Source organism: Deltaproteobacteria bacterium GWC2_65_14 (genome assembly GCA_001797615.1).
In the GTDB taxonomy this organism is placed as follows: domain Bacteria; phylum Desulfobacterota; class Deferrimicrobia; order Deferrimicrobiales; family Deferrimicrobiaceae; genus GWC2-65-14.
In genome coordinates, this window is sequence record MGPV01000066.1 from 1 (window position 1) to 45,805 (window position 45,805).

Annotated in this window: 37 protein-coding genes and 3 pseudogenes; 15 read left to right on the forward strand and 25 right to left on the reverse strand. The window is 67.2% G+C overall.

Annotation, left to right across the window (positions count from 1 at the left end; all coding sequences use genetic code 11):
* Together A2X88_06800 and A2X88_06805 are read right to left on the reverse strand one after the other, a co-directional pair.
* A pseudogene (locus A2X88_06800) lies at positions 1–301 on the reverse strand (hypothetical protein).
* Complete coding sequence (locus tag A2X88_06805; GenBank protein ID OGP32770.1) at positions 301–552, reverse strand: hypothetical protein; 252 nt, start codon at positions 550–552, stop codon at positions 301–303. The pseudogene A2X88_06800 and the gene A2X88_06805 overlap by 1 nt, the downstream one beginning before the upstream one ends.
* Positions 553–652: 100 nt before the next feature.
* On the opposite strand from A2X88_06805, the gene A2X88_06810 reads away from it, so the two are divergent.
* The 3 genes from A2X88_06810 to A2X88_06820 are packed head-to-tail and all read left to right on the forward strand — an operon-like array spanning position 653 to position 5,053.
* Positions 653–1,852, forward strand: a complete 1,200-nt coding sequence (locus tag A2X88_06810) for a hypothetical protein (protein OGP32771.1) — start codon at positions 653–655, stop codon at positions 1,850–1,852.
* 34 nt (positions 1,853–1,886) lie between these two features.
* The gene (locus tag A2X88_06815; protein ID OGP32772.1) at positions 1,887–3,917 is read left to right on the forward strand and encodes a hypothetical protein; all 2,031 of its coding nucleotides are present in this window, start codon (positions 1,887–1,889) and stop codon (positions 3,915–3,917) included.
* Positions 3,914–5,053, forward strand: coding sequence for a hypothetical protein (locus A2X88_06820; protein OGP32773.1), 1,140 nt, complete (start codon positions 3,914–3,916; stop codon positions 5,051–5,053). The genes A2X88_06815 and A2X88_06820 overlap by 4 nt, the downstream gene beginning before the upstream one ends.
* Here A2X88_06820 and A2X88_06825 read toward each other — a convergent pair.
* The gene (locus A2X88_06825; protein OGP32774.1) at positions 5,032–6,003 is read right to left on the reverse strand and encodes a 2-nitropropane dioxygenase; all 972 of its coding nucleotides are present in this window, start codon (positions 6,001–6,003) and stop codon (positions 5,032–5,034) included. The two genes, A2X88_06820 and A2X88_06825, sit on opposite strands and share 22 nt — an antisense overlap.
* Before the next feature lie 149 nt (positions 6,004–6,152).
* Here A2X88_06825 and A2X88_06830 point away from each other — a divergent pair, with 149 nt between their 5' ends.
* The 9 genes from A2X88_06830 (at position 6,153) to A2X88_06870 (ending at position 16,163) form a co-directional block, all read left to right on the forward strand.
* Complete coding sequence (locus A2X88_06830; GenBank protein ID OGP32775.1) at positions 6,153–6,590, forward strand: hypothetical protein; 438 nt, start codon at positions 6,153–6,155, stop codon at positions 6,588–6,590.
* Between the two features lie 52 nt (positions 6,591–6,642).
* Positions 6,643–7,404, forward strand: a complete 762-nt coding sequence (locus tag A2X88_06835; protein ID OGP32776.1) for a hypothetical protein — start codon at positions 6,643–6,645, stop codon at positions 7,402–7,404.
* A 65-nt stretch (positions 7,405–7,469) separates the two neighbouring features.
* The gene (locus A2X88_06840) at positions 7,470–8,087 is read left to right on the forward strand and encodes a hypothetical protein (GenBank protein OGP32777.1); all 618 of its coding nucleotides are present in this window, start codon (positions 7,470–7,472) and stop codon (positions 8,085–8,087) included.
* A gap of 117 nt (positions 8,088–8,204) precedes the next feature.
* A complete protein-coding gene (locus A2X88_06845; protein ID OGP32778.1) occupies positions 8,205–9,467 on the forward strand; it encodes a hypothetical protein in 1,263 nt (420 codons plus the stop codon).
* 647 nt (positions 9,468–10,114) lie between these two features.
* A complete protein-coding gene (locus A2X88_06850) occupies positions 10,115–12,499 on the forward strand; it encodes a hypothetical protein (GenBank protein ID OGP32779.1) in 2,385 nt (794 codons plus the stop codon).
* Positions 12,500–12,512: 13 nt separating this feature from the next.
* A complete protein-coding gene (locus A2X88_06855; protein OGP32780.1) occupies positions 12,513–13,193 on the forward strand; it encodes a hypothetical protein in 681 nt (226 codons plus the stop codon).
* A 1-nt stretch (position 13,194) separates the two neighbouring features.
* Entirely contained in the window at positions 13,195–14,544 is a 1,350-nt protein-coding gene (locus tag A2X88_06860; GenBank protein OGP32781.1) for a hypothetical protein, read from the forward strand.
* A 79-nt stretch (positions 14,545–14,623) separates the two neighbouring features.
* Positions 14,624–14,902, forward strand: a complete 279-nt coding sequence (locus A2X88_06865) for a hypothetical protein (GenBank protein ID OGP32782.1) — start codon at positions 14,624–14,626, stop codon at positions 14,900–14,902.
* A gap of 22 nt (positions 14,903–14,924) precedes the next feature.
* Entirely contained in the window at positions 14,925–16,163 is a 1,239-nt protein-coding gene (locus tag A2X88_06870; protein ID OGP32783.1) for a hypothetical protein, read from the forward strand.
* Between the two features lie 91 nt (positions 16,164–16,254).
* Here the strand turns inward: A2X88_06870 and A2X88_06875 are convergent, their stop codons facing one another.
* The 20 genes and pseudogenes from A2X88_06875 to A2X88_06970 form a co-directional block, all read right to left on the reverse strand.
* The gene (locus A2X88_06875; protein ID OGP32784.1) at positions 16,255–17,550 is read right to left on the reverse strand and encodes a polysulfide reductase; all 1,296 of its coding nucleotides are present in this window, start codon (positions 17,548–17,550) and stop codon (positions 16,255–16,257) included.
* Positions 17,551–17,569: 19 nt separating this feature from the next.
* Complete coding sequence (locus A2X88_06880) at positions 17,570–18,496, reverse strand: 4Fe-4S ferredoxin (protein ID OGP32785.1); 927 nt, start codon at positions 18,494–18,496, stop codon at positions 17,570–17,572.
* A gap of 41 nt (positions 18,497–18,537) precedes the next feature.
* A complete protein-coding gene (locus A2X88_06885) occupies positions 18,538–19,068 on the reverse strand; it encodes a hypothetical protein (GenBank protein ID OGP32786.1) in 531 nt (176 codons plus the stop codon).
* 324 nt (positions 19,069–19,392) lie between these two features.
* A complete protein-coding gene (locus A2X88_06890) occupies positions 19,393–19,908 on the reverse strand; it encodes a hypothetical protein (GenBank protein OGP32787.1) in 516 nt (171 codons plus the stop codon).
* 106 nt (positions 19,909–20,014) lie between these two features.
* Complete coding sequence (locus A2X88_06895) at positions 20,015–21,820, reverse strand: GTP-binding protein TypA (GenBank protein OGP32788.1); 1,806 nt, start codon at positions 21,818–21,820, stop codon at positions 20,015–20,017.
* Positions 21,821–21,836: 16 nt separating this feature from the next.
* Complete coding sequence (locus A2X88_06900; protein ID OGP32789.1) at positions 21,837–22,397, reverse strand: hypothetical protein; 561 nt, start codon at positions 22,395–22,397, stop codon at positions 21,837–21,839.
* 102 nt (positions 22,398–22,499) lie between these two features.
* On the reverse strand, positions 22,500–23,771 hold the full coding sequence (locus tag A2X88_06905; protein OGP32827.1) for a C4-dicarboxylate ABC transporter: 1,272 nt from the start codon (positions 23,769–23,771) through the stop codon (positions 22,500–22,502).
* Positions 23,772–24,358: 587 nt separating this feature from the next.
* Positions 24,359–25,399 carry a hypothetical protein gene (locus tag A2X88_06910; protein OGP32790.1) on the reverse strand — a complete coding sequence of 347 codons (1,041 nt, stop codon included), beginning with the start codon at positions 25,397–25,399 and terminating at the stop codon, positions 24,359–24,361.
* A complete protein-coding gene (locus A2X88_06915) occupies positions 25,380–26,285 on the reverse strand; it encodes a hypothetical protein (protein OGP32791.1) in 906 nt (301 codons plus the stop codon). The genes A2X88_06910 and A2X88_06915 overlap by 20 nt, the downstream gene beginning before the upstream one ends.
* A gap of 1 nt (position 26,286) precedes the next feature.
* Positions 26,287–28,425, reverse strand: a complete 2,139-nt coding sequence (locus A2X88_06920; protein OGP32792.1) for a hypothetical protein — start codon at positions 28,423–28,425, stop codon at positions 26,287–26,289.
* Positions 28,426–28,503: 78 nt separating this feature from the next.
* A complete protein-coding gene (locus tag A2X88_06925) occupies positions 28,504–28,980 on the reverse strand; it encodes a hypothetical protein (protein OGP32793.1) in 477 nt (158 codons plus the stop codon).
* Positions 28,977–29,960 carry a glucokinase gene (locus tag A2X88_06930; protein ID OGP32794.1) on the reverse strand — a complete coding sequence of 328 codons (984 nt, stop codon included), beginning with the start codon at positions 29,958–29,960 and terminating at the stop codon, positions 28,977–28,979. The genes A2X88_06925 and A2X88_06930 overlap by 4 nt, the downstream gene beginning before the upstream one ends.
* Positions 29,957–30,778, reverse strand: coding sequence for a 6-phosphogluconolactonase (locus tag A2X88_06935; GenBank protein OGP32828.1), 822 nt, complete (start codon positions 30,776–30,778; stop codon positions 29,957–29,959). The genes A2X88_06930 and A2X88_06935 overlap by 4 nt, the downstream gene beginning before the upstream one ends.
* Positions 30,775–32,316: a glucose-6-phosphate dehydrogenase gene (locus A2X88_06940; protein OGP32829.1), complete on the reverse strand. Its 1,542-nt coding sequence runs from the start codon at positions 32,314–32,316 to the stop codon at positions 30,775–30,777. The genes A2X88_06935 and A2X88_06940 overlap by 4 nt, the downstream gene beginning before the upstream one ends.
* 16 nt (positions 32,317–32,332) lie before the next feature.
* Positions 32,333–33,250 (reverse strand): 6-phosphogluconate dehydrogenase (decarboxylating), encoded by a 918-nt coding sequence (locus tag A2X88_06945; GenBank protein ID OGP32795.1) that lies wholly within the window; start codon positions 33,248–33,250, stop codon positions 32,333–32,335.
* A gap of 40 nt (positions 33,251–33,290) precedes the next feature.
* Positions 33,291–34,427: a transaldolase gene (locus tag A2X88_06950; GenBank protein OGP32796.1), complete on the reverse strand. Its 1,137-nt coding sequence runs from the start codon at positions 34,425–34,427 to the stop codon at positions 33,291–33,293.
* A 35-nt stretch (positions 34,428–34,462) separates the two neighbouring features.
* The gene (locus tag A2X88_06955) at positions 34,463–36,481 is read right to left on the reverse strand and encodes a transketolase (GenBank protein ID OGP32797.1); all 2,019 of its coding nucleotides are present in this window, start codon (positions 36,479–36,481) and stop codon (positions 34,463–34,465) included.
* A gap of 52 nt (positions 36,482–36,533) precedes the next feature.
* Positions 36,534–37,223: a flagellar motor protein MotB gene (locus tag A2X88_06960; GenBank protein OGP32798.1), complete on the reverse strand. Its 690-nt coding sequence runs from the start codon at positions 37,221–37,223 to the stop codon at positions 36,534–36,536.
* An 80-nt stretch (positions 37,224–37,303) separates the two neighbouring features.
* Positions 37,304–38,221, reverse strand: coding sequence for a hypothetical protein (locus tag A2X88_06965; GenBank protein ID OGP32830.1), 918 nt, complete (start codon positions 38,219–38,221; stop codon positions 37,304–37,306).
* 201 nt (positions 38,222–38,422) lie between these two features.
* Positions 38,423–39,073: pseudogene (locus A2X88_06970) on the reverse strand (hypothetical protein).
* 176 nt (positions 39,074–39,249) lie between these two features.
* On the opposite strand from A2X88_06970, the gene A2X88_06975 reads away from it, so the two are divergent.
* The gene (locus A2X88_06975) at positions 39,250–42,030 is read left to right on the forward strand and encodes an aconitate hydratase 1 (GenBank protein ID OGP32799.1); all 2,781 of its coding nucleotides are present in this window, start codon (positions 39,250–39,252) and stop codon (positions 42,028–42,030) included.
* A 106-nt stretch (positions 42,031–42,136) separates the two neighbouring features.
* Here A2X88_06975 and A2X88_06980 read toward each other — a convergent pair whose 3' ends face one another.
* Positions 42,137–42,763, reverse strand: coding sequence for a hypothetical protein (locus A2X88_06980; protein OGP32800.1), 627 nt, complete (start codon positions 42,761–42,763; stop codon positions 42,137–42,139).
* A gap of 229 nt (positions 42,764–42,992) precedes the next feature.
* On the opposite strand from A2X88_06980, the gene A2X88_06985 reads away from it, so the two are divergent.
* Complete coding sequence (locus A2X88_06985) at positions 42,993–43,697, forward strand: hypothetical protein (GenBank protein ID OGP32801.1); 705 nt, start codon at positions 42,993–42,995, stop codon at positions 43,695–43,697.
* 115 nt (positions 43,698–43,812) lie between these two features.
* Here A2X88_06985 and A2X88_06990 read toward each other — a convergent pair whose 3' ends face one another.
* A complete protein-coding gene (locus A2X88_06990; GenBank protein ID OGP32802.1) occupies positions 43,813–45,156 on the reverse strand; it encodes a glutamate dehydrogenase in 1,344 nt (447 codons plus the stop codon).
* Between the two features lie 142 nt (positions 45,157–45,298).
* Here A2X88_06990 and A2X88_06995 point away from each other — a divergent pair.
* Positions 45,299–45,805, forward strand: a pseudogene (locus tag A2X88_06995) (hypothetical protein).

Below are 45,805 nucleotides of genomic sequence, written 5' to 3' on the forward strand. Positions count from 1 at the left end.
TCCGATCTGCCTCTCCGCACTCCTCGAGGAAGGCGACGAAGGCGGCCGGGGCGGCGGCCGGAGAGAGGACCTCGGTCTCGACGATCCTCCCGGCGGGGTATCCCGCCGCTTCCGCGAAGATCGCGGCGGTCTGGAGGGCGCGCCTCTTCCCGCTCGCCGCCACCAGGTCGATCGGCCCCAGCTTTCCCGCGAGGAACCGGGCGGTCTCCGAAACGGCCCGGACCCCTTCCGGGCTCAGGGGACGCGCCGGGTCCTCCCGCGCCGAAACCGCCTCCCCGTGCCGCACGAGCCAGAGGTCCATCAGTGCAGGGGATACCCGGCGGCGAAATAGAGGCCGAACGCCGCGAGTACGAGCCCGTGGGTGACGGTCCCGCCCCTGAGGGGCCTCGCCGCCTCCGACGGGGGAAGCAGCAGCACCTCGATCCGCTCGCACGGGTCCGGGGTCGGCTCTCCGGCCGGGTAGGCCCCGGTGGCAAGGTAGGTGTGGCACCGGTTGCTCTGCCGCGCGGGGTTGGGGCAAAGGACTCCGAGCAGCATCCATCGGTCGCGCATGATTTTTCACTTTACCATCTTTCGGGCCGGCCTGTCCGCCGCCCCCTCCCCGGTGTAGAATGGCCGACAGACCCGACGACAAGGCTGCTGACCCCGTCCCTTGAACCCCCCGCGCGACATCGAACGAGCCGCCCCTCCGGGAGAGTTGTCCGCGCTGAGCCCGATCCTCGCGGCCTGCGGGCTCACGCTCCTGCTCTACCTGGGAGCCTACATGCGGCTTCCCCTGGTTCCCCTGTTCGCCAGCAGGCTCGGGGCGACCACGGTGCAGGTGGGACTGATCAACGCCGGATTCATGCTGGCGGCAACCCTGCTCTCCTTTCCGCTGGGGCTGGTGTCGGACCGGCTGGGGCGCAGGCGGCTGATCCTGACCGGGATTATCATCTCCGCGCTCACCTCCGTCTTCCTGTTCCTGGCGCAGACCCCCGCCCAGGTCGGGGCGATCTACCTCTTCTCCGGGATCGGGCTCGCCTGCTTCTCCCCCGCGATGATGTCCTTCGTGGGAGACATGTCCCCGCCGCAGTCTCTGGGGAGGGCGTACGGCTGGTACACCTCGGCCCTCTACCTCGGAATGGCCGCGGGGCCGGGGATCGGGGGGGCGGCGGCAACCTGGGGGTTCCGGGGCGCCTTCCTCCTCTCCGCGGCGGTCATCGCAGCGGCGGCGGTGGCCGGCGGGCTGCGCCTGCCCTCCCCCCCGCCCGCGATCAGCCCCCCGGCCTCGACCCTGCGGTCCGACCTGCGGGAGATCGTCTCCAACCGGGCGGTCGTCGCCTGCTGGGTCGCCACCTTCTTCTCCACCTATGCCTGGGGGTCGCTCTTCGCCTTCTTCCCCCTCTACGCGCGCGACGCGGGGATCAGCATCGTCCACACCGGGCTCATCTTCACCTCCCAGGCGGCCGCCAACGCCCTCTTCCGGATCCCGGTGGGAACCCTCTCGGACCGGACGGGGCGGCGGGACCGCTACATCCTCTTCGGGAACCTCCTCTTCTCCCTCGCCATCGCGGCGGTGGGACGGTTCCGGGACACGACATCCCTCTACCTGCTGTTCGTCGCGATCGGGGGGACGATGGCCGCCACCTTCACCGCGATCGGGGCGGTCCTCTCCGAGTCGGTTCCCACGCGCATTCGCGGGCTGGCGATGGGCGGCTACAACACCTGCATCTACGGGGGGTTCGCCTTCTCCGCCGCCACCCTCGGAATTGTGATCGCAACCTTCGGCTACGGCGCCGGGTTCGCCGTCGCCGGCGGATGCTGCGCGGCCGCCACTCTGGCGTTCGCCTTCCTGTTCCCCCGGAATCCTTGATTTGTTCCTCCTACGGTGCGATTCTTCACCGTGGATGGACGAAGCGGCGAAAGAGAGCGGCAGTCCGGAAATCGGAAGGCTCATCCTCGCTCTTGCCAAGGCCTTCCACTGGGCCGGGCTCTACGGAAGCGACCACCCCGTCCTCGCGAAGCGGGTCGGGGAGACCCACGCCGCGCTATTGGCCTGCCTCGCCTCCGAGCCCGGGGGGGAGCTTCTTCTGGGGATCGCCCGCGACAAGGTGCTTTACCGGGACACGTTCCTCGGCGCCGGACAGGATCTGGTCGTCCGCCTGACGGAGAGCCTCTACCTGCGCCAGGTGGCCACTCTGGGGTTCGGGCCGGAGGTTCGCCCGGAGGAGCTGATCTCCCTCTTCCGGTACCTCCATGTATCGCAGGGCACGGCGGCACCGCCCCCGCCGGAGGAGTTCCTCCGGCGCGAGGGGATCCGGGGGATCCGCCTCTCCCCGTACAACTACAAGGAGATGCTCTCCCGAACCCTCGTCGAGCAGCAGGAGCAGCAGCCGGACGCGAGGATGCGGGAGGATGAGCTCTGGCGCATCCTGCTCACCTCCGACCTCGCCGACGACCAGGAGAGCGAGTCGAAGCTCCTCCAAGAGATCGTGGAGTATCCCGAACTGTTCACCGCGATCCTGTCGCGCGCCCGGGCGGCGGACGGCCGGAAGGCACCCTCCGCCTCCGCTCCCCCGGGGGAAGCTCTCTCCAGCGAGGTCCTGCGGCGGATCCTCCAGAGGACGGGGATGCTGGTCAAAAACCTCCCCGAAGACCGGAAACGGGAGATCCTGGCCGCGCTCGCCAGCGGCAGCGCCCCGGGTGGAGGCGAGGCGGAGGAAGGCGACCACCCGGTCGACATCCTGATGACCCGCTCCCTCACCGCGGAGTTCTCCGACGACGAGTTCCTCGACATCTTCGCCACGATTCTCCGCATCGAGGGGAAGGCGGGAGATCGGATCCGGAAGACCTTCGAGATCCTCGCCGCCGACCGGAACGCCGGGGGCACCCTCGCCGCAAAGGCGGGGGAGCGCCTGCGGGAAAGCCGGAAGGCGAAAGCCTACTACGACCTGAAGACCTGGGAGACGATCGAGAAGCTGCTGCTCGCCCGTTCCGAATCGACCTACCTGGGCTCGGACCACTCCCGCTTCCTGGAGACCATCACGGCCGCCCGGAAGCCGTACGCGGACCGGCTCTGGAAAGGGACGGCCGTCGACCCCTCCCTTCTGGCTTTCCTGAACAGCGAGGAGATGCGCCGGCGGACCACGCTCATCCAGCTGGAGCTTCTGGCGGCAGAACGGGAAGATGGGGAATTTTTCGACATTCTGGAAGAGGTCCGGAAGGTGCTGCCCAACCTCGTCTCCCGGAAGGAGATCCTCCTGCTGCTCACGGTGCTCCGGCGCCTCGGGGAGATCCAACGGGAGTCTCCGGAGGCGCGGAGGGCGGCGATCCAGGACATCGTCCAGGGGACCGACTTCGGCCAGATCGCGGACCTGGCCCTCTCCGGAGACACCCCGAGGGAGGCGAAGGAGTGCATCCCGGATCTGCTTTCGAGCTTCGCGGAGGCCGCAACGCGGCAGGTTCTGGACCGGCTTCTGACCGAGCCCGACGCGGCGAACCGGCGCGCGCTGCTCCGGCTGGCGGCACGCCTCGGCCCCCCCGGCGTCCCGGAGATGATCGAGCGGCTCTCGCACCCGAAATGGTACTTCGTCCGGAACCTCTGCATCCTGCTGGGCGAGGCCGGCGACCGGCGGGCACTTTCCGGCCTGTTGCGGGCCGCCTCCCACTCCGACCTCCGGGTCCGGCGCGAAGCCCTGCAGGCGATCGGCAAGCTGGGGGCGCAGGAGGCGGTCCCGTCCCTGGGGAAAACCCTCCTGCAGGAAAGCTTCTTTTCCTCCGTCAAGGAGGACCAGCTGCGCATCGACGCCGCGAGCGCGCTCTACCGGATCGGCGGCACGGAAGCCGTCGCCTTCCTGCACCGCGGGAAAGGAAGCCGGCGGGAGGCGGTGCGCAGGCACTGCGAGGAACTCCTTCGCAGCGCGGACCGCGTCCCGTGAAAGAGAAGACCTTCCTGTTCGAGGCAGTGATGGACCTCGCCCAGGCGATCCAGTCGGTCGCGATCTACCCCGAGTCCCACCCGAGGGTGCAGGCGCTGCTCTCCCGTCTGTCGGACCGGATCGAACGGGCGACGGCCGCGCTGGGGACCCTCCACGTCGGCATCATCGGCGACCACTTCGTCGTCGACCAGTTCCCCTTCCTGGAGATGAACCCCTCGCTGGTGAAGCTGCTCCGGGATCTCCGGGACAAGGGAATGGAAAAGATCTCCTTCCGGGAAGGGTTGACCCCCGGCGAGCTGAAGCGGTTCGTCTACTTCATCGCCACCGGCCGGGAAGACGCGGCGGGCCGGAAGTGGGAATGCATCTCCTACGGAGTCATCCAGACGATCGGGAAGGCGGAGGCGCTCCCGGACGGCTCGGGGGACATGCTCCCCCGCTCCCACCTTCTGTTCGGAGCGGCGGACGTTCTGAAAACGATCCTGTCCGCCCTCGCCTGGGGAGGCGGGGGGAAACCTCTCTCCGAGGGGCGCGACATCGTGCAGAGCATCATGCGGGGGCTACGGGAGGACGCCTTCCTGATCCACCGCCTCCTGCGTCTGACGAGCCACGACGACTACACGCTGACCCACTGCCTCAACGTCTGCGCGATCGTCGTGGCGGAGGCCACGGGGATGGGGGTCCCGGAGGAACGGCTGCAGGAAATCGGGCTGGCCGCCCTGCTGCACGACATCGGGAAGGAGAAGGTCCCCGCCGGGATCCTCCAAAAGCCGGGGAAGATCGACGCCGAGGAGTTCGCCCGGATGGCGGAGCACCCGGCGCTGGGGGCAAACATCCTGAGGAAGATCGACCTCGGTTCCGACCTGCCGGTGATCGTCTGCTTCGAGCACCATTTCCGGTACGACCGCTCCGGGTACCCCCGGGTCTCCTACGGGGGGGCGCTCCACCCCGTTTCCATGATGACGCAGATCGCCGACGTCTACGACGCGCTGCGGACGAACCGCCCCTACCGGAAAGGGATGGAGATGGACACGGCGCTGTCGATCATGGAAAAGGGACGGGGAACGGAGTTCGATCCGGCGCTCTATGACAACTTCCTGAACATCCTGTTCGCGGCTCAGGCGGACGCCGGGACGTAGGCGCTCTCCGCCTCGGCGACCAGGCGGTCGATCAGCTCCCGCACGGAAGGGATATCCTTGATCTTCCAGACGTTCTCTCCGGCGAAGACCAGCCCTTCCTCGGTCTCCCCCTCGCACGACATTTCCAGCCGGTCGATGATGCAGAAGGTGTGGTCGCAGCTCTTCAGGCAGCCCCGCTTGCACTCCCCGTCGTAGACGCTCCCCCCCTCGAGAAAGCGGTTCAGGAAGCGGTTCCGGATCGCCCGGCCGGGCAGACCGACCGGCGAGTGGAGCAGGGTGATATCCTCCTTCGTCGCGTTCAGGTAGGCCTTCTTGTAGGAATCCGGCATGTCGCACTCCTTCGTCAGGACGAAGCGGCTCGCCATCTGGACGCCGTCCGCGCCGTACTTCCCGATCATCTCGGCGATCTCGAACCCGTCGGTGATCCCGCCGGCTGCGATCAGGGGGACCTTTTTGACCACCTTGCGGATCTCGGGGAAGAGCTCCCGGAGCGGCCGGTCGGTCCCCAGGTGCCCTCCGGCTTCCTTCGCCTCGACGACGATCGCGTCCGCGCCGCACCGCTCGGCCAGCTTCCCGAACTCGGGGGAGGAGACGATCGACACGATCGGGACGTTGTGGTCCTTCCCGACCTTGAAAACGTCGCGGGAGAAGCCGGCGCCGGTGACGATGATGTCCACGCCCGCCTCGATCGAGGCCTTCACGGTCTCCATGAACTGGCGGATCGCGAACATGATGTTCACCGCGACGATCCCCCGGGTCATCCGCTTCGCCTTGCGGATATCCTCCTGCAGCTCCTCGATCGGGATGCCCGATCCGCCGATCGTCCCCACGCCGCCGCAGTCGGCCACGGCGGAGGCGAGCGACGACGTCGAGACGCGGACGGACATCCCCCCCTGGAGCAGCGGAAGCCGCGCCGTGAGATTGCCGATCTTGAGCTCAGGAAGCTTCACCTGAATCCCCCCCCAGAGCTTTTCATTGTACCGGGATCCGCGGGGAAAAGGAATTCCCTACCGGAATCTTTCGCCGATCTCTTTCTTCCGGGAAAAGTCCGGAGCCTTAACGGCTGCGGCCGCCCCGCCGCGCTGGTATAATACCGCCAATGCGGTACGGGACGGGCAGCATCGGCCGGGTGATCCTGGCCCGCTTCGACCACGGGGAGCCGATCGTCGACGCGCTCGCCGGCTTGTGCGCGAAGGAGAAGATCGCCTCCGGCTGGTTCTTCCTCTTCGGTGCGGTCACCCGCGGAAGCCTGGTCGTCGGACCGAGGACGGCGGACCTCCCGCCCGAGCCGGTGATGGAAACGTTCCCGATGCCGCACGAGATCGTGGGGATGGGAAGCGTCGCGACGCGCGACGGGTCCCCGTCGATCCACCTGCACTCCTCCCTCGGGAGAGGGCGGGAGGTCCTGACCGGCTGCATCCGGAAGGAGGGGGAGGTGTTTCTCGTGGTGGAGGCGATGGTGCTGGAGATCGAAGGGGTTCGGGCCTCCCGCGCCCTCGACGCGCGTTTCGGGCTGGAGCTTCTCTCCGTTGACTAGGAATTTCTCGGTCCGGCCGCTGCGGAGCGGGAGCTCCGGAAACCTGACGCTCGTGGAGCACGGGGAGACGCGCCTGCTGGTCGACGCGGGGATCCCTTCCCGAAAGGGGCTCAACCGGGCCCTCGCCGAGGCCGGCCGCTCCTGGGACGAGATCGACGCGCTGCTGGTCTCCCACCTGCACGGGGACCATATCCACCCGGCCGCGGTCGACTGCTGCGCCCGGCACGAAGTCCCGATCCTGCTGCACGAGAAGAACCTGCGCCCCTTTACCCGGAAGGTCCTCTCCCGCGCTGCCGCGTCGGGCCCCCTTCGTCCCTTCGACGGGACGGAGTTTCACGTGGGGGGAATCCTCGTCCGCCCCTTCCCCGTCCCCCACGACGCCGAGGGGGTTACCTGCGGCTTCGTGCTCACCGCCCGGGCGGGAGGGCGGATGGTCCGGGTCACCCTGGCCACCGACCTGGGAACCGGCGGGAACGGGCTGTTCGAGGAATTCGTCGACAGCGACCTCATCCTGATCGAGTCCAACTACGACCCGGAGATGCTCTCCGCCAGCATCCGCAGGGACCGGGCCCGCGTGGACTCCGACCTGGGGCACCTGTCGAACGAGCAGGCGGGAACGTTTCTCGCGCGGGTGCTGCTCGAGAGCCGGCGCCCCCCCCGGGCGGTCGTCCTGTGCCACCTGAGCTCCGACCACAACACCCCGGCCCGGGCGGTGGAGACGGTCCGGGGGATTCTCACGCGCTACGGGTTCGGGGAGGTGCCCGTCCACGCCGCCCGCCGGGACGGTCCTTCTCCCCGCTTCTCCGCGTTGTAGCCCCTACGAAAATGAATATATACTCGGGGAAAGACGTCTCACCGCATTACCGGCTGGAGGTCCCGATGCGGAAGATCCTGTGCCTTGCGCTCGCCCTTTCCCTCGCGGGGGCCACCCTCTCCGGCTGTGCGCAGACCGGCGAGACGGTCCGGCGCAACCCCAACACCGCGATCGGCGCGGGGGCGGGGGTCGTGGGAGGGGCCGTGATCGGCGGGCTCCTCGGAGGGAAGCGCGGCGCGGTGATCGGCGGACTCCTCGGGGGGCTGGCGGGAGGCGCCATCGGCCACTACATGGACGAGCAGGCGAAGGACCGGGACCGGACGAACCAGGAGTACGGCTACTCCGCCCGGGAAGGAATCCGGCTCCAGATCGAGACGCTGCGGGTCAACCCGGCGGCCCTCGCTCCGGGGGAAACCATCGACATCAACCTCACCTACGCGGTGCTGACCCCCACGCCCGACGCCCAGATCCTGGTCACGGAAACCCGGAAGATCCTGAGGAACGACACGCTGGTCGGCGAGACCTCGATCGACATCTCCCGGGAGGGAGGGACCTGGCGCAGCACCGTCCCCGTCACCCTTCCGCCGAACGCTGCCGCGGGCAACTACCGGGTGGTCGCGATGGTGGAGTCCCGCGGGGTCGGGAAGGACGTCCAGGAGATGTTTTTCCACGTCCGGCCCTAAGGACCCCTTTCACAAATACGCCTGCATTCGAGCGCCGCTGAATCCGCTCCCCGCGAAGCTTCCTCCGGACCGGAGCCCCTCCCGCGCCCCCCTTCCGTTTTCGGATACAATGCTCCGATGCCCCTGACACCCCTGCGGGACGGAGCGGCCGCCCCCTCTACCTTCGAAGCGCTCCGCCACCGGAACTTCCGGCTCTGGTTCTTCGGCCAGCTGGTCTCCCTGGTGGGCACCTGGATGCAGGTGATCGCCCAGAACTGGCTCGTCTACCAGCTCACCGGCTCGGCCTGGGACCTGGGGCTGGTGAATTTCGTCGGCGCCATCCCGCTCGTCCCGCTCACCCTCCACGCCGGGGCGATCGCCGACCGGCTCTCCAAGCGGCGGATCATCTTCCTGATGCAGGCCGCGATGATGGCGCTGGCCTTCATCCTCGCGATCCTCTGCTGGACCGGGACGGTCCGGCTGTGGCATGTCCTGCTCCTGGCATTCCTGCTCGGCGCCGCGCAGGCGATCGACACCCCCGCGCGGCAGGCCTTCGTCGTCGAGCTGGTGGGAAAGGAGCACCTCGCGAACGCGATCGCCCTGAACTCCGGCACCTTCCACGCAGCCCGGGTGGTCGGCCCCGCGGCGGCCGGCCTGCTCGTCGCCAACGTGGGGATCCCGTGGGCCTTCTTCCTGAACGGGGTCAGCTTTCTGGCGGTGTTGGGGAGTTTGTTCCGGATGGACGGCTCCCGGATCCGCAGGATCGTCCCGGACGCCGGGGACGGGAACGACCTCTGGGGAGGGGCCCGGCACATCCTCCGGCACCGTGCGGAAGGGGGAATCGTGCTGCTGATCTCCCTGTCCGCCTTCCTGGCGATGCCCTACCACGTGCTGATCCCGATCTTCGCCAAGGAGATCCTGGGGGGGAACGCCGACGCCTACGGTGTGCTGATGACGGCGGCCGGCGTCGGCGCCGTGCTGGGCTCCCTGTTCGCGGCCTCGGGAGCGGCGACCCGCCGGCAGGGGACTCTTATGGCGACCGGAAGCCTCTCCTTCCCCCTGGTCCTCCTCTGCTTCTCCTTCTCCCGGGACTACACGCTGTCGGTCGTGCTGCTGGCCGCCGTGGGGTTCGCCTTCGTCCTGCAGAACGCGCCGGCGAACTCCCTGCTCCAGACGCTGGCCCCGGACAACCTCCGGGGGAGGGTCCTGGCGATCTACGTATCCCTCTTCCTCGGGATGATGCGGCTGGGAAGCCTCCTCGTCGGCCTTCTGGCCTCGGCGACCTCCGCCCCGGTGGCCATGGCGGTCTGCGGAGCGGCAAGCCTGATCGCCGGACTGGTGATCCACGGGAAATTCCCGGAACTGCGCCGGTTGGGACAGGAGTCGTCTGATCGAAATTGATTCTGATCGAAATTGATTCTTGACAACCTTGCCATTTACAAGGTAGAAAAAACGGTGTTTTGAAAGGAATCCCGGGAAAAAAAGGGATTCCCTTTGTCGCGTCACCCAGAGAAACCCCGTCGGTTCCGGAGGCGCAATGAAACACCGGGGACTTGTTGTCGCTCCCGCCTTTATTCTATTGTTGCTTGCCGGTTGTTCGGATTCAAAGAACTATTCCCAACCCATTGCATTTAATCACAAGAAACATCTGGAAGCGGCCGGACTGAGTTGCTTCGACTGCCACGCTCAAGTATTGACGCATCAAAAAGCATCGATCCCGAACATATCGATTTGCAAAGACTGCCACGAAGAGGCGATGACGGAAAACAAAGAAGAAGAAAAACTCTTAAAATACATCAAAGATCAACAGCCGATCCCCTGGATTCAGGTACACCGCGTTCCCGACCATGCCTATTTTTCCCACAGAAGGCATGTCACTCTCGGGAAGAATGCCTGCCAGGATTGCCATGGAAACGTAAACGAAATGACCCTGCCTTTTTCGAAGCCGCATACTCCGATGAATATGAAATTTTGCATCGATTGCCACGAGAAGAAACAGGTCGATACCGACTGCGCGACATGCCATCGATAGTTCGCAGGAGCAGGATATGAACATTTCGCGTCGTGAATTTCTTCAACTGCTGGGAGTTTCGGGGGCTGTCGCGGGGGGATTCTCCCCGGTCTGGGCGGTCCCGGACGCCTGGGCGGAGAAGCTTTTGTCCGGCCCCCGCCTCGAGACGTGGAAAGTGTCCACCTGCGGACAATGCCCGGCGGGATGCGGCATTCGCGTGCGCAGGATCGACGGCATCCCGGTCCGGATCCTCGGAAACCCGATCGCCCCGGTGAACGGCGGGTTCCTCTGCCCGATGGGAGAGGCCGGGCTGGAACTCCTCTTCCACCCCGACCGGATCGTCCAGCCGCAGATGCGGAAAGGGAAGAAGGGGGAGCGCGGCTTCGAGCCGGTCTCCTGGGACGACGCCATGAAGCGGATCTCCCAGGCGCTCCGGGACCAGAGGAATTCGAAACAGTCCGGACGGTTCGGTTTCCTGATGGGGGACCGGAACACGCTGCTGACGGAGCTCGCGGGGGAATTCACCGCCCGCCTGGGCTCTCCCCACTTCTTTCCCTGGAGAACCCCGGGCGTCAACGAGCTGGGATTCTGGCACGGGACCGGCGATTTTTTCCCGTACGCCTTCGACCTGAAGCGGACCGACTACCTGATCACCTTCGGTGCGAACCTCCTGGAGGAGCCCCCGTCGCCGGTCTACTTCAACCGGATCTACGGGACCTTGAAGGAGAGGCGGTCGCAAACGGGGCTGAAGATGGTCCACGTGGACGCCCGGATGTCCCAGCCCGGCAGAAACGCCACCGAATGGGTCCAGGTCCGGCCCGGAAGCATGGGGGTCCTCGCCCTCGGGATGGCCTACGTGATCCTGCGGGACAACAGCTACGACAAGGAGTTCGTCGCCCGCCACACCCGGGATTTCCGGAACGGGAAGGAGGACTTTTATACCCTGGTCACCCGGGACTACTCCCCGGAGCGGGTATCCGAGGTCACCGGGGTCCCGCCCCAGACGATCCTCCGCCTGGCCCGGGAGTTCGAGGCCGCGAAGGCCCCCCTGGCCCTCTCCGGAGGCGCCTCGTCGGCCTGCGAAGCGGGGCTCTACTCCGAATGGGCCGTGGCCAGCCTCAACGCCCTCTCCGGAGGCTTCTCCGTGAAGGGGCTGTGGCGCGAGCCGGCGGCGATCCCCTGGGGTTCTTCCCCCGCTTCGGCGTTCCACCCCCGCTCCGGGGCCTTCTCCCGCAAGGCAGGGAACGCATTCGGCTCCGACATTCCCGCATCCTGGGTCTCGGAACAGCTTCCCGACCTTGCCGCGACCGGGAAGATTCCCGACCCGGGAATCCTGTTCCTTGCACACGCGAACCCGGTGCACCAGGCCCCGAACCAAAAAGCATGGAGGGAATGGCTCTCGAAGATCCCCCTCGTCGTCCAGTTCGCCACGCTGACGGACGACACCTCCCCCTACGCCGACCTGGTGCTTCCGCTGACCACCTACCTGGAGCAGTGGGACATCACGCTGCCCTCCCCGGGTCCGCCCTTCTCCCAGCTGGGGCTGCAGCAGCCGATCGTCGCGCCGCTGTCCGGTGCGCGACCGCTGGGCGACCTGCTCGTTCACCTCGGCCGGGAGACCGGCATCGACCTGTCCCCGGGAAAAACCGGAAAGCCCTACACGGAGTATCTCCAGGAGCGGATGCGGCAGGTCTTCGCCTCCGGGAAGGGGACGCCCTACTTCGAGGCGGTTTCCCTCGAGTTCCTGGCGGATCTGCGGAAGCGGGGGTGGCAGGTGTACAGCTACCCGGCCTTCGGAGACTTCTGGCGCCTTCTCCAGGAAAAGGGGGGATGGTGGGATCCGGGGGAATATCCGACGGTGGACTGGAAGCGGAAGCGGGCATTCCTCTTTCCGACCGCTCCGCGGCTGGCCTCCCTGCTGAAGGAGCCGGTGGTTTCGAAACCGGAGGGGGACGCAAAGCAGGGCGCCGCCACGCCACATCTGCGGCTCGAGGAGAGCATCCGGCGGCCCGGCGGCCCCGACTCCTTCCTGCTGGTTCCCTTCGTGACGCTCATGAACATGAACGGCGAGGGGGCCAGCCAGCCCCTCCTGCAGGAACTGTTCGGGCTCTACCCGCGGCTCTACTGGAAAACCTGGGCCGAGATGCATCCCGTGAGGGCGGCCCGCCTCGGGATCCGGGACAGGGACCTGATCCGGGTGGTCTCCGGAAACGGGACGATGACCCTTCCGGTGCGGGTGGTCCCGACCGTTTCGGCCGAAATCCTGTCGGTCCCGTTCGGCCAGGGGCACGAGGAATCGGGGAGATATGCCAGGAACCTGGGGGCGAATCCGCTCGCGGTGCTCGACCGCCGGACGGATCCGCTGAGCGGGCGCAGCTCGTGGCAGTCGACGCTCGTCCGGGTGGAGAAGATCAAACGATGAAGGAGTCTTCCCGATGAAGTGGGGGATGGTGATCGATCTGCAGAAGTGCACCGGCTGCGGGGGCTGCGTGGCCGCATGCAAGCTGGAAAACAACGTGGCCATCGTGGAACCCAAGGAATCGGAGATGGGCCGGACCATGCTCTGGATGGACATGCTGACCATCTACGAAGGGGAGTATCCCCGGCTCCGGGTGCGGCAGATCCCGCGGCCCTGCATGCATTGCGATCACCCCCCCTGCACGAAGGTCTGCCCGGTGCGCGCCACCTACATCAACGAGGAAGGGATCGTGACGCAGATCTATCCCCAGTGCATCGGGTGCCGCTACTGCATGGCCGCCTGTCCCTACACGGTGAAATCCTTCAACTGGTACAAGCCGGAATGGCCCCCTGGAATCCGACAGACCGCCAACCCGGACGTTTCGGTCCGGCCCGTGGGCGTGGTGGAAAAATGCACCTTCTGCGTGCATCGCCTCCAGCTGGCCAAGGAGCAGGCGAAATCCGGGGCGCGGCCGCTGCGGGAAAAGGACTTCCAGCCGGCCTGCGCCGAGGCCTGCCCCACCGGGGCGATCGCCTTCGGCGACCTGGACAACGCCAGCCACGAGGTGCACCACCTCGCGCACAGTCCGCGCGCCACGAAGCTCCTCGAAGACCTGGGAACGGAGCCAAAGGTCATCTATCTGAAAGAGGTGGACTAGCATGCAACCCGTTTCCGCCCAAACGCCCCATCGGGACGCCGCCCTGCTGCGCCCGATCGAAAATCCCGGGCGAACCTATTACTATATCGTCGGCCTCCTCATGGCCGTCATCCTCTACACCGGATTCGTCTACTTCCGCCAGCTCCTGTACGGCCTGGGAGTCACGGGGATGGCGCAGCCGGTCACCTGGGGATTCTACATCGTCAATTTCGTCTTTTTCATCGGGATCAGCCACGCCGGCACACTGATCTCCGCCATTCTTCGCCTGTCCAAGGCCGAATGGCGGCGGCCGATCACCCGGATGGCGGAAGTCATCACCGCGATCGTCCTCGCAATCGGGGGGCTGCACCCGATCATCGACCTGGGCCGTCCGGACCGGATGATGCATCTCTTCTACAACGGGCGTCTCCAGTCGCCGCTGCTCTGGGACGTCGCCAGCATCACCGCGTACTTCACCGCCAGCACGATCTACCTGTACATCCCCATGATCCCCGACATCGCGATTCTCCGGGACCGGGGGGTAAAACCAAGGTGGCTGTACGAATTCCTCTCCTGGGGCTGGCAGGGAACCGAGCGGCAGCACAAGGTGCTGGACCGGGCGATGAACATCCTGATGGTCGTGGTGATCCCCATCGCCGTCTCGGTCCACACGATCATCTCCTACATCTTCGCGATGACCGTGCAGCCCGGCTGGCACAGCACCATCTTCGGCCCCTACTTCGTGGTGGGGGCGATCTTCTCCGGGATCGCCGCGATCCTGGTCCTGATGATCGTCTTCCGGAGGGTCTTCCGGCTGGAAGGATACCTGAAGCATATCCACTTCAACTACCTGAGCATCCTGCTGCTGATCATGGCGCTGATCTGGTTCTACTTCACCTTCTCGGAATACCTGACCGGATTCTACGGGCATGAGCCCAACGAGATGCGGGTCTTCTGGTACAAGTTCTCGGGGGATTTTGCTCCCTATTTCTGGACCATGATCGCCTGCAACTTCCTGATTCCGGTCGGCATTCTCTGCAACCGGAAAACCCGCACGATCCCGGGGATCCTGATCGCCTCCATCGCCGTGATCATCGGCATGTGGCTGGAACGGCTGATCATCGTCGTCCCGTCGCTGGCCAACCCCCGCCTGCCCTACCCGACCGGCATCTACATCCCCACGCACACCGAATGGATGCTGTTCCTCGGGGGGGTGGCGGTCTTCATCCTGGGGTACATGGTCTTCGCCCGCTTCTTCCCCGTGATCTCGATCTGGGAGATCGAGGAGGGCCGCCACGAAAGCGCCAGGATCGTGACCGAGCGGATCTCCTCCTACATGCCGGACATGGAGCCCTCGGGAGGACGGGAATGAGAACGGGACGGCGAAAAATGTGTCGCGCGCCGGAGAGAACGTTCTATACACTGGAAGAAAGGGTGACGGAGAACCGCCGATGAACAAGAAAACCATCGAGACGTTTCAGATCCTGTCGATCTCCCTGATCTGGGTGTTGTTCACCGGGATCGCCGTGTGGATCGTCACCCTGATCCGGGAATCGATCCGGCTGCACGACACTCCGGATGCCTCCGTCGGGATCAGCATCGTCGCGATTCCGGTATTTTTCCTTCTCGCCTCGGTCCTGACGTATGTGTTCTTCGGGTTGAGAAAAGGACGGAACAGGGACCCGGAACCGCAGGAAACCCCCGGCGGCAAGGCCGTCGGGCAAGGTTGAGGTCGCCGGGAAGGAGATGCTCATGCAGCCTTGGAAATCCCGCTCGACAGGAGGTTCAGCTCTCGGCATCCTCTGCCTGTTTGCAGCGGTCCTTCTGATCGGCGGGGGATGCAGCAAGAAGGAATCAGCCCCCACGGAGCGGACCCTCGCCAAGTCCGAGCCGGCTCCCTACAAGCCCCACCTCAACAGCGACCTCATCCAGGGACGGAAGGTGTTCGAGGGGAAGCATTGCAGCCAGTGCCATTCGATCTTCGAGCGGGAGCGGAAGATCGGCCCCAAGTTGCAGTCCTCCAAGTTCTACGGGAGCTTCCTCGATATCTTTTCGTCCCTCTGGAACCATGCCCCGGAAATGGCGGTCTATATGAGGAGAGAGGTGCTGGACCGCCCGCAGTTGAGCACCAATGAACTGAACCAGCTGATCTCGTTCCTCTACATGCTGCCCTACCTGGGCGAGCCGGGGAATCCCCGGAAGGGCGAGGCGCTGCTCGAGGAGAAAACCTGCTTCCGGTGCCATCATCTGGGGAGGAAAGGAAGAAAGGACGGGGTGCCGCTGGACACCCTCGCCGTCTACCAGTCCCAGGTCGTCCTGCTGCAGCGGATGTGGAACCACGGGCCGGAGATGATCCTCCGGATGGCGCAGACCGGCTCGCCCATCCCGACATTTTCCGGAAACGACATGACCGACATCTTCGCCGCGCTGACGGAATCGGCGACAGAAAAAAGCCGGAAGGTGTTCCTCGGGGTCGGAAACGTGGAAAACGGGTTCAAGGTCCTTACGGAAAAGGGATGCATCAAGTGCCACGCCATCCTGGGAAGCGGCGGAAAGGACGGGCCGGACCTGGGGAAGGCCGTTTCCAGGGCCAACGTCACGACCCTGATCACCAAGATCTGGAACCACGCCGGAAAGATGCAGGAACGGTTCCGGCAGAAGAAGCTGGAATGGCCCAACTTCCACGAGACGGAGATGAACGACCTGGTCGTGTTCCTCTACTCGCTTACGTACGAGGACAAGCCGGGAGATCCCCGGAAAGGGGAAGCCATCTTCCGCAAGAACCGGTGCGTAGACTGCCATTTCAAGACCGACGCGGACAGGCAGAAGATCGTGCGGGACATCAAGACGGCCGACGCCATCCTGTTCGCCACCCAGATGTGGAACCACATCCCGGCGATGGAGGCCGCGATGGTGACGCAGGCGGTGCCGTGGCCCAACATGAGCGGTCAGGACTTTCGGGACGTTCTGGAGTATCTCCGCAGCCAGTAGCCGGGCGGGGGCCCGCCGGCTGCCTATATCCCCGGGGTAGTTCGATCCGCGGGGGCACGACGGAAACGGCCGGGGATCCCGGCCGTTTCCGTCACTGCGCCAACAGGTCCGCCTCCGGATCCGCTTCCTCCCGACTCCGGACGAGGAACAGGTCGTCGCCGATGTGGGGGTTCACCCCGTCCTCGCTCACGTGGAAGTCGCCGTTCATGATCGGGATGGCGATCCGCAGCAACATCGTGTAGACCAGAAGCCCCGTCGCCCAGATCCCGATGGTGACCAGCATCTCGGTACTGGTCGGGGAGTACTCGTAGAAATCCCCGAGCACGTCCGGGACGAACCCCGGGATCACCAGCCCCATCCCCTTCTCGATGTACACGCCGATGAAAATGAGGACGCATCCGATGTTGAGGGTGATCTGGTTCTCCCGCGTCTGGGGGATCAGGAAGAGGAAGAAGGCGGTCAGGTTGAACAGGGTCGCGGTCCAGATCCAGGAGACCAGGTCCGAGTGCCCCTCGAGCCCCTGGTAGAGATACTTCATCGGGGCCAGGTGGGAGGTGTCGGAGTAGTACTCCTTGAAGATCTCCGCGCCGAGCAGGAACAGGTTGAGGAACATCGCGTAGGCGATGAGCTCCGCGATCTTGAAGATCGCCTCGTCCGTGATCCGGAACTTCGTCCACTTCCGGATGACCTGGAACATGAGGATCATCCCGGCCGGGCCGGAGCAGAACGCCGAAGCGAGGAACCGGGGGGCGAGGATCGACGCGTTCCAGAACGGCCTTGCGGCGAGGCCGTTGTAGAGGAAGGCGGTCACCGTGTGGATGGAGATCGCCGCCGGGATCGAGAACAGCAGGAGCGGCGTGACGTATTTCATGTTCGGTTCGCGCTTGTAGTAATAGCTGTACAGCATGTACCCCGCGATGGTGAAGTTCAGGACCAGGTAGGTGTTCAGGACGACGACGTCCCAGGCCAGAAGGGACTGGGGGAAGTTGAGGATCCCGACCTTCGGGATCAGGTGCCAGAACCGGTCCGGACGGCCGAGGTCGACCGTGACGAAGAGCAGGCACATCACCATCGCCGACACGGCCACCAGCTCCCCCAGGATCGCGATCTCCTTGATCGGCTTCCACTGGTATACGTAGGCCGGGATGACGAGCAGGACGGCGGCGGCCGCCACGCCGACCATGAACGTGAAGTTCGCGATGTAGAACCCCCACGACACCTGGTCCCGCATGGCGGTGGTGATCAGCCCGCCGTACAGCTGGTTCGCATACGCGAGGACCCCGACGACCACCAGGGCCAGGAGGAAATAGATCCAGACGTAGTAGAGCTTGCTCCCCCGCCGGAGGAGGATGAAACATCCCTTGACGAATGCCCAGACTTTCCTCATCGATTGCCTCCGCCGCAGGTCATACCGAGTAGAAATAGTAGAACTTCGGCTGGGTGTTCAGCTCCTCCTTGAGGATGAACACCCGCTTGTTCTCGATCACGTAGCGGATTTCGCTCGCCGGGTCGAGGAGATTCCCGAACTTGCGCGCCCCCACCGGGCAGACCTCGACGCAGGCCGGGTACTTCCCGTCCGGTTCCCGAGTGCGCTGCATGCAGAAGGTGCACTTTTCCACGACCCCGACCGGCCTCGGCCGGTTCCCCATGAAATGGGTGTCGGGGTTCATCTCTCCGGCCGGCAGGCCGGGCTTCTTCCAGTTGAATCGTCTCGCTCCATACGGGCAGGCCGCCATGCAGTAGCGGCACCCGATGCACCAGTTGTAGTCCACGACCACGATCCCGTCGTTCTCCTTCCAGGTCGCCTGGACCGGGCACACCTTCGTGCACGGCGCATTCTCGCACTGGTGGCACTGGACCGGCATGTAGAAGTACCCATCCTCCGGAACCTTCGCCGGGTTGTAGTACCGCTCCGAGTGCTCCAGGTCCACTCCTCTCTCCTTGCTGAGCCGGAGCACCGTGATCCAGTGAACCTGGGGATCGCGGGACTGGTTGTTCTCGGTCACGCACCCGTACACGCACCTTCGGCACCCGACGCAGCGGGACAGGTCGAGGCCGTACCCGTACAGCACCCCCTCCATGGGAGGTGTCGTCTTGACCTTCACCGGCTTGCCGTAGGTGGCGCTGTATTCCTTTTCGAGCCGGGACACGACGTCCTGGATCTCGGACTTGCTCAGTTCCCGGAAATTCTTCTGGAAGAACGATTCCCAGAGGGCGGCGGATGCGTCCTTCCCCGGCAGCGCCAGAGCACCCAGGCCCACGGCCATTCCCTTGAGCGCTTTCCGGCGAGAGAGCCGGAAGACGCGTTCGTTTCGTGTTTCCGTATCCGACATGGAGGGGTCTCCTCAGTAGGGTGGATGCGAAAAACCCGCGCCTACCGGATGTTCTCCGGGCGCTCGGGGGGCGGCTTCAGCGCAATCGGCTCGAACCGGGGGTTGTGCGGGTTATGGCAATGGGCGCACAGGAGGTACTCCTTCCTCCCGTTCCACTCCCCCGTGCGCTTTCCATGGATGCCCATCCTCCAGTCCCGGTACTTGTCCCCGTGGCACTGGCCGCACAGGCGGTAGCTGTGATTGAAGTCGATCTGCTCCCCGGACACCAGCCGCAGCCTGTCGCGATTCTTGAGATCGTGGCAGTCGAGGCACCATCGTTCATGTTCGGCATGGTTCTTCAGCTGGATATTCGTGTGCTCTTCCTTGAGCACCCGCCGCCGGGGATCCGGCTTCATGCCGGAATGACATTCGGAGCAGGGGAAGATCCCCTCCGTGAACGGGGGGGGCGGGACCATGTATTCCTCGGTATCCGATTTCGGGGGGGTCAGCCAGAACTCCCGGCGCCCGGCATGCCCCGCAACCGCCCCGAGGAACAGGACGACCGCCACCCCGAAGAGGGTCAGGACCTGCATTCTGCGACTGTTCATTCCGCGCCTCGCCTTGTCGTCCTAAATTTGTGCGTTATCGCCCTGCCGCGAAACGGACCGCCGGCCGTGCGCCGACCCCCTGTCGTCGCACGGACCGCTGCCCCCCCGGTCCTGCCTAAGTGCTGCGCTTCATAATTACGGCGACGTATTTGTTTTCGGCACGGCACCGAGAGCGTCGATGCGCCGGCCCGGCAAGGCGCGCGACTGAGGCGTACTGTTAAGTACGGCGCAAGGAGCGCAACGCAGCCGGGGCGGATGCAGCGGCGCTCGAATGCAGGCGTAATCATGAAACGCAGCACTAAGGGTCCCTCAGCCATCCTGCATCCGGAGGCCCCGGTTCTCCAGGAAGTCGAGGTACTCGTAAATAATCATGAAGTGGCTGTTCTCCTCCCCGGAGAGCAGCCGGAAGAACTTCTTCTCCTGCGGGTGGGCGGCGGCCTTCGACATCCGGTCGTACATCTCGCGCCCCGCGGCCTCGAAGGCGAGCGCCTTCCGCATGACGTCGGCCGCGTCGCCGGAGATCACCTTCTCCTTGCGGATCCGGTTGTACTCCTTCCGGAACATCTTCATCCTCTCGTCGGAAGGCGCGTTCGACACCTTGGGGAATTTCCCCTTCTCCTCGAGCGCCTTCGCGATCGCCAGGATATCCTCGCAGTGCTTCTCCTCCATCCGGGCCAGCAGTTCGAACAGCTGGCGCGCGAAGGGATCCGCGCTCCGCTTCGCCGCCGAGGAGAACAGCCGCTTCCCGTCCTTCTCGAACTTCAACGCCCTCGCCAGCGCGGCTTCGGTGCCGCCCTTCGCCCGGGCGGGCCTGGCCTTCTTCATGGCATCCCCCTGTCCCGTTTCCGGTTGCTCCTATCCATTTTGCCTTCCCGCACTCCGGTTTTCCACCATTTTCCGCCTGCGGAGAGCCGCCGGGCGACCTTCCCGCTCACTCCCGCCTCTTGGGACGGCGACCGGCCTGGAGGATCTTCTTCCGGATCCGGACCGCGGAAGGGGTCACCTCGACCAGCTCGTCCTCGTTGATGAACTCGATCGCCTTCTCCAGCAGCATCGCCCGGGGAGGGATCAGCCGGAGCGCCTCGTCGGCCCCCGCCGCCCGGATGTTCGTGAGCTTCTTCTCCTTGGTCGCGTTCACGTCCATGTCCACCGGGCGGGAGTTCTCGCCGATCACCATCCCCTCGTACACCCGCTCCCCCTCCCCGATGAAGAGGGTCCCCCGCGGCTGGAGGTGGAAGAGGGCGTATGCGGTGGCGCGGCCGGCCCGGTCGGCGACCAGGGTCCCCGCGACCCGGTCCCGGATGGCCCCCGTCCAGGGCTCGTAGGCGTCGAACAGGTGGTTCATCAGTCCCGTCCCCCGCGTCTCGGTCAGGAATTCGGAGCGGAAGCCGATCAGCCCCCGGGAGGGGATCCGGTATTCGAGCCGCACCCGCCCCCGCCCCGGGTTCGCCATCTTCGTCATCCTCCCCTTCCGGGCCCCCAAACTCTGCGTCACCGCCCCCAGGTAGCCCTCCGGGATGTCGAGGAAGAGGGTCTCGACCGGCTCCAGGAGAGTCCCGCCCACCGACCTCGTGACCGCCTCCGGGCGGGAAACGGAGAGCTCGAACCCCTCCCGGCGCATCATCTCGACCAGGATCGCCAGCTGGAGCTCCCCCCGTCCCATCACCGTGAAGGAGTCGGTCCCGGAGAAATCGACCCGCAGCGCCACGTTCCCCAGCAGCTCCCGCTCCAGCCGCTCCCGCAGCTGCCGCGACGTGAGCAGGCTGCCCTCCTGCCCGGCGAAGGGGGAGCTGTTGATCGAGAAGACCATGGACACCGTCGGCTCGTCCACGGCGATCCGCGGGAGCGCCGCCGGGCGCTCCGGGTCGGACACCGTGTCGCCGATCGTGGCCCGCTCCGCGCCGGCCATCGCCACGATGTCCCCGGCGGAGGCCTCCCGGACCTCTTTCCTCGCCAGCCCCTCGTAGACGTACAGCGGGGACGCCTTGACCGTCTCCACGGCCCCCTCCGGACCGCAGACCGCGACGGTCTGACCGGAACGGACCGTCCCCCGGAAGATCCGTCCCACCGCCAGCCGCCCGACATACTCGCTGTATTCGAGGTGGGTGACCAGCAGTTGCAGGGTCCCCGCCGGGTCGCCGGAAGGGGGAGGGATGCCGGAAAGGATCCGCTCGAACAGCGGCCTCAGGTCGAAGGAATCCCCCCCCTCCCGCTCCCGGGCCGTCCCCGCGCGGGCGTTCGTGAGCAGGATCGGAAACTCCAGCTGCTCCTCGATCGCGTCCAGGTCGATGAAGAGGTCGTAGACCTCGTTGATCACCTCGCCGATCCGGGCGTCGGGGCGGTCCACTTTGTTCACCACGAGGACGATGGGGAGGGAGCGCTCGAGCGCTTTTTTCAGGACGAAGCGGGTCTGCGGGAGGGGCCCCTCGGAGGCGTCGACGAGGAGGAGCGCCCCGTCGACCATCTTGAGCGTCCGCTCCACCTCACCCCCGAAGTCGGCGTGTCCGGGGGTGTCGACGATGTTGATCTTCACGCCCCGGTAGACCACCGAGGCGTTCTTCGCCATGATCGTGATCCCCTTCTCCCGCTCCAGGTCGATGGAGTCCATCACCCGGTCGGGGACCGCCTGGTGCTGCCGGAAGATCCCGCTCTGCCAGAGCATCGCGTCGACCAGCGTGGTCTTTCCGTGGTCGACGTGGGCGATGATCGCCACGTTCCGGATGGGGGGGGTGGACATCGGCCGCGGGGATCCCTTACGCGAAGGAGCGCTCGAACAGCTCCCGGATCGCCTTCCGGCCGTTCTCCTCGAGGAAGCGGGTGCCGGTCCCGGCGAAGCGGGCGCCGCGGATCCTCGGCTCCCCCGGCTCCTCCACCCGGACCCAGTGGTCCTCCTTCCAGGAGAACCAGCCGTCGGCGTCCTGGTCGAAGACGAAGATCGGCTTGTTGCAGAGCTTGGCGAACTCGGCGCCCCAGCCGGTGCCGCCGCGGACCGTCCCGTCCTCGAGGATCTTCCCGACGACATAGACCTCCTCCCCCGCGTTCACCATATACCAGATCGTCTGGAGCACCTTCCGGATCCGGGGAGCGTCCGAGAAGGTCCGGTTCATCAGGCGGGAAACGTAGGAGAGGCTGACATCCCCGTTGCGCAGCTCCTCCCGGGTCAGGACCCGGACCCCCCGGGTCCGGGAGGATCCGCTCTCCCCGAAAGTGAAGTTCGTCTCCTCGATTCCGAACCGCTCCGCCTGGACGCCGAACTCGTACTCGGCCCCGTTCGCGCCGCCGCTGAACAGAACGCTCTCTTCCCGTTTGGGCATCGCTCCCTCCTTGCCGTGGTGAGGAAACGCTACTATAGCATGGACGATTCCGCGCGCGGCGGCGGGGGCGCTCGAATGCACCTGGTTTTTCGAAACGATGTCCTAGGGGAGAAACGCCGTGGTGAGGGCGGGGATGTACGTGATGGCGAGCACGCCCAGGAGCAGGATCAGGAGGAAGGGGAGAACCGACCGGTAGATATCCCCCAGGGAGCGGTCGAACCGGTAGGCGGAGAGGAACAGGTTCATCCCCGCCGGGGGCATCAGGAACCCGAGCTCGAGATTTGCGAGAAAGATGATCCCGAGGTGAACCGGGTGGACATCGAATGCCGCTGCCATGGGAGCGATGATCGGAACGACGACGACGATCGCCGAGAAAATGTGCATGAAGCAGCCGACGGCGAGCAGAAACAGGTTCAGGATGAGGAGAAAGACGAAACGGGAGTGAATCGTCTGGCGGACCCACTGGAAGATCGTCTGCGGCACCCCCGCGTCGATCAGGTACGCCGTGAGTCCGGTCGCCACGGCGAAAAGGATGAGGAATCCCCCCACGAGCCGCGCGGACTCGGTCCCAGCCTCGGGGAACTGCCTGCGCAGGCCGACGTCTCGGTGGACGAAACCCCCGACAAAGAAGGCGTACAGGACCGTCATCGCGGCCGCTTCCACGGTCGTGGCGAACCCGCCGAAGATCCCGAGAAGAACGATCACCGGAAGAAGGATGTCCCATTTCGCATCCCAGGCCGCCGCGCCGAGCTCCGTCAGCGAAAAAGCGGTTCGCCTCGCGCCGGAGAGGATCCCCGTGCGCACCCCCCACCCCGCCATGAGCAGGACGAGCAGGACCCCGGGGAGAACCCCCCCGAGGAACATCTTGTCCACGGGGATCCCCGCGACCACCGCGTACAGGATCACCGGCAGGCACGGCGGGAACAGGAGCCCGAGCGACCCCGAGGCCGTGAGGAGCCCGAACGAGAACCTCTCGGGGTATCGCTCCGCGAGAAGGGCCGGCAGCAGGATTCCTCCCAGCGCCACGATCGTCACGCCCGATGCGCCCGTGAAGGTCGTGAAGAACGTGCAGACGAGCACCGTGACCACGGCGATCGCGCCGGGCATCCATCCCACCATCGCCCGAAAGAGCCGGACGAGCCGTCCCGACGTGTTCCCCGCCGTGAGGAGATACCCCGCGAAGGTGAACAGCGGGATCGTGGGCAGGGTCGGGGAGGTCACCATCCGGTAGATCTCCGCCGGGATGGAGGCGATGGGAACCTGGGAATACCGGAAGAGGAGGACCGCCAATCCTCCCAGGACCGCGAACAGGGGAGCGCCGAGAACCACGGCCGCGGCGAGGATCACGAGGGACGCCGCGAAGGGGGCGCTCAGGAACAACAGGTCCGACGAAACGACGAGGGCGCCTGCCACCGCGAGAACCGCCGCCGCCGCACGCCCCCCCCACGTATCGGAGGAAAGCCTCACCAGCCGCCATGCCACCAGGGCGAATCCCAGGGGGATCGCGGCCTCCCCAAGCCACACGGGAAGGTAGGGAAGGAGGTACCTGCCGTCGGCCCATTCGATCCGGACGAGGGTGATCCCCGCGTAGCAGAGAAGCAGGGAAACGGAGGCGGACACGGACGCGGTGAAGATCAAGGCGGGCTTCCGGAAGGACTGCGGGAGCAATCCCGTGAGCGCCCCGATGGACAGGTGACCGCCGTCCCGGGCCGTGATCGCTCCCCCCAGGAACCCGATCCAGAGCGTCCCGTGCTGGACGAGGGTCGTCGAACCGGGGATCCCGGTCCTCCATAGCCACCTGCCGACGATCTCCAGGATCGGCAACAGAGCCATCGCGCAGAGCATCGCGACGGACAGGGCGTTTTCCGCCCGGTGCAGAAACGAAAACCCGCCCGCCTTCGCCGGGGGGCGTCCCGCGGCGTTTCCTGCCGGGGGCACCGCGCCGTCCCTCTTCTCCGGGATCACCGGGCCATCGCCCTTCCCGCGGCCGGGGAACGCCGGAACTCGTCCCGGTACCTTCGCACCTCGTCGAAGACGTCGGCCGGGATGATCCTCCCCCGGATTCGCGGGTGGGTGTCCTCGACGATTTTCCTCCACTCCGCCTCGGTGGCAGGGGAAATGTGTTCAACCTTCAAACCGTTTTTCGCCATCACCTTCAACGCTTCCTCGTTCAGGTTGCGGATCTCGCGCCGAAGCCTCTGGCTGGCGTTCCGGGACACTTCCAGAATCCTTTGCCTCAGATCCTCGGGGATCCTCTCCCATGCCCTCTTGTCGATGATCGTGGCGCCGGTGAGCGGCGCCCACTTGAGGTCCGCCATATGCGGGGCGAGTGCGAACCACTGGAAGGCCAGGGCGGCAAGGGGCGTCGCGTTGAAGGCGTCGATCAGCCCCGTCTGCAGGCCGGGGAGGATGTCCACGACCGAAATCGGGACGGGACGGAACCCCGCCTCCTTGTAAAGTTGCGTGAGGGAGTCGTCCCCGGCGCCGACGTACAGCTTCATCGCCTTCATCTCCGCCGGATGCGTGAAGGCCTCCCTGGCGAAGAAGTGGACCCACCCCGCGTCACCCCAGTTCAGCACGATATACCCTTTCTCCTCCAGGCGCGCTTCGAGCATCGGGGCGATCCGGTCGCGGACGTAGTCGAACTCCTCGTCGGAGGCGTACATCATCGGCACGTGGAGGCCGTAGAAGGAACGGTCGAGAAAGGCCAGGCCCATGCCGGTGATCGCCGCCGCGTGGAGCTGCCCCACCCGCATTTTCCGGAGCATCGTATCCTCGTCCCCCACCACTCCTCCGGGGTAGATGCGCAGGGTGACCTTCCCGCCGGAGACCTTCTCCCATTCTTCCCCCATCTCCTGCAGGACACGGTGCCACGACGACCCTTCCGGGGCGAGGGTCGCCATCTTGACAACGACGGGCCCGGCGTGCGCAGGGACGCTGAAGGGGGACAGGAAAAGAAGGGCCGCACCGCAAGCCGCCGCCCTATTCCAGAAAGAACTCATCCACCCTCCCTGTCAGCCATCTCGCCTTGCGTTGCGCGAGAAGATTGGCAAGACGGAACTCCGGGGCCTCCCCCCGGGCGTCGAAGCGGAGCGCCCGGTCGAGCAGACCGAGGAACTCCGCCCGGTTCTGCGTTCGGACCGACACGGTCTCCGCGAAGGTGACCATCGGGGAGATCCTCCGCCCCGCGGCAAGCTCCATCGCCCGTTCGTAGTGACGCTTCGCCCGCTCCACCGACCCTCCCATCGCTTCGGGACGCCCCCCCTCGAAGGCGATGTAGTACTCGTGGATCGCCCCCGCGTCGTACCCCTCCTCGAGCTCCAGCGCCCTGCGCACCAGCGCCTCGCTCCGGGGAAGGTCCGCCAGCAGCATCGGGTCGTTCGGGGAAGATGCTACCGCGAGGCTCCACGATGCGCCGGTCCAGAACAGGAAGGGGACATCCTCCTTCCGCGCCATGGAGACGGCTGCCGCGGGGTCGGCCGCGAACCGCTCCCGGAATCCCGGCCGCGCCGCCGCAAGCCCCCGGAGCCCGTACTCCTTCGACCTCAGGAAGAGGCGGCGAGCCCGCTCCTTCCCCGCCTCGGCCGCCCCGCGGTCCTTCTCCTCCACCGCCTCCTGCCACACGAAGGCGGAGGCGTACTGGGCGAACCCCTTGCAAAGCGACAGCAGCAACCCCCGGTGATCGGGATTCCCTGAAAGGAGAACTTCCTCCGCCTTGAGCGCGAAGGGGACCGCGTCCCGGATCAGCTCCGGATCGTCGTCGGTGCCGAAGATCTCTCCCCCGGCGGACACCGAGTCGGCCACCCGGTGCGCGAGGTAGGCCCTGGGGGAGCAGCCGGCCAGAAGCGCCGCCGCGAGCAGCGGAAGGATCGCACCCGCAACGCGCATGTCAACTCTCCCCGGAGGTCCCGCGGGACCCGGATCCCAGCGCCTCGCCCACCTTCCGGCCGAGCTCCCCCCTCCGGAACGGCTTCTGGAGAAAGGCGGAAAACCCCCGGGAGGCGAACTCGCGGCCCGCCCCCTGCACGTCGTATCCGCTGGCGAGAATCGCACGCGCGCCGGGGGAGATCCGCCGGATCTCGGCGAAGGCCTCGGCCCCTGTCATCCGGGGCATCATCATGTCGAGCAGGATCAGGTCCACCTCCCCCGCCCGCTCCCGGAAGATCTCCACCGCCTCCTGCCCGTCCCTCGCCGTCACCACGGTGTAGCCGAACGATTCGAGCATGGCGCGCACCACGTCCCGGACATCCTCCTCGTCGTCGGCCAGCAGGATCGTCCCCTCTCCGCAGAGGGGGGGCGGCTCCCGCGGCTCCTCGGCGGCGGGCGTCCCCTCCGCGCCGAGGAACCCGATCGAAAAGACGGTCCCCTTCCCGGGCTCCGTGTACACCCGGATCGCGCCGCCGTGGTTTTCCACGATCCCACGGACCGCCGCCAGCCCCATGCCGCGCCCGATGAACTTCGTGGAGAAGAACGGCTCGAAGATCCGCTTCAGCGTGGCCTCCTCCATCCCGGCGCCGCTGTCGGCCACATCGAGGAACGTCCACGGGCCCGGGAATTCCCCGCCGGAGAAGAGCCTCCTCTCGATCCCGTCCCCCGAGGGTCCCGTCGCGTCCCGGGGGCCCTCCGGAACGGTATCCTCCTGCCGGGTCCGGATCGTGAGGGTCCCGCCGCACGGCATCGCCTCCGCTGCGTTCAGGCAGAGGCTCACGATCACCTGCTTCAGCTGGAAGAGGTCCACCCGGACGGGGGGGACCCCCTCGTCCAGCTCCAGGCGGATCTCCACGGAGGACGGAAGGGCCGCCCGCAGCGCGGGGAAGTCCTCCGTGACCAGGCGGGGAAGGGAGAGGAGCTCCGGGGTGCGGACCCCCTGCCGGGCATAGGCGAGCAGCTGCCGGGTCAGTTCCACGGCGCGGTTTCCCAGCCGCTCGATCGTGGAGAGGTACTGGAGCGCCTCCTCGTTCCCCGAGAGGAGCAGGGAGAGCATCTCCGCCGTTCCGTTGATCCCCACGAGCAGGTTGTTGAACTCGTGGGCGACCCCGCCCGCCAGCAGGGCGATCGTCTCCTGCTGCTGCCCCTCGAAGATCCGGCTTTCCATCTGCTTGCGCTCGGTGATGTCGCGGGTGATCCGGAGGATCCGGCGGACCTCCCCGCCGCCGACCGTCACCGGGGAGGAGACGGTTTCCACCTCCCGGAAACTTCCGTCCTTGCACCGGAGACGGTGCTGGACCGTAACCGACAAGCCCTCCCCCGCCGCGAGCCGCCGGTTCCCCTCGCGCAGCTTCGGGAGGTCGTCGGGATGATGGAAGGCATCGGCCGCCACGCCGGTCATCTCCTCCGGCCGGTACCCGAGCATCCTCCGGGAGGCCGGGCTGGCGTAGAGATAGCTTCCCTCAAGATCATGCAGGGAAATGAAGTCGAGCGCGTTGTCTGCGAGAAACCGGTAGCGCGCCTCGGAGGCCAGCAGCCTCTCCTCCATCGTTTTCCGCTCGAGGGCCGCGGCCAGGATCGGGGCCGCCTCCTCGGCCAGCCGGCGCTCCCCGTCTTCCCAGGAGCGGGGCGATCCGATCGCATGAAAGGCGAGCAGTCCGTTCAGCGCCGTGCCGATCCGCAGGGGGACGACCAGCAGGGAACGGACGGAGGCCGGCTCGAAGAGTGCCCGGACCGGATCGTCCGGGGAAAGGGCGGAAAGATCGGGAACGGCCAGCGGCCCCTCGTCGCGGAGCCGGGAGAGAATCTCCTCCCTGAGGCAGAGCTCCCGGTAGACATCCCGCAGCCCGGCGGTTTCCCCGCCTCCGGGGAACCGTCGGACCTCCACGGGGGCGCCGCCGGCCGGAATGGCGACGAGGCAGCAGCACTCCGTTCCGAAGAGCGCCGCGACTTCCCGGCAGATCTCGTCCAGGAGCTCCGGAAGGCCCAGCCCGAGCGCGCAGATTCGGGCGACCCCCGGAATGACGCTTTCCGGGAGCTCGACCGGTTTTTCCGCGGCGCCCCCCGTTCCGCGCCTGTGGAACCGAACCGTTTCCCCCACCCCATTGCCTCCGGAACGAAATTCCCCCGATTTTTCTATTATGTGGGACCCGCCGGGGTTGTCAACCAACCGGGGCCTTCACTCCTTCCAGTGGTCCGTTTCGAAGCGCCGGATCTTGTCGATCCGGCGGCTGTGGCGACCCCCGTCGAAGGGGGCCGCAAGCCACGCCTCGACGATCCGGAAGGCTTCCTCGGCGGCGGTCCCGACCGCCGGGAGGACCAGGACGTTCGCGTCGTTGTGCCGCCGGGACAGCTCGGCCTCCTGCACGCTGGAGACGAGGGCCGCGCGCACGCCGAGCACCTTGTTCGCCGCGATCGCCATCCCGATTCCCGACTTGCAGAGCAGCACGGCCCGGTCGGCCTCCCCCCGGCGCAGCTCCATGGCGGCGGCGAACCCGTAGTCCGGGTAATCGACCGGGTCGGCGGTGCCGGTTCCCAGGTCCCGCACCGGATATCCCGCCCGGGACAGGAACCCGGCCAGCGCCTCTTTCAGCTCCACCCCCCCGTGATCGGCGGCCAGCACGATCCGGAACCGATTCCGGGATATTCCCGTCATTCCCTTCCCCCTTTTTCCAGCGCATATCGGGCCGCGCCCATCAGGGCCGCCTTGTCGTCCAGGATCACCCGGACGGGGAGGCCGGAGAGAACCCCCCTGAACCGGCCCTTCGACACGAACGCCTCCTGGAACTCCCCCGCCGCAAGCGCCGGGAGGATCGCGGGGGCGATCCCGCCCCCGAGATAGACCCCCCCGGTCGCCAGCACCTGCAGGGCGAGGTTCCCGGCGGCCGCCCCGTAGAGGGAGGCGAAGATCCGCAGCGCCTCCCGGCAGGTCTTCGATCCTCCGGAGAGCCCCTCCTCCGAAACGATCCGCGAGGGATCCTCCCGCGCCATCCTCTCCTCGATCCCCGGAGATTCCGCCATCCCCTCCGACTCCCGGAGGAACCGGTAGACCGCATGCAGCCCCGGACCGGATACCGCCCTCTCCACGCTCACCCGGCCATGCTCCGCCGCGAGGAAGGCGTGCAGCCGCGCCTCCCGCGGGTTCCGGGGGGCGAAATCGGCATGCCCGCCCTCGGAGGCGACCGGGAGATGCCCCGTCCCGTCCCACACCAGGAACGACGCCCCCAGCCCGGTCCCCGCGGCGAGAACCGCGACCGTCCCTTCCGGGTCCCCCTCCCCCTCCTGCAGCACCGCGAGGCTCTTCGCGGGAAGAGCCGGAACGGAGAAGGCGGTCGCCTGGAGGTCGTTGACGAGAAACCCCCGTTTCGCCCCGCAGGCGCGTCGGATCGACTCCCGGTCCACCTCCCACGGCAGGTTCGTCACCCGGCTGCGTCCACCGGCCACCGGGCCCGCCACCCCGATGCAGACCGTATCCACGGCGGCACCTCCGGCGAGGAACTCGCCGAGGATCTCCTCCAACCCCCCGTACTCCCGGCTCGGGAAGGAGCGCAGCCCCAGCCGGGAGAGCCGGGCTCCTTCGGCCCGGAAGAGGGCAAGGTTGGTCTTCGTGCCGCCGACGTCGCCCGCCAGGATCATCCGGCCCCTCCCTCTCCACCCGGATACGCGGCCTCCGCCGGGGGGATCCGGGAGGCAGCGTCGGCATCGGCCAGGAAAGTGACCTTCCCCCTCTTCGGGGCAACCAGCGCCGCCGGGTGCCCGCCCCCGCCTTTTCCGAGCAGCAGCTCCCTCAGGACGCCCGCCTTCCCGGCCCCGCTGACCAGGAAGATCACCCGGAAGGCGGCGTTGAGGACCGGCAGCGTCAGGGTGACCCGGGAGGTCCGGGGAGACCCCCCTACCGCGTGGGTCACCCAGGCATTCTCCTCCTCCAGGGCCGGCGAACCGGGGAACAGCGACGCCGTATGCCCGTCCTCCCCCAGGCCGAGAAAGACCGCGTCGAAGCGGGGGACCCCCCCCGGTGGGTCCGGGAAAAAGCGCCTCAGATGATCCTCGTACCGTTTCGCCCCCTCGACCGGATCCGGCTGGGAGGTGTCCACCGGGTGGAAGTTCCTCTCCGGGACCGGCCCCTTGTCGACGAGGCACGCACGGAGCATCCGCTGGTTGCTGCGCGGGTCGTCCGGGGGAACCCAGCGCTCGTCGACCTGGAAAAAATGGACGAAGCCCCAGGGGAACCGCTCCCGGTAAGGCGGCCCGGCAAGCGCCTGCAGGAAGGACCGGGGGGTCTTCCCGCCGGAGAGCGCCACGGTGACGGGGCGGGGAGATCCGCCACCCCCTCCCGGCGGGGCCGCCCGCTCGCGGACGATCCCCCAGAGCCGCCCCGCGGCGGCCCGCGCAAGCTCCTCCGGGGAGACGCAGACGAACAGCCGTCCCGCCCCGGCCCCTGCCGCCCCCGTCACGGGGTCCTCCAACGCCTTCCCTCCCGTCCGGGGAGCGCCTCGGCCTCGCGCGGCCCGAAGCTGCCCGGGGGGTAGGCATGGAGATCCCGTCCGGGATTCTCCTCCCACCGGCGGAGGAACGGGTCGAGGAGCGACCAGGAGATCTCCACGGTGTCGTACCGGGGGAACAGGGTCGCGTCGCCGTGCATCGCGTCGAGGAGGAGGCGTCCGTAGGCCGGGGGGCTCTTCGCGCCGAAGGCCTCCTCGTAGGTGAACCGGAAATCGACCGGCTGGACGCAGACCGATGGGCCCGGGTACTTCGCCCCCACCCGGAGGAAGATCCCCTCCTCCGGCTGGATGTTCAGGATCAGGAGGTTCGGTTCGATCTGCCCGCAGGCGGTGTCCTCGAACAGGAGATAGGGGGCGGGGCGGAACCCGATCGCGATCTCCGACACCTTGCGGGCCAGCCGCTTCCCCGTCCGCAGGTAGAAGGGAACCCCTCCCCACCGCCAGTTGTCGATCGTCAGGCGGAACGCGGCGTAGGTCTCGGTGAGGGAGCCGGGGGCGACCCCCTTCTCCGCCCGGTAGGCGGGAACCGGCTTCCCTCCGCTCTCCCCCGCCCCATATTGCCCCCGGACGCAGGCCTCCCCCGCCCGGTCCGCCGGAACCGGCTCGATCGACCGGAGCAGCTTCACCTTCTCGTTGCGCACATCCTCCGCCGAGAGGGAGATCGGCGGCTCCATCGCCACGAGGGAAAGGAGCTGAAGCATGTGATTCTGGATCATGTCCCGGACCGCCCCCGCTCCCTCGTAGTAGTCCCCCCGCCCCTCCACGCCGATCGTCTCGGCCACGGTGATCTGGACATGGTCGATGTAGTTCCGGTTCCAGATCGGCTCGAAGATCCCGTTGGCGAACCGGAAGACCAGCAGGTTCTGCACCGTCTCCTTCCCGAGGTAGTGGTCGATCCGGTAGACCTGCTCCTCCGGGAAGACCGACAGGATCTCCCGCGACAGGGCCCGGGCGCTTTCGAGATCGTGCCCGAACGGCTTCTCGAGGATCACGCGCCGGAAGCCGGGGAGCTCCTCCGAGGGGGAGGCCAGCCCCGCCTCGCCGATCCGCCGGACGACGGTGGAGTAGAACCGGGGGGCGACGGCGGCGTAGAAGAGGAGGTTCCCGGGGATCGCCCGCTCCCGGCAGAGATCGCGGATCCGCTTCGCCAGGGCCTGCACGCTCCCGGGGTCGTCGACGTCCGCCGGATGATAGAAGAGGCGCCCGGAGAACTCCCCCCAGAGGCCGGGGTCGAACCCGGACGGCGCATGCTCCCGAAGCTCCTCCCCGAGCCGCCCCCGGAACGCCTCGTCGGAGAAGGAGGTGCGGGATACGCCGAGCAGGGAGAACTCCTCCGGCAGCAGCTTCTCCCGGAAGAGCCGGTAAAGTGCGGGCACGAGCTTCCTCCGGGTGAGATCCCCGGACGCGCCGAAGAGGACGAGCAGGCAGGGGGGGGGCACCGCCTGGGCGAGCGCCTCGGCCGGGAGTACGCCCGCCGCTTCCACCGGCATCGGTCCCGCCATCGCGTTACCCCTTCTTCCTTTCGGGGGTGGCGGTCTTCACCGCATGCCCACCGAACTCGTTCCGCAGGGCGGCCAGCATCCGCATCGCGAAGGAGTTCTCCTGCCGGGAGAAAAAGCGCATGTAGAGGGAGAGGGCGATGGAGGGGAGGGGAACCCCCGCCTCGATCGACCGCTCGACGGTCCAGCGCCCTTCGCCGGAATCCTCCACGTAGGGGGAGAGCGAGGAGAGCTTCGGGTCCTTTTCCAGCGCCCTTTCCGCCAGTTCCAGCAGCCAGGAGCGAACCACGCTCCCCCGGTTCCAGAGGGAGGCGACGGCGCGCAGGTCGAGCGGATAGGGGGCGGAGGAGAGCAGGTCGAACCCCTCGGCGTAGGACTGCATCATCCCGTACTCGATCCCGTTGTGGACCATCTTGACGAAGTGGCCCGCCCCGTGCGGCCCCATGTAGGCGTGGCCGTCCGGGGGGGCCAGGGTGGTGAGGATGGGGGAGATCGTCCGGTAGGCCTCCGCGTCCCCCCCCAGCATGAGGCAGTATCCTTCCGCGAGTCCCCAGATCCCGCCGCTGGTCCCGGCGTCCAGGAAACGGATCCCCTTCGCCCCGAGCCGTTCCGCGCGGGGCGGGGCATCCTTGTAGAGGGAGTTCCCCCCGTCGATGACGATATCCCCGGAGGAGAGGCTTCCGGCGAGCAGCGCCACATTCTCGTCCACCGGCGCGCCGGCGGGGACCATGAGCCAGACCACTCTCGGGGGGGACAGCTTCGCGGCGGCGTCGGGGATCGAGGCCGCGGGAATCGCCCCTTCCCGGGCGGCGGCGTCGACCGCGGCCGGGGAACGGTCCAGGGCGACCACCTCGTGCCCGCCGCGCATCAGGCGGCGGGTCATGTTCAGGCCCATCTTCCCCAGTCCCACCATCGCCAGTCGCATGAGGCGCCTCCCCCGTATCGTCCGCCGGGACCTTCCGGCTTCAGCGTTTCTTCGTTTCCGACAACCTCCGCTCGACCGCGGCGAGGAGCTTCCGGAAGGAATCGGAGAAACTTTCCACCCCGTCCGCGGTGAGTGTTTCGCAGACCTCCTCGATCCCGATGTCCAGGAGGCCGAGGTCGTCCAGCACCTCCCGCGCCTCCGCCTCCCTCCCGGTGAGGGCGTCGGCCACCGTCCCGTGGTCGCGGAAGGCCTCGATCGTCGCCGTCGGCATCGTGTTCACCGTGTCGGGACCGATCAGCTCCTCCACGTAGAGCACGTCCGAATAGGCCGGGTTCTTCGTCCCCGTGCTCGCCCACAGGGGCCTCTGGGACCGTCCGCCCTTCCCCGCGAGCTCCTTCCACCGCGGAGTCGAGAAGATCTCCCGGAACCGGGCGTAGGCCAGCCGCGCGTTCGCGATCGCCACCTTCCCCTTCAGGGAGATCGCCGTCTGCGCCTTGGGGGAGCCCGGCCACCGCGGGATCACCGCGTCGAGCAGCCTGTCCACCGCCGTGTCCACGCGGGAGACGAAAAAGGAGGCGACGGAGGCGACCGCGCGGGGATCCTTTCCCGAGGCGGCCAGCCTCTCCACCCCCCGGATGTAGGCCTGCGCGACCTCCTCGTACCGCTTCACCGAGAAGATCAGCGTCACGTTCACCGGGATCCCGCGGGAGATCGTCTCCTCGATGGCGGGAAGCCCCTCGACGGTGGCGGGGATCTTGATCAGCACGTTCGGGCGGCCGACCGCCCGGAAGAGTTCCTCCGCCCGCTCCACCGTGCGCCCCGTATCGTGGGCCATGTCGGGATCGACCTCGAGGGAGACATGCCCGTCTCCCCCCCCCGAGGCGTCGAAGACCGGCCGCAGCACGTCCGCCGCGCGGCGGATATCCTCGGTGACCAGCTCCTTGTAGGCCTCCATCACGCCGGCCCCCCTTCCCGCGAGGGTCCGGATCTGGCCGTCGTAGGCCTTCCCGCCGGAGATCGCCTTCTCGAAGATCGTCGGGTTGGAGGTGACGCCCCGGATCCCGTCGTCGGAGACCAGGCGCGCCAGTTCCCCCGACTCGATCAGCCCCCGCTCGATGAAATCGAGCCAGGGGCTCTGACCCAGCGTCCCGAGCTGCACCAGTGGATTCCTCGTCATGGACACCCCTTTCCGGTTCCTTGCCGCGTCGGGCGTCACCCTCTGCCCAGGAGCGACTTCACCCGGGCCGCCACGTTCCCGGGGGTGAATCCGAATTCCCGGAAGAGCCGGGAGCCCGGGGCGGAGGCGCCGAACCGGTCGATCCCGACCGCCGCGCCCCCCTCTCCCACGTACCGGTCCCATCCGAAGGTCGTCCCCGCCTCCACCGACACCCTCGCCCGGACGGAAGGAGGGAGCACCGCCCTGCGGTACTCCTCCGGCTGCTCCTCGAACCGCTCCAGGCAGAGGGCGCTGACCACCCGTGTGGAGATCCCCTCCGTTTCCAAGAGCTTCCTCGCCTCCACCGCGACATGGACCTCTGAGCCGGTGGCCAACAGGATCGCTTCGGGGCGGTTGTTCCCCCCTTCCAAGAGGATGTAGGCGCCGCGATATACGTTTCCTCCGTGGAACACGGAGTCGGGGGAAAGTACCGGCAGGTTCTGCCGGGTCAGCGCGATCGCGCTCGGGCCCGCGGTGCGCTCCAGCGCGATCCTCCAGGCCGCCGCCGTCTCGTTCGCGTCGGCGGGCCTTAAGACATAGAGGTTCGGCATCGCCCGCAGGGAGGCCAGATGCTCGACCGGCTGGTGCGTCGGCCCGTCTTCCCCGAGCCCGATCGAATCATGGGTGAAGACGTAGATCACCCGCAGCCCCATCAGGGCGGCCAGCCGGATGGAGGGGCGCATGTAGTCGGAGAAGATGAGGAAGGTGGCCCCGTACGGGACGACTCCCCCGTGGCGGGCCATCCCGTTCAGGATCGCTCCCATCCCGTGCTCCCGCACGCCGAAGTGGAAATTCCGCCCCCCGGGGGGTGCGTCCGGGAGAAACTCCCCCCCGCCTTCGATCTCGGAATTGTTCGAGGGCCCCAGGTCCGCCGACCCCCCCGCCAGTTCGGGGAGAAGCTTCGCGACCGCGTTGATCACCTTCCCGGAGGCCTTCCGGGTGGCGACCCCCTGGTCGCCCTCCGGGAACCGGGGAAGCGCCTCCGCCCACTTCTCGGGGAGATCCCCCCAGGCCACCCGCTCCCACTCCAGCGCCAGGTCGGGATGGGCCACTGCGTAGGCTGTCATCCGGAGCCGCCATTCCCGCTCCAGCCGTTCCCCGCGGGGGACCGCCTCCCGGAAGTGGTCAAGGACATCCCCGGGGACGAGGAAGTCCGGCTCCTTCGGCCAGCCCAGCGCCTCCTTGGTGAGCGCCACTTCCTTCTCGCCCAGCGGAGATCCGTGGGCCTCCGCCGTGTCCTGCTTGTTCGGGGAGCCGAACCCGATGCGGGTCCGCACGATCACCAGCGTGGGACGCTCCGTGTGGGCGAAGGCGGTCCCGATCGCCCGGTCGAGGCCGTCGAGGTCGGTGTTTCCGTCCGCGACGGAGAGGACGTTCCACCCGTAGGCGCGGAACCGTCCCGCTACATCCTCGGAGAAGGCGAGGTCGGTCGAGCCCTCGATCGTGATCCGGTTGTCGTCGTAGAAGGCCACCAGGTTCCCCAGCCGGTGGAACCCGGCGAGGGAGGCGGCCTCGGAGGCGACCCCCTCCATCAGGTCCCCGTCGGAGCAGACCGCCACGACACGGTGCGACACGATTTCGTGCCCCGGCCGGTTGAACCGGTGGGCCAGGAGGCGCGACGCCATCGCCATCCCCACCGCGTTGCCGATCCCCTGCCCCAGGGGACCGGTCGTCACCTCGACGCCGGGGGTATGCCCGGCCTCCGGGTGGCCGGGCGTTTTGCTCCCCCACTGGCGGAAGGCCCGGATCTCCTCCAGCGGGAGGTCGTACCCGGTCAGGTGCAGGAGCGAGTAGAGCAGCATCGAGGCGTGGCCGCAGGAGAGGACGAAGCGGTCCCTCCCGGGCCAGTCGGGATTCTTCGGATGGTAGCGGAGGTGCTTCGTCCACAGCAGGTAGGCGAGGGGGGCCAACCCCATCGGGGTCCCGGGATGGCCCGAATTCGCCTTCTGGACGGCATCTACCGAAAGAAAGCGGATGGTGTTGATGGCGCGCGACGCGATGGACGCTGGTTCCACGAGAAGTGCCCCCTGTCGGTGTTTTCGTTCCGGCGAACCGCCGCCCCGCCGGCTACCCCCCCTGCCGCTGCTGTGCCTGCAGCTTCTCGTTGGGACGGATCTCCAGCTGGACCCGCCGGTTCAGCTGCCGCCCCTCCGGCGTGGCGTTGTCGGCGATCGGGTCGGTCTCCCCGTAGCCGCGGACGGAAAGCCGCCCGGCGGGAACCCCGCTGTCCAGGAGGACGTCGCGGACCCGCATCGCCCGACGCTCGGAGAGCGACTGGTTGTGGTCGTGGGAGCCGGTGGAGTCGGTGTGCCCCTCGACCGTCACGTAGGTGTCCGGGTACTTGACGAGCACCTCCGCGGCGGTCACCAGCGGATTCCGGGCCTCGGAACGAACCTGGTCGCGGTCGACGTCGAAGAGGATCCCGGATGGGAGAGCCACGTAGAGCTTGTCCCCCTGGCGCTCCACCGCGGCCTCGGGAATCCGCCGCTTCAGCTCCGCCGCCTGCCGGTCCATGTAGTTGCCGATCGCTCCGCCGACCACCGCCCCGGCCACGCCGCCGATCAGCGCACCCCGGCCCGCCTTCTTTCCGCCGATCAGCGCGCCGGCCCCGGCCCCGACCGCCCCCCCCGCAAGGGCCCCGATCGCGGTCCGCTTGTACTCCGTGGTCCCGTCCGGGTTGGTGGCGCAGCCTGCGGGCAGCGCGAGGAGCACGGCCAGGGAAATCCCGAGCTTCCGGGTTCGCGTCTTTTTCTTCATGGTGTTTCCCCTTTCCTGAACTGGTGATCCTCCGATGCGTTCCGCGCAGAAAAACCGGGCGGACGCACCCTGTTATCTTATCACCGCACGGGACGAAGCCAGGAGAGAAGGACCGACCCCCCGAGCACCGCCACGACGACCAGGAGGGAGAGCTCGATCGGGATATGGACCCATTCCGAGATCACCATCTTCACCCCGACGAAGAGGAGCACGACCCCCAGCCCGACCTTGAGGTAGCGGAACTTCCCCATGACGGAGGCCAGCAGGAAGTAGAACGAGCGCAGCCCCAGGATCGCGAAGATGTTCGAGGTGTAGACGATGAACGGGTCCTTCGTCACGGCGAAGATCGCGGGGATCGAGTCGACGGCGAACACCACGTCGGTCGCCTCGACCACCAGCAGCACGGGGAGAAGCGCCGTCGCGACCCGCCGCCCGTTCCTCCGGGTGATGAACTTGGCTCCGTCGAACTCCGGAATGCTGGGGATCACCTTCCCGAAGAGCTTGAGGACGGGGTTCCTTTCGGGGTGGACCTCGGTCCCGCGGGAGAAGAGGATCTTCACGCCGGTGTAGACCAGGAACCCCCCGAAGACGAAGATGATCCAGTGGAAGGACTGCAACAGGGCCGCCCCGAGCAGGATGAAGACCGCCCGCATGACCTGCGCCCCGAGAATCCCCCAGAAGAGGACCCGGTGCTGGTAGGCCTTCGGGACGCCGAAGGTGGAGAAGATCAGGATGAAGACGAAGAGGTTGTCGACCGACAGGGCGAGCTCGATCAGGTACCCGGTGAGGAACTCCAGCCCCCGCTGCGGGCCGAATCCCCGGTAGACGCCGAGGTTGAAGAGCAGCGCGAGCGAGACCCAGCCGACGCTCCAGGCGAGCGCCTCCCGGTGGCTGACCTCGTGCGCCCTCCGGTGGAAGACGAGCAGGTCGAGCGCGAGGAGCGCGATGACGGCCAGCGTGAAGCCCGCCCACAGCAGCGGGGTCCCGACGGTTTCCAGCAACGGCTCCTCCCGGGCGGCCCCCGGGGGGCCGGAAATGGAACGGGTACGATGATACCCCCCGCGTGCGTTTTGCGGAAGCGGGAAGAGGGCCTCTCCCCTCTCCTGCCGCCGGAGCCGGATGCGCGGGCCGGGGGATCGTGAGAGGATATCGGTCTCTCCCACGAGGATCGCCGGGAGGAATCCTGATGAAGGTCCGGGTTACTTCCCTCCGCGGATCGTCGCAAGCGTCGCGAGGATCTCCTCGATATCCATCCGGACCGTGTGGTCCGGGTCCGCCACTCCCGCGCGGACGATCCCCTGCCCGTCCAGCACGTACGTGGCCGGCACGGGCAGCTCCCACCTTCCCTCCCCGTTGTACTTGTCCAGTTGGATGCCGAACTTGTCCCGGTAGAGTTCCTTGATCTCGGCCGAAACGGCGAACCAGAGCCGGTACTTCTTGAGCACTTCCCCGGTGCCGTCGCTTACGACATCGATCGGGATCTTGTGCTTCTCCGCCATCGTCAGGGTGTGGTCGGGAAGTTCCGGGCTGATCGCGATCAGATCCGCCCCGAGCTCCTTGATCCGCGGCAACGCCTTCGCCAGAGCTGCCAGCTCCAGGTTGCAGTACGGTCACCAGACCCCCCGGTAGAAGGAGAGGACCGCCGGCCCCGCGGCGAGCCGGTCGGCCAGACGGACCATCTTCCCTGTCTGGTTCGGGAGGGTGAAGTCGGGCGCCCGCTCTCCGACCGAAAGCCCCGATGCCCCGGAGTTCCGGACGCTTTCGACCCCCCGCTGCATCTTCGCCGCGATCTCCGGCGGCAGCGTCGGCCTGCCCGCCTTGAACTGCGCGATCTGTTCGCTGAGCTTCATCCTGCAACCTCCCTTCGGTTCATGCGGTTCCATGCATGGGATGCCCGGCCCCGCGGGTCGATTCCCCTTTTCCACGGCGGAATCCCGCAATCTCCTGCAGGCGTCTAAAGATACAGGGCGATTTGCGGGAAAATCGTTATGTTACAATATCGTACCACCGGACGAGGGAGGGGGCCATGGGCAAGACGGCAGGAGGATCTTTCGGCGCGAAAACACGGAAGACGATCGGCGGGAAACCGTACGAGATCTTTTCCCTTCCCGCCCTGGAACGGCGCGGGGTCGGCAAGGTCTCCCGGCTGCCGAGATCGATCAAGGTGCTGCTGGAGAACCTGCTGCGCCACGAGGACGGCGTCTCCGTGACGGCGGAGGATATCGAATCGGTCGCACGATGGTCCCCGAAGGCCGCCTCCGGGAAGGAGATCGCCTTCCGCCCGGCCCGGATCCTCCTTCAGGATTTCACCGGAGTCCCGGCGCTGGTCGACCTCGCCGCCATGCGCGACGCCGCAAAGGAGATGGGGGCCGACCCGAAGAAGATCAACCCCCTCATGCCGGCGGACCTGGTGATCGACCACTCGGTCCAGGTGGACCGGTTCGGCTCCACCGGCTCGTTTCTGGCCAACGTCGGGCGGGAGATGGAGCGAAACGGCGAACGGTACGCCTTTTTACGGTGGGGGAAGGAGTCCTTCCGCAACTTCCGCGTGGTCCCTCCGGGGACCGGAATCTGCCACCAGGTCAACCTCGAGTACCTGGCGCCGGTGGTCTTCCGGAAGAAGGTCGGGCGCGTCACCCAGGCCTTCCCCGACACGCTGGTCGGGACCGACTCCCACACCCCGATGATCAACGGGCTGGGGGTGGTCGGCTGGGGGGTCGGCGGGATCGAGGCGGAGGCGGCGATGCTAGGCCAGCCGCTCTCGATGCTCACGCCGCAGGTGGTGGGGTTCAAGCTCTCCGGGTCGCTTCCCCCGGGGGCGACGGCGACCGACCTGGTGCTGACCGTGACGCAGATGCTGCGGGCCAAGGGGGTCGTCGGGAAGTTCGTCGAGTTCTACGGGAAGGGGCTTTCCTCCCTCTCGCTGCCCGACCGGGCGACGATCTCGAACATGTCGCCGGAGTACGGGGCGACGATCGGCTTTTTCCCGGTCGATCGGGAAACGCTCTCCTACCTGCTCTTCACCGGCCGCAGCAGGGAGCAGGTCCGGGTGGTGGAGGCCTACTGCAAGGCGCAGGGGCTCTTCCGCACCGACGACTCGCCGGACCCGGTCTTCTCGGACACCCTGTCGCTCGACCTCTCCACCGTGCAGGCGAGTCTGGCCGGCCCGAAGCGCCCCCAGGACCGGGTGCCGCTCGCGGAGGCGAAGGCCTCCTTCCGGGAGGTGCTCGCCGGGCTGGGGAAGGAACCGGCTCCCCCCGCTCCGGAGAACCATGGCCGCTGGCACGCGGAGGGTGGATGCACCCCGGAAGGGGCCTCGCTGCCCGCGGAGAACGCGGGGGAACCGGGCGGGGTCCCGGTGACTCACGCGGGGACTTCATTCACCCTGCACGACGGGTCGGTGGTGATCGCGGCGATCACCAGCTGCACGAACACCTCCAACCCGGCGGTGATGATCGGCGCGGGGCTGCTGGCGAAGAAAGCGGTCGAGCGGGGGCTCAGATCGAAGCCGTGGGTCAAGACCAGTCTCGCCCCCGGGTCGAAGGTCGTGACCCGCTACCTCGACCGCGCGGGGCTCACCCCCTACCTCGAGGGGCTCGGGTTCCACCTGGTGGGGTACGGCTGCACCACCTGTATCGGCAACTCGGGACCGCTGCCCAAGCCGATCGAGGAAGGGATCCGCAAGGGAAATCTCTTCGTCGCCTCCGTGCTGTCGGGAAACCGCAACTTCGAGGGACGGATCCACCCGATGAGCCGGGCGAACTACCTCGCCTCCCCGCCGCTGGTGGTGGCTTACGCCCTCGCGGGGAGGATGGACGTCGACCTGTACAACGAACCGGTGGGGCTGGACCCGAACGGTGAGCCGGTCTTCCTGAAGGAGCTCTGGCCCTCCCCCAGGGAGATCGAGGAGACGGTGCGGGCCTCGGTCGGCGCCGACATGTTCCGGAAGGAGTATGCGCAGGTGTTCGAGGGGGACGAGGAGTGGAAGAGCCTCCCGGTCCCCAAATCGGAGACCTTCGCCTGGGACCCGGACTCGACCTACGTCAAGCACCCGCCCTTCTTCGAGGGGCTCTCCCCTTCTCCGGAGCCGCTGAAGGATCTTTCCGGCCTGCGTGTACTGGCGATCCTGGGCGACTCGGTGACCACCGACCATATCTCCCCCGCGGGGGACATCGCCGAGGAGAGCCCCGCCGGGAAATACCTGCGGGAGCACGGGATCGAGAAGCGCGACTTCAACTCCTACGGAAGCCGCCGGGGGAACCACGAGGTGATGATGCGGGGGACCTTCGCGAACATCCGGCTGCGGAACCTGCTCGTCCCGGGCACCGAAGGGGGGTGGACGGCCCGTCTGCCGGACGGGGAGACGACGACGATCTACGACGCGGCGATGCAGTATGCCTCCGAAGGGGTGCCCCTGATGATCCTCGCCGGAAAGGAATACGGCTCCGGATCCTCGCGCGACTGGGCGGCCAAGGGGCCTCGGCTCCTCGGCGTCCAGGCGGTGCTGGCGGAGAGTTTCGAGCGGATCCACCGGAGCAACCTGGTCGGGATGGGGATCCTCCCGCTCCAGTTCGAGCCGGGGGAGACCCGGGAGACGCTGGGGCTTTCCGGGAAGGAGCTCTTCGCGGTGGAAGGGATCGCCGGAGGGATCGCCCCGCGGAAGAAGCTGACCGTCCGGGTCACGGGGAATGGAGCGGAGAAGCGCTTCACCGCGGTCGCCCGGATCGACACGCCGGAGGAGGTGCACTACTACGGCCACGGCGGGATCCTGCAGTACGTCCTGCGCCGTCTGGCGGGGGCTCGATGAGATCAGGGACGGTCCTGGAGAACGCGCCCACCCTACATCTCCCTCCGTCGTGGACCGCGGTCCCCTGTGCCATCAACCCAACCTGACCACAGGACCGTCCCTTTTCCTACAGGGAGTCGGCGCCGGGATCCAGGACCTCGAACTTTTTCGCCCGGAGCGCCCCGCGCACCATCGGGCCGTTCACCGTGTCGAACCGCAGGAGGACCACCATCCGGCCCGACTCGTTCCTCTCGGGGGAGATGAGGCCGCTGCGCAGCTCCACCCCGAGGTCCCGGACGGCGCCGACCAGCTCCTCGAACCGCTCGAGCGACCGGGGCAGGATCACCTCGAGCCGCACCCCCACCCCGTCGATGTCCAGGACGTCGATGAAGGTGTTGATCAGGTCGATCTTCGTGATGATCCCCACCAGCCGGTCGCCCGAGAGGACCGGCAGGGACCCGAACTTCTTCCGCCGGATGATGAGCAGCGCGTCCTCCACCGAATCCTCCGGGGTGAGCGACCAGACCTCGGTCTTCATCACCTCGCCCACCTTCCGGTCGGTCACCGGAAGCTCCCCGGGGAGGGAAGTCCGCCCCGCCGCGAGCGCGGCGTTGCGGAGGTCGGTGTCCGTCAGGATGCCGACCAGCTTCCCTTCCTCCACGACGGGAAGGTGGTGGATCCGGAAAGTGCGCATGATCTCCGCGGCGCGCGCCAGGGAGTCGCCGGGGCCGACCGTCTTCGGGTCCCTCGTCATCCTCCTGCCGACCAGCATGACCCACCCCCAGGGTTCAAGAGGTTCACCGCGAGCGGCCCGATGGAGCCAGGGCCACGATCCCCATTATAATGCCTGCCTGCCCCGATGCACCGCGGAAAGGATCCCCGCCTCCCTCCGGAAAACGGAGTAGACTGGTGTCCGGGGAACGCGGACGCCCCTTCCCCCGGAATCCAAATCGCACGGAAACTACGGAACAGGAGGAACTCACATGAAGCGGTACGGAAAATGGGCGGTCACCGCAGCCGTTGCGATGGGTCTTCTCTTCGCCGCCGGGAAACCGGCCGACGCGACGCCCGCCTACGCGAAGGCCGAAAAAAAATCGTGCAGCTTCTGCCACGTAGGGAAAACGGGCGACAAGGTCTTCACGGACGCCGGGAAGTTCTACGGTCGCCACCACTCTCTCACCGGGTTTGCGGAAGAGGCCAAGGCACCGGCGAAGCCCGCTCCTGCACCCGTCTCCGTCCCCGCCGCGACCGCCGAGGCACCCCCCCCCGGGGAAGACGCCCGGATGGACAAGCCGATGGCGGATTCCGGCACTCCATGCCCCTGCGGTCGCGAATGCTGCATGAAGAAGTGCGGCAAGCGCCAAGGGCACATGCCAGGCGAGGGAGAGATGCCCCCGATGATGGAGAAGATGAAGGGGCATCTCGAGGAGATGAAGAAGGCGGTTTCGGACCTGCGCGAGAGCGAGAAGAAGCTGGAAGCGTCAACCGGTTCCGACCCGTTCCGCTCCGCCGTCCTGGATCACCTGAAGAAACTGGACGACCTCCAGGCCTCCCACCTCGGGCACATGGAATCGATGATGGGACGGATGCACGGGGGCAAGGAGGGGATGGGGAGCGGAAAGGACGGCCGGCACGGCTGCAGGGAGAAACACGGCTGCGACTGCCCCTGCGGCGGAATGAAACCGTAGCCCCGGCGGCGGACCGGCAGCCCCCCCGGGCCGAAGAGGGCCGATAAACACGGGGGGGCGCCCCGCGCGGGGCGCCCCCCCTGCCTTCCTGCGCCGACCGATCGTTCCGGCCGCGCTACACGATCCCCTGCGCGGTCATCGCCCGGGCGACCTTGATGAACCCGGCGATGTTGGCGCCGTTGACCAGGTTGCCGGGTGAGCCGAACTCCTCGGCTGCCTCGGAGCAGAGCTGGTACACGTTCCGCATGATCTGGTGCAGCTTCGCGTCGGTCTCCTCGAACCCCCACGCCTGGCGGCTGGCGTTCTGCTGCATCTCGAGCCCGGAGGTCGCCACGCCGCCCGCGTTGGCCGCCTTCCCGGGACCGTAGGCGATGCCGGCGGAGATGAACACGTTCACCCCGTCCGGGGTCGTCGGCATGTTCGCCCCCTCCCCGACCGCGATGCAGCCGTTCTTCACCAGCTTCCTGGCGTCCTTCCCGGTGATCTCGTTCTCGGTCGCCGAGGGGAAGGCCACGTCGCACGGAATGTCCCAGATGTTCCCGTTCGGGATGAACTTCGCGCCCTTGTGGTACTCGCAATAATCCTTGATCCTCCGGCGCTCGACCTCCTTGAGCATCTTCAAGGTCTCCAGGTTGATCCCCTTCTCGTCTACGATCACCCCGTTGGAGTCGCTCACCGCGATCGCCTTGCCGCCGAGCTGGTGCACCTTCTCGACCGTGTAGATCGCGACGTTCCCGGAGCCGGAGACGAGGCACTTCTTCCCCTTGAGCCCGTTCTTCCTGGCCTTCAGCATCTCCTCGACGAAGTAGGTGCATCCGTACCCGGTCGCCTCGGTGCGGACCCGGCTCCCGCCGTAGACCAGCCCCTTCCCGGTGATCACCCCCGCCTCGAACTTGTTCGTGAGCCGCTTGTACTGGCCGAACATGAAGCCGACCTCGCGCCCCCCGACGCCGATGTCGCCGGCGGGGACGTCGGTGTGCTCCCCGATGATCCGCCACAGCTCGATCATGAAGCTCTGGCAGAACCGCATCACCTCCCCGTCGGACTTCCCCTTCGGGTCGAAGTCGGATCCCCCCTTCGCCCCCCCGATCGGGAGCCCGGTGAGGGAGTTCTTGAAGATCTGCTCGAACCCGAGGAACTTGATGATCCCCAGGTACACCGAGGGATGGAAGCGCAGCCCCCCCTTGTACGGCCCCAGCGCGCTGTTGAACTGGACGCGGAAGCCGCGGTTGATCTGGACCTCCCCCCGGTCGTCCTGCCAGGGCACCCTGAAAATGAGCTGCCGCTCCGGCTCGCAGATCCTCTCGATGACCTTCGATTCGGCGAACTCCGGGTACTTGACGAGGACCGGCCCGAGCGACTCGAGCACCTCCCGCACCGCCTGGTGGAACTCGGCCTCCCCCTGGTTGCGCTTGATCACGCCCTGGTAGATCCCTTCCAGCCTTTCCGTCAGTGCCATACCGATCCTCCTCGAAACGGACACGAAGTAGCGGCCCGTCCGGCCGCCCGCATCCTCGACTCTACCGCTCCGAAACGGCAAGTCAACAGCAGGCGGTCGAATCGGGTATAATCGGGCATACCCGGGGATGGGTGGAGGAACGATGAGAACAGGCCGGTACGACACACGCCTCCGGGCCCTCCCGGCGGAGACGCTCCACGAGCTCCTCCTGCGGATCTCCCGGATCGACCGTTTCCGCGGGTGGTGGGAAGGCCAGAGCCGGCTGCCTCCGTCCCTTCTCGGGCGGCTCAAGAAGCGGGTCGTGGAGACCTCGGCGGGGGTGACCCTCTCCCCGTCCGGCGGACCCGGGGCCGGGGCGGCCTCCGGACGGACGCCCGGGATGCGGACGCAGGGGGGGCGAAATACGCTCTCCCCCCGGGAGGCCGGGTACGCCGCCCTGCTGCGCGCCGTCTTCGACGGGCACCGGGAGATGACCTTCGGGGAGGAGCTGATCCGGCGGTTTCACGCCGACCTGCTCCGCTACTCCCCGGGGGACCGGGCGCACCGGGGGAACTACCGCCCCCTTTCCGCCGGTCGCGCCGCGCGGCCCGGCTTCCCCCCGGATTCCCCGGCCCTGCGTCCGGCGGACCCGGCGCTGGCGGCGACGGAG

What these genes read in the sequence shown, in the direction of transcription:
- A2X88_06910 (OGP32790.1), bottom strand. Translation starts at nt 25,399, where the DNA reads ATGAGTTCTTTCTGGAATAGGGCGGCGGCTTGCGGTGCGGCCCTTCTT.
- A2X88_06975 (OGP32799.1), top strand. Translation starts at nt 39,250, where the DNA reads ATGGGCAAGACGGCAGGAGGATCTTTCGGCGCGAAAACACGGAAGACG.
- A2X88_06865 (OGP32782.1), top strand. Translation starts at nt 14,624, where the DNA reads ATGAACAAGAAAACCATCGAGACGTTTCAGATCCTGTCGATCTCCCTG.
- A2X88_06890 (OGP32787.1), bottom strand. Translation starts at nt 19,908, where the DNA reads ATGAAGAAGGCCAGGCCCGCCCGGGCGAAGGGCGGCACCGAAGCCGCG.
- A2X88_06940 (OGP32829.1), bottom strand. Translation starts at nt 32,316, where the DNA reads ATGCCGGTGGAAGCGGCGGGCGTACTCCCGGCCGAGGCGCTCGCCCAG.
- A2X88_06925 (OGP32793.1), bottom strand. Translation starts at nt 28,980, where the DNA reads ATGACGGGAATATCCCGGAATCGGTTCCGGATCGTGCTGGCCGCCGAT.
- A2X88_06985 (OGP32801.1), top strand. Translation starts at nt 42,993, where the DNA reads ATGAAGCGGTACGGAAAATGGGCGGTCACCGCAGCCGTTGCGATGGGT.
- A2X88_06945 (OGP32795.1), bottom strand. Translation starts at nt 33,250, where the DNA reads ATGCGACTGGCGATGGTGGGACTGGGGAAGATGGGCCTGAACATGACC.
- A2X88_06845 (OGP32778.1), top strand. Translation starts at nt 8,205, where the DNA reads ATGCCCCTGACACCCCTGCGGGACGGAGCGGCCGCCCCCTCTACCTTC.
- A2X88_06870 (OGP32783.1), top strand. Translation starts at nt 14,925, where the DNA reads ATGCAGCCTTGGAAATCCCGCTCGACAGGAGGTTCAGCTCTCGGCATC.
- A2X88_06880 (OGP32785.1), bottom strand. Translation starts at nt 18,496, where the DNA reads ATGTCGGATACGGAAACACGAAACGAACGCGTCTTCCGGCTCTCTCGC.
- A2X88_06855 (OGP32780.1), top strand. Translation starts at nt 12,513, where the DNA reads ATGAAGTGGGGGATGGTGATCGATCTGCAGAAGTGCACCGGCTGCGGG.
- A2X88_06875 (OGP32784.1), bottom strand. Translation starts at nt 17,550, where the DNA reads ATGAGGAAAGTCTGGGCATTCGTCAAGGGATGTTTCATCCTCCTCCGG.
- A2X88_06895 (OGP32788.1), bottom strand. Translation starts at nt 21,820, where the DNA reads ATGTCCACCCCCCCCATCCGGAACGTGGCGATCATCGCCCACGTCGAC.
- A2X88_06815 (OGP32772.1), top strand. Translation starts at nt 1,887, where the DNA reads ATGGACGAAGCGGCGAAAGAGAGCGGCAGTCCGGAAATCGGAAGGCTC.
- A2X88_06960 (OGP32798.1), bottom strand. Translation starts at nt 37,223, where the DNA reads ATGAAGAAAAAGACGCGAACCCGGAAGCTCGGGATTTCCCTGGCCGTG.
- A2X88_06850 (OGP32779.1), top strand. Translation starts at nt 10,115, where the DNA reads ATGAACATTTCGCGTCGTGAATTTCTTCAACTGCTGGGAGTTTCGGGG.
- A2X88_06830 (OGP32775.1), top strand. Translation starts at nt 6,153, where the DNA reads ATGCGGTACGGGACGGGCAGCATCGGCCGGGTGATCCTGGCCCGCTTC.
- A2X88_06900 (OGP32789.1), bottom strand. Translation starts at nt 22,397, where the DNA reads ATGCCCAAACGGGAAGAGAGCGTTCTGTTCAGCGGCGGCGCGAACGGG.
- A2X88_06840 (OGP32777.1), top strand. Translation starts at nt 7,470, where the DNA reads ATGCGGAAGATCCTGTGCCTTGCGCTCGCCCTTTCCCTCGCGGGGGCC.
- A2X88_06885 (OGP32786.1), bottom strand. Translation starts at nt 19,068, where the DNA reads ATGCAGGTCCTGACCCTCTTCGGGGTGGCGGTCGTCCTGTTCCTCGGG.
- A2X88_06805 (OGP32770.1), bottom strand. Translation starts at nt 552, where the DNA reads ATGCGCGACCGATGGATGCTGCTCGGAGTCCTTTGCCCCAACCCCGCG.
- A2X88_06915 (OGP32791.1), bottom strand. Translation starts at nt 26,285, where the DNA reads ATGCGCGTTGCGGGTGCGATCCTTCCGCTGCTCGCGGCGGCGCTTCTG.
- A2X88_06990 (OGP32802.1), bottom strand. Translation starts at nt 45,156, where the DNA reads ATGGCACTGACGGAAAGGCTGGAAGGGATCTACCAGGGCGTGATCAAG.
- A2X88_06980 (OGP32800.1), bottom strand. Translation starts at nt 42,763, where the DNA reads ATGACGAGGGACCCGAAGACGGTCGGCCCCGGCGACTCCCTGGCGCGC.
- A2X88_06930 (OGP32794.1), bottom strand. Translation starts at nt 29,960, where the DNA reads ATGATCCTGGCGGGCGACGTCGGCGGCACGAAGACCAACCTTGCCCTC.
- A2X88_06950 (OGP32796.1), bottom strand. Translation starts at nt 34,427, where the DNA reads ATGACGAGGAATCCACTGGTGCAGCTCGGGACGCTGGGTCAGAGCCCC.
- A2X88_06860 (OGP32781.1), top strand. Translation starts at nt 13,195, where the DNA reads ATGCAACCCGTTTCCGCCCAAACGCCCCATCGGGACGCCGCCCTGCTG.